Annotated in this window: 53 protein-coding genes; 15 read left to right on the top strand and 38 right to left on the bottom strand. The window is 66.4% G+C overall.

The annotated features are described in order from the left end of the window. Window positions 1-203: 203 nt before the first annotated feature. The 5 genes from PV761_RS15115 to PV761_RS15095 all read left to right on the top strand — a co-directional run bounded on the left by PV761_RS15115 (window position 204) and on the right by PV761_RS15095 (window position 9515). Complete coding sequence (locus tag PV761_RS15115; RefSeq protein ID WP_347897913.1) at window positions 204-1292, top strand: acyl-CoA desaturase; 1089 nt, start codon at window positions 204-206, stop codon at window positions 1290-1292. 147 nt (window positions 1293-1439) lie between these two features. Beyond that, complete coding sequence (locus PV761_RS15110; RefSeq protein WP_347897911.1) at window positions 1440-2546, top strand: IS110 family transposase; 1107 nt, start codon at window positions 1440-1442, stop codon at window positions 2544-2546. Between the two features lie 473 nt (window positions 2547-3019). Beyond that, window positions 3020-3985 (top strand): quinone oxidoreductase, encoded by a 966-nt coding sequence (locus PV761_RS15105; protein ID WP_028271912.1) that lies wholly within the window; start codon window positions 3020-3022, stop codon window positions 3983-3985. A gap of 205 nt (window positions 3986-4190) precedes the next feature. Beyond that, window positions 4191-8096, top strand: a complete 3906-nt coding sequence (locus PV761_RS15100; RefSeq protein ID WP_347897944.1) for a Pls/PosA family non-ribosomal peptide synthetase — start codon at window positions 4191-4193, stop codon at window positions 8094-8096. A 51-nt stretch (window positions 8097-8147) separates the two neighbouring features. Then, window positions 8148-9515 carry a M1 family metallopeptidase gene (locus PV761_RS15095; protein ID WP_347897909.1) on the top strand — a complete coding sequence of 456 codons (1368 nt, stop codon included), beginning with the start codon at window positions 8148-8150 and terminating at the stop codon, window positions 9513-9515. A 9-nt stretch (window positions 9516-9524) separates the two neighbouring features. Here the strand turns inward: PV761_RS15095 and PV761_RS15090 are convergent, their stop codons facing one another. From PV761_RS15090 to pheS, 3 genes are read right to left on the bottom strand one after another with little or no spacing between them, the layout of a single operon-like run. Next, the gene (locus tag PV761_RS15090) at window positions 9525-10205 is read right to left on the bottom strand and encodes a 4'-phosphopantetheinyl transferase superfamily protein (protein WP_347897907.1); all 681 of its coding nucleotides are present in this window, start codon (window positions 10203-10205) and stop codon (window positions 9525-9527) included. Window positions 10206-10260: 55 nt separating this feature from the next. After that, window positions 10261-12804: a phenylalanine--tRNA ligase subunit beta gene (pheT, locus tag PV761_RS15085; protein WP_347897905.1), complete on the bottom strand. Its 2544-nt coding sequence runs from the start codon at window positions 12802-12804 to the stop codon at window positions 10261-10263. A 2-nt stretch (window positions 12805-12806) separates the two neighbouring features. Further along, window positions 12807-13868 (bottom strand): phenylalanine--tRNA ligase subunit alpha, encoded by a 1062-nt coding sequence (gene pheS / locus PV761_RS15080; protein WP_347897903.1) that lies wholly within the window; start codon window positions 13866-13868, stop codon window positions 12807-12809. Window positions 13869-14170: 302 nt separating this feature from the next. Between pheS and PV761_RS15075 the strand changes: the two genes are divergently transcribed. Next, a complete protein-coding gene (locus tag PV761_RS15075) occupies window positions 14171-14632 on the top strand; it encodes a DUF4157 domain-containing protein (protein ID WP_347897901.1) in 462 nt (153 codons plus the stop codon). 1 nt (window position 14633) lies between these two features. Further along, window positions 14634-15278, top strand: a complete 645-nt coding sequence (locus tag PV761_RS15070) for an SIMPL domain-containing protein (RefSeq protein ID WP_347897899.1) — start codon at window positions 14634-14636, stop codon at window positions 15276-15278. Window positions 15279-15324: 46 nt separating this feature from the next. On the opposite strand, the gene pcp is transcribed toward PV761_RS15070, so the two are convergent. After that, the gene (gene pcp, locus PV761_RS15065) at window positions 15325-15975 is read right to left on the bottom strand and encodes a pyroglutamyl-peptidase I (protein ID WP_347897897.1); all 651 of its coding nucleotides are present in this window, start codon (window positions 15973-15975) and stop codon (window positions 15325-15327) included. Window positions 15976-16054: 79 nt separating this feature from the next. Between pcp and PV761_RS15060 the strand changes: the two genes are divergently transcribed. Beyond that, window positions 16055-17200 (top strand): Rv2578c family radical SAM protein, encoded by a 1146-nt coding sequence (locus PV761_RS15060; protein ID WP_347897895.1) that lies wholly within the window; start codon window positions 16055-16057, stop codon window positions 17198-17200. A gap of 125 nt (window positions 17201-17325) precedes the next feature. Here the strand turns inward: PV761_RS15060 and PV761_RS15055 are convergent, their stop codons facing one another. The 4 genes from PV761_RS15055 to PV761_RS15040 all read right to left on the bottom strand — a co-directional run bounded on the left by PV761_RS15055 (window position 17326) and on the right by PV761_RS15040 (window position 20521). Next, a complete protein-coding gene (locus PV761_RS15055) occupies window positions 17326-18129 on the bottom strand; it encodes a MetQ/NlpA family ABC transporter substrate-binding protein (protein ID WP_347897893.1) in 804 nt (267 codons plus the stop codon). A gap of 102 nt (window positions 18130-18231) precedes the next feature. Then, entirely contained in the window at window positions 18232-18933 is a 702-nt protein-coding gene (locus tag PV761_RS15050; RefSeq protein ID WP_028271921.1) for a methionine ABC transporter permease, read from the bottom strand. Continuing rightward, window positions 18930-19910, bottom strand: a complete 981-nt coding sequence (locus PV761_RS15045; protein ID WP_347897891.1) for an ATP-binding cassette domain-containing protein — start codon at window positions 19908-19910, stop codon at window positions 18930-18932. The genes PV761_RS15050 and PV761_RS15045 overlap by 4 nt, the downstream gene beginning before the upstream one ends. 158 nt (window positions 19911-20068) lie before the next feature. After that, window positions 20069-20521 carry a (deoxy)nucleoside triphosphate pyrophosphohydrolase gene (locus PV761_RS15040; protein WP_028271923.1) on the bottom strand — a complete coding sequence of 151 codons (453 nt, stop codon included), beginning with the start codon at window positions 20519-20521 and terminating at the stop codon, window positions 20069-20071. Between the two features lie 181 nt (window positions 20522-20702). Here PV761_RS15040 and PV761_RS15035 point away from each other — a divergent pair, with 181 nt between their 5' ends. Next, the gene (locus PV761_RS15035) at window positions 20703-21914 is read left to right on the top strand and encodes an MFS transporter (protein WP_347897889.1); all 1212 of its coding nucleotides are present in this window, start codon (window positions 20703-20705) and stop codon (window positions 21912-21914) included. Window positions 21915-21973: 59 nt separating this feature from the next. On the opposite strand, the gene PV761_RS15030 is transcribed toward PV761_RS15035, so the two are convergent. Beyond that, a complete protein-coding gene (locus PV761_RS15030) occupies window positions 21974-22891 on the bottom strand; it encodes a cation diffusion facilitator family transporter (protein ID WP_347897887.1) in 918 nt (305 codons plus the stop codon). A 230-nt stretch (window positions 22892-23121) separates the two neighbouring features. On the opposite strand from PV761_RS15030, the gene PV761_RS15025 reads away from it, so the two are divergent. Beyond that, window positions 23122-23388: a GlsB/YeaQ/YmgE family stress response membrane protein gene (locus tag PV761_RS15025; RefSeq protein WP_347897885.1), complete on the top strand. Its 267-nt coding sequence runs from the start codon at window positions 23122-23124 to the stop codon at window positions 23386-23388. A 139-nt stretch (window positions 23389-23527) separates the two neighbouring features. On the opposite strand, the gene PV761_RS15020 is transcribed toward PV761_RS15025, so the two are convergent. From PV761_RS15020 to infC, 4 genes are all read right to left on the bottom strand, one after another. Continuing rightward, complete coding sequence (locus tag PV761_RS15020; RefSeq protein ID WP_347897883.1) at window positions 23528-24424, bottom strand: RNA methyltransferase; 897 nt, start codon at window positions 24422-24424, stop codon at window positions 23528-23530. Between the two features lie 47 nt (window positions 24425-24471). Further along, window positions 24472-24930: a 50S ribosomal protein L20 gene (rplT, locus tag PV761_RS15015; protein WP_028271928.1), complete on the bottom strand. Its 459-nt coding sequence runs from the start codon at window positions 24928-24930 to the stop codon at window positions 24472-24474. A gap of 118 nt (window positions 24931-25048) precedes the next feature. Then, a complete protein-coding gene (gene rpmI, locus PV761_RS15010; protein WP_009358635.1) occupies window positions 25049-25243 on the bottom strand; it encodes a 50S ribosomal protein L35 in 195 nt (64 codons plus the stop codon). Window positions 25244-25359: 116 nt separating this feature from the next. Then, entirely contained in the window at window positions 25360-26523 is a 1164-nt protein-coding gene (infC, locus tag PV761_RS15005; protein WP_347897942.1) for a translation initiation factor IF-3, read from the bottom strand. 288 nt (window positions 26524-26811) lie between these two features. Here infC and PV761_RS15000 point away from each other — a divergent pair, with 288 nt between their 5' ends. Continuing rightward, complete coding sequence (locus PV761_RS15000) at window positions 26812-27210, top strand: DUF1844 domain-containing protein (RefSeq protein ID WP_028271930.1); 399 nt, start codon at window positions 26812-26814, stop codon at window positions 27208-27210. Window positions 27211-27369: 159 nt separating this feature from the next. Here PV761_RS15000 and PV761_RS14995 read toward each other — a convergent pair whose 3' ends face one another. The 8 genes from PV761_RS14995 to PV761_RS14960 form a co-directional block, all read right to left on the bottom strand. Next, the gene (locus PV761_RS14995) at window positions 27370-28671 is read right to left on the bottom strand and encodes an MFS transporter (protein WP_347897880.1); all 1302 of its coding nucleotides are present in this window, start codon (window positions 28669-28671) and stop codon (window positions 27370-27372) included. 58 nt (window positions 28672-28729) lie between these two features. Continuing rightward, window positions 28730-29629 carry an SseB family protein gene (locus PV761_RS14990; RefSeq protein ID WP_347897878.1) on the bottom strand — a complete coding sequence of 300 codons (900 nt, stop codon included), beginning with the start codon at window positions 29627-29629 and terminating at the stop codon, window positions 28730-28732. Between the two features lie 13 nt (window positions 29630-29642). Further along, window positions 29643-30389, bottom strand: coding sequence for a bifunctional 1-(5-phosphoribosyl)-5-((5-phosphoribosylamino)methylideneamino)imidazole-4-carboxamide isomerase/phosphoribosylanthranilate isomerase PriA (gene priA / locus PV761_RS14985; RefSeq protein WP_028271933.1), 747 nt, complete (start codon window positions 30387-30389; stop codon window positions 29643-29645). 57 nt (window positions 30390-30446) lie between these two features. Then, window positions 30447-30605, bottom strand: a complete 159-nt coding sequence (locus tag PV761_RS14980) for a hypothetical protein (RefSeq protein WP_197024972.1) — start codon at window positions 30603-30605, stop codon at window positions 30447-30449. Beyond that, a complete protein-coding gene (hisH, locus tag PV761_RS14975) occupies window positions 30606-31367 on the bottom strand; it encodes an imidazole glycerol phosphate synthase subunit HisH (RefSeq protein WP_028271934.1) in 762 nt (253 codons plus the stop codon). Then, the gene (gene hisB, locus PV761_RS14970; protein ID WP_028271935.1) at window positions 31364-31990 is read right to left on the bottom strand and encodes an imidazoleglycerol-phosphate dehydratase HisB; all 627 of its coding nucleotides are present in this window, start codon (window positions 31988-31990) and stop codon (window positions 31364-31366) included. Before hisB ends, hisH begins: the two co-directional genes overlap by 4 nt. Before the next feature lie 89 nt (window positions 31991-32079). Next, window positions 32080-33198 (bottom strand): histidinol-phosphate transaminase, encoded by a 1119-nt coding sequence (locus PV761_RS14965; protein WP_347897875.1) that lies wholly within the window; start codon window positions 33196-33198, stop codon window positions 32080-32082. A 97-nt stretch (window positions 33199-33295) separates the two neighbouring features. Continuing rightward, the gene (locus PV761_RS14960; protein ID WP_347897940.1) at window positions 33296-33670 is read right to left on the bottom strand and encodes a LysM peptidoglycan-binding domain-containing protein; all 375 of its coding nucleotides are present in this window, start codon (window positions 33668-33670) and stop codon (window positions 33296-33298) included. Window positions 33671-34077: 407 nt separating this feature from the next. On the opposite strand from PV761_RS14960, the gene lexA reads away from it, so the two are divergent. Further along, window positions 34078-34827, top strand: a complete 750-nt coding sequence (lexA, locus tag PV761_RS14955; protein WP_028271938.1) for a transcriptional repressor LexA — start codon at window positions 34078-34080, stop codon at window positions 34825-34827. Window positions 34828-34839: 12 nt separating this feature from the next. Here lexA and PV761_RS14950 read toward each other — a convergent pair whose 3' ends face one another. Both PV761_RS14950 and hflX read right to left on the bottom strand, forming a co-directional pair. After that, window positions 34840-36912: an ATP-dependent DNA helicase gene (locus tag PV761_RS14950; protein WP_028271939.1), complete on the bottom strand. Its 2073-nt coding sequence runs from the start codon at window positions 36910-36912 to the stop codon at window positions 34840-34842. After that, complete coding sequence (gene hflX / locus PV761_RS14945) at window positions 36905-38473, bottom strand: GTPase HflX (RefSeq protein ID WP_028271940.1); 1569 nt, start codon at window positions 38471-38473, stop codon at window positions 36905-36907. Before hflX ends, PV761_RS14950 begins: the two co-directional genes overlap by 8 nt. 447 nt (window positions 38474-38920) lie before the next feature. On the opposite strand from hflX, the gene PV761_RS14940 reads away from it, so the two are divergent. After that, on the top strand, window positions 38921-39535 hold the full coding sequence (locus PV761_RS14940) for a methyltransferase (protein ID WP_028271941.1): 615 nt from the start codon (window positions 38921-38923) through the stop codon (window positions 39533-39535). On the opposite strand, the gene dapF is transcribed toward PV761_RS14940, so the two are convergent. The 6 genes from dapF to PV761_RS14910 form a co-directional block, all read right to left on the bottom strand. Next, window positions 39516-40460 (bottom strand): diaminopimelate epimerase, encoded by a 945-nt coding sequence (dapF, locus tag PV761_RS14935; RefSeq protein ID WP_028271942.1) that lies wholly within the window; start codon window positions 40458-40460, stop codon window positions 39516-39518. The genes PV761_RS14940 and dapF overlap by 20 nt on opposite strands. Before the next feature lie 32 nt (window positions 40461-40492). Next, window positions 40493-41464 (bottom strand): tRNA (adenosine(37)-N6)-dimethylallyltransferase MiaA, encoded by a 972-nt coding sequence (gene miaA, locus PV761_RS14930; protein ID WP_347897871.1) that lies wholly within the window; start codon window positions 41462-41464, stop codon window positions 40493-40495. Between the two features lie 3 nt (window positions 41465-41467). After that, window positions 41468-43036 (bottom strand): tRNA (N6-isopentenyl adenosine(37)-C2)-methylthiotransferase MiaB, encoded by a 1569-nt coding sequence (miaB, locus tag PV761_RS14925; protein ID WP_347897869.1) that lies wholly within the window; start codon window positions 43034-43036, stop codon window positions 41468-41470. 17 nt (window positions 43037-43053) lie between these two features. Then, window positions 43054-43545: a regulatory protein RecX gene (locus PV761_RS14920; protein ID WP_347897938.1), complete on the bottom strand. Its 492-nt coding sequence runs from the start codon at window positions 43543-43545 to the stop codon at window positions 43054-43056. 97 nt (window positions 43546-43642) lie between these two features. Then, entirely contained in the window at window positions 43643-44698 is a 1056-nt protein-coding gene (gene recA / locus PV761_RS14915; protein WP_347897867.1) for a recombinase RecA, read from the bottom strand. A gap of 189 nt (window positions 44699-44887) precedes the next feature. Continuing rightward, window positions 44888-45112, bottom strand: a complete 225-nt coding sequence (locus tag PV761_RS14910) for a DUF3046 domain-containing protein (RefSeq protein ID WP_055798343.1) — start codon at window positions 45110-45112, stop codon at window positions 44888-44890. Window positions 45113-45153: 41 nt separating this feature from the next. On the opposite strand from PV761_RS14910, the gene PV761_RS14905 reads away from it, so the two are divergent. After that, the gene (locus PV761_RS14905; RefSeq protein WP_347897865.1) at window positions 45154-45663 is read left to right on the top strand and encodes a MarR family transcriptional regulator; all 510 of its coding nucleotides are present in this window, start codon (window positions 45154-45156) and stop codon (window positions 45661-45663) included. A gap of 86 nt (window positions 45664-45749) precedes the next feature. Here the strand turns inward: PV761_RS14905 and PV761_RS14900 are convergent, their stop codons facing one another. The 7 genes from PV761_RS14900 to PV761_RS14870 form a co-directional block, all read right to left on the bottom strand. Continuing rightward, window positions 45750-46202 carry a helix-turn-helix transcriptional regulator gene (locus PV761_RS14900; protein WP_028271948.1) on the bottom strand — a complete coding sequence of 151 codons (453 nt, stop codon included), beginning with the start codon at window positions 46200-46202 and terminating at the stop codon, window positions 45750-45752. A 140-nt stretch (window positions 46203-46342) separates the two neighbouring features. Beyond that, window positions 46343-46837, bottom strand: coding sequence for a CinA family protein (locus tag PV761_RS14895; RefSeq protein ID WP_347897863.1), 495 nt, complete (start codon window positions 46835-46837; stop codon window positions 46343-46345). Continuing rightward, window positions 46834-47475, bottom strand: coding sequence for a CDP-diacylglycerol--glycerol-3-phosphate 3-phosphatidyltransferase (gene pgsA, locus PV761_RS14890; RefSeq protein ID WP_055798356.1), 642 nt, complete (start codon window positions 47473-47475; stop codon window positions 46834-46836). The genes PV761_RS14895 and pgsA overlap by 4 nt, the downstream gene beginning before the upstream one ends. 9 nt (window positions 47476-47484) lie before the next feature. Then, on the bottom strand, window positions 47485-50433 hold the full coding sequence (locus tag PV761_RS14885) for a DNA translocase FtsK (protein WP_347897860.1): 2949 nt from the start codon (window positions 50431-50433) through the stop codon (window positions 47485-47487). Between the two features lie 201 nt (window positions 50434-50634). Beyond that, complete coding sequence (locus tag PV761_RS14880) at window positions 50635-52326, bottom strand: ribonuclease J (protein ID WP_028271952.1); 1692 nt, start codon at window positions 52324-52326, stop codon at window positions 50635-50637. A 43-nt stretch (window positions 52327-52369) separates the two neighbouring features. Then, the gene (dapA, locus tag PV761_RS14875) at window positions 52370-53278 is read right to left on the bottom strand and encodes a 4-hydroxy-tetrahydrodipicolinate synthase (protein ID WP_347897858.1); all 909 of its coding nucleotides are present in this window, start codon (window positions 53276-53278) and stop codon (window positions 52370-52372) included. A 78-nt stretch (window positions 53279-53356) separates the two neighbouring features. Beyond that, the gene (locus PV761_RS14870; protein ID WP_347897856.1) at window positions 53357-53737 is read right to left on the bottom strand and encodes a hypothetical protein; all 381 of its coding nucleotides are present in this window, start codon (window positions 53735-53737) and stop codon (window positions 53357-53359) included. Between the two features lie 67 nt (window positions 53738-53804). Between PV761_RS14870 and PV761_RS14865 the strand changes: the two genes are divergently transcribed. Beyond that, window positions 53805-55040 carry a heparan-alpha-glucosaminide N-acetyltransferase domain-containing protein gene (locus PV761_RS14865; protein WP_347897854.1) on the top strand — a complete coding sequence of 412 codons (1236 nt, stop codon included), beginning with the start codon at window positions 53805-53807 and terminating at the stop codon, window positions 55038-55040. Here PV761_RS14865 and PV761_RS14860 read toward each other — a convergent pair. Continuing rightward, on the bottom strand, window positions 55037-55519 hold the full coding sequence (locus PV761_RS14860) for a hypothetical protein (protein ID WP_347897852.1): 483 nt from the start codon (window positions 55517-55519) through the stop codon (window positions 55037-55039). The genes PV761_RS14865 and PV761_RS14860 overlap by 4 nt on opposite strands. Before the next feature lie 5 nt (window positions 55520-55524). Beyond that, window positions 55525-56283, bottom strand: a complete 759-nt coding sequence (gene dapB, locus PV761_RS14855) for a 4-hydroxy-tetrahydrodipicolinate reductase (RefSeq protein WP_347897850.1) — start codon at window positions 56281-56283, stop codon at window positions 55525-55527. Between the last annotated feature and the right edge of the window lie 131 nt (window positions 56284-56414).

The raw sequence follows: 56414 nt of genomic DNA, 5'->3' as shown, positions 1-56414 counted from the left end.
TACAGCAAGACTATGCATAGAACCCGATATTTATGCATGCGCTGGCACCTGCGCCCGTTCAAGCGCCGGTCCCCGCGCCCGCTCACGCTCGCGTCAAGCCCGCATTGCGAGCGTCAGCGTATGCTTGGAGAAGGGTGATCCTGACCGCGCGGTCCGAATGTCGGCTGCAGCGTTGCCCGTAACAGTTACGAGGCCCCGAGTCCATGACCCCCACCACTACTTCGGAGCGCCCGCAGACGCGTGTCCGGCAGCCCAACCAGGTTGTCCTGAGCTATTCCGAACTCCTCAAGACCGTCAAGGCCGCCGGCCTGCTCGAACGACGCGTCGGGTTTTACATCACGGTCTTCTCCGTCCTGGTGCTCCTGATGACGGCCGCCTGGTTCGGCTTCGCACTCATCGGTGACAGCTGGTTCCAGCTCCTCATCGCCGCCGCCATCGGTATCCTCTGCACGCAGCTGAGCTTCCTGGCGCACGAAGCCGGGCACCGCCAGATCTTCGCCTCCCGCCGCGCCAACGACTGGGCCGCCAGGCTGCTGGCCACGTCAGTCGCCGGCATGAGCTACTCCTGGTGGGAGCAGAAACACGGCGCCCACCACAACCACCCGAACGTCATTTCCAAGGATCCCGACATCGCGCCCGGACCCATCGCCTTCCACACCGAAGCGGTGGCCGACCGGAAGGGACGGTTCGCCTTCCTGACCCGCAAGCAGGGCTGGTTCTTCTTCCCGCTGCTGTTCCTGGTGGGCCTCGGCCTGCAGATCGATTCGGTCAAGTTCGTCTTCCGCCGCGCAAAGGTCACACACCGCTGGGTTGAACTCCCGATCCTCCTGGCCCGCCTAAGCCTGCTGCCGGTCCTCACGTTCACTTTCCTGCCGTGGGGTATGGCTTTGGCGTTCATCGGCGTCCAGCTCGCTGTCTTCGGTTTCTACATGGGCGCTTCCTTCGCCCCGAACCACAAGGGCATGCCGGTCCTGCCGGCGGACAGCCGCGTGGACTTCTTCAGCCGCCAGGTGCTGACTTCCCGGAACATCTCCGGCGGCCGTTTCATGGACATCCTGATGGGCGGACTCAACCGCCAGGCCGAACACCACCTCTTCCCGGACATGGCCCGCCCGCAGCTGGACAAGGCCGCCGTGATCGTCCGGGAGTTCTGTGCCAAGCACCAGGTCCCCTACACGGAGACCACCCTGCTGCAGTCCTACGGCATCATCGTCCGCTACCTCAACGACGTGGGCCTCAGCGCCGGGCGGCACTTCGAGTGCCCCGTGGCCACGGTGACCCGCCGCTACTAGACGATATGACTGTGCTGGACCGGATCTAACGTAGGACTGGAACCTCGGGTTCAAAGAGTTTCGTGGGTTGCCGGTCCCGACTTCCCCGCACGAAGGCGCGGGGTGTGGACTGGTAGAGCCACATTTGAACGTCTGGAGGTTCCAGCCATGAATAAGCGTACTTACGTCGGTTTGGATGTCCATGCGCGCAGCGTGAAAGGCTGCGCGATCGACCGTGAGACAGGCGAGATCCTGCGCCAGAGCCTGGCGGCCAACGATGCAGGGATAGCCGAGTGGGTGTCAGCGCTACCGGGCCCAGTCCTGGTTGTTTATGAGGCGGGTCCCACTGGATTCGGGTTAGCCAGGCTTCTGACTGCCTCCGGTATCGAATGCTTGGTCGCCGCACCGTCAAAGCTGCAAAGGCCCTCCGGAGACAGGATCAAGACTGATGTTCGGGATGCTGAGCATCTGGCCCGGTTGGCCCTGTTGGGGCAGATATCCCCGGTACGGGTTCCGGGCCGCGCGGATGAGGCAGCCCGGGATCTGGTGCGTGCCCGCGAGGATGTGCGGGCGGATCTGATGAGGGCCCGGCACCGCGTCTCAAAGCTACTGCTGCGCCACGGCCTGATCTACTCGGGCGGGCAGGGCTGGACCAACGCCCACCACACCTGGCTGCACCGGCAACACTTTGACAACCCTGCCCTGCAGGCCGCCTACGAGGCCAGCGTGGAAACGGCTGAACTGACGCTGGACCGCAGAGACCGGCTGGACGCGAAAATCACTGCCTTGGCGGCAACCGACCGGTATGCCCCGGTGGTCCACGCCCTAATGTGCTTGCGAGGAATCTCGGTGCTGACTGCCCTTGGCCTCGCAGTGGAAATCGGTGATTGGAACCGCTTCACCGGCAACACCATCGGCGCATACCTGGGCCTGGTCCCGTCCGAGCATTCCTCCGGAGCTTCCCGGTCCCAAGGCGGGATCACCAAGACCGGCAACACCCACGCCCGCCGACTACTGGTAGAGGCCGCGTGGCACCACCGCCGGCCCTATAACAACGTCAGCCGTGACATGCGCACCCGCTGGGGCATCGCGGACGAAGCGTCCCGTGTCCGCGGCCATCAAGGCAACTACAGGCTGCACCGCAAGTGGGAACAGTTCGAAGCCCGACACAAACGCCGGGTCATCGCCAACGTCGCCGTCGCCCGGGAACTGGCCGGCTGGTGCTGGTCCCTCGCCGCCCCGGTACAAAAGGAACAGCCATGGACGGATGAATAGACGTGTGCCGTTCCCGGCCCGGTCCGAATGGCTCGGCAGCGTGGAGGAGACCCGCGATACACCTATGGACAACCGGATTCCGCGGTGACGCCCGACATTGCTAGACCAGCGGCACCCCTCCAGCCGAACACCTCGTCCTGCGGTAACCAACCCGCGCATATCAGCATGACAGCGCCTCCCGTCGATCACGACGCGCCAGCCAAACGGGCGGACCACACAGGGAAACGGACACAATTGAGCGGTCCAGGACAACCCCCTCCTGGACCGCTCAACCTTGCCCTATTGACAAGGAACGCCTACATATCAACTAGGCGCCGCAGCCGGCGCCCAGCCGCTTACGGGGCGAGCCCCCTGATCCACGTTTGACCCGAAGTGACGGCCGGTTACCGGCCGTCACTTCGTCGTTGGCGGCGGTGTCCCTAGGATGGTTCCTGTATCCGGGCCTGGAAATCCCAGCCCAGGGAAGGAGACACATGATGCACGCAATTGTGGCCCGCCAGGCAGGCGGACCCGACGTCCTGGAACTGGCCGAGGTGGAGCGCCCGGTACCGGGTCCCCGCCAGCTGCTGGTCAAGGTGTCAGCCACCGGCGTGAACTTCATTGACACCTACAAGCGCAGCGGCACGTACAAAGTGGCCTATCCGTTTACCCCGGGTTCCGAGGCAGCCGGCACCGTGGAGGAAATCGGCGACGGCGTCACCGTGTTCTCCCCGGGCGACCGCGTGGCCACCGCCGAAGGCGCCAACTGCTACGCCGGCTACATCCTGGTGGACGAGGACAAAGCGCTGCCGGTCCCCCGCGGCGTGGACGATTTCACCGCTGCCGCCCTCCCGCTCCAGGGAATTACGGCGCACTACCTGATCAATTCCTCGTTCCGGGTGGAACCCGGCCACACCATCCTGCTCCACGCCGGGGCCGGCGGCGTGGGACTGCTGGCCATTCAACTGCTCAAGGCGAAGGGGGCCCGGGTCGTCACCACCGTCTCCACCGATGACAAGGCGAAGCTGGCCCGCGAAGCCGGCGCCGATCATGTCATCCCCTACGAGGGCTTCTCCGCCAAAGTCCGGGAGCTGACCGACGGCACCGGAGCGGATGCGGTGTACGACGGCGTCGGGAAGGACACGTTCGACGGTTCCCTCTCCGCGCTGCGCGTCCGCGGCACGCTGGTTCTTTTCGGTGCCGCTTCCGGCCCCGTTCCGCCGTTCGATCCGCAGCGGCTTAACGCCGGCGGCTCGCTGTACCTGACCCGACCCACCATCAACCACTTCCTCCGCAACGCCCAGGAACGCCGCTGGCGCTCGGACGAGGTCTTCGCAGCAGCTGCAGACGGGAGCCTCAAGGTCCGGATCGGCGGCCGCTACGACCTTGCCCACGCTGCCCGGGCACACGACGACCTGGAACAGCGCCGGACCACCGGCAAGATCATCCTCGTCCCCTGATCCGGCCAAATCCCCTGATCCGGTAAACAAGGCGTGAACCTCCGGCGAACTGCGACACCTTTTGTTCATCTTGTGCGGAAAGAATCACCCCGTGACTGAACTACCGCAAGCTCCCGGAACCGCGCCGGCGCCAGAGACCGGCCTCCTGGAAGGAAGCAGGGAAGGAAGCACGGAAGGACGCACTGCCCGTCCAGGCGTCCGGAACGTGTATCTGCCGCAGCTGCCGGGCGGCGCCGCGGCGCCGCCCGAGCGGACGCTGATCGACATCCTCGAGGAGACGGCCCGCACATATCCGGAAGCCTCGGCCCTGGACGACGGCCGCCGGCGCCTGAGTTACGCCCAGCTGATGTCGGAAGTCAGGGCCACGGCGCGTGAGCTTCATCTCGCGGGCCTCGGCGCCGGCGACAAGATCGGCGTGCGGATCCCCTCCGGCACCAACAGGCTTTACGTGTCGATCCTGGCCATCCTGCTGATCGGGGCGGCATACGTGCCCGTGGATGCCGATGATCCCGATGAGCGCGCCAAGCTGGTGTTCAGCGAGGCCCGTGTGGCCGCCATCGTCCGGGCGGACGGCGAGATCGTCACGGACAGCAAGCGTCCGCGGCCGTTCCCGCACCCGCGGATGCCCCAGGCCGACGACGACTCCTGGGTGATCTTCACGTCCGGCTCCACAGGTACACCCAAGGGCGTCGCCGTGCAGCACAGGTCCTCGGCCGCCTTCGTGGATGCCGAAGCCCGGATCTTCCTGCAGGACGAACCCATCGGTCCCCAGGACCGGGTCCTGGCCGGACTATCCGTGGCGTTCGACGCTTCCTGCGAAGAGATGTGGCTGGCCTGGCGCTACGGCGCCTGCCTCGTTCCCGCTCCCCGGTCCCTGGTCCGGACCGGAATGGACCTCGGTCCGTGGCTGATCAGCCACGGCATCACCGTGGTGTCCACGGTGCCCACCCTCGCTGCGCTGTGGCCGGCCGAAGCGCTGGAGAACGTGCGGCTGCTGATTTTCGGCGGCGAGGCCTGCCCGCCGGAGCTCGCGGAGCGGCTCGCCGTCGACGGCCGGGAAGTGTGGAACACCTACGGGCCGACCGAAGCCACAGTGGTGGCCTGCGCGGCGCCGCTTGGCACGCCCGGGCCGGTCCGCATCGGCCTGCCGCTCGATGGCTGGGACCTTGCCGTGGTTGATTCTTCCGGCGTTCCGGTGGCGGAGGGCGAGGTGGGTGAGCTCATCATCGGCGGGGTGGGGCTTGCCCGGTACCTTGACCCCGCCAAGGATGCGGAAAAGTACGCGCCGATGCCGTCCCTCGGCTGGGCCCGGGCGTACCGGTCCGGAGACCTGGTCCGCTACGAAGCGGCCGGCCTCGTGTTCATGGGGCGCGCGGATGAACAGGTGAAGCTCGGTGGCCGGCGGATTGAACTCGGTGAGATCGACGCCGCGCTGCAGGCGCTGCCTGATGTTGCCGGCGCAGCGGCCGCTGTCCGCACGACGGCGGCCGGGAACCAGATCCTGGTGGGTTACCTTGCGCCTGCGGGCACCGCGGAAATCGACCTGGCCGCCGCCCGTGAACGGCTGGGGGCCAGCCTTCCGGCCGCGCTCATCCCGCTCCTGACCGTGGTGGAGTCCCTGCCCACCAAAACCAGCGGTAAAGTTGACCGCCATGCCCTGCCCTGGCCGTTGGCAGGAGCAGGGGCGGCCGACGCGGACAACGCCCCGCTGAACCTGCCGGACGACGCCGGCTGGATCGTGGAGCAGTGGGGCAGCGTGCTGGGAACACCGGCGTCGAGCCTGGACGCGGACTTCTTTGCCCACGGCGGAGGATCCCTGGCCGCAGCACAGCTCGTGTCTGCCCTGCGTGTCCGCTACCCCACCATCACGGTGGCCGACATTTACGCCACACCCCGCGTGGGCGCGCTCATCGATGCCGCCCGGCAGTCATTGCCTGAGGGGGCAGCCGGGCCGGCGCCGGAACGGAACGTCCGCCCCACGGCCCTGAAATCGCAGGTCTTCCAGACACTGATGGGTGTCCCGTTGCACATCCTGGTGGGCATGCGCTGGCTGACTTACGTGATGGTGGCCAACAACCTCCTGGCGGCCTTCGCCGGCTTCGCGGCGGCTCCGGTTGTTTCCTGGTGGTGGGTGGCGGCGTCGTGGCTGGTGTTCGTGAGCCCGGCCGGGCGGATGGCGCTCTCTGTGCTTGCCGCCAGGACCCTGCTGAGGCGCGTGGTTCCCGGCACCTACCCCAGGTCCGGCAAGGTACACCTGCGGCTATGGCTGGCGGAGCAGATCCAGGACCTGTCCGGCGCCATCAGCCTGGCAAGTGCCCCCTGGGTGCCCTACTATGCGAAGGCCCTCGGTTCGAAAATCGGCAATGATGTCCAGCTCCACTCGCTGCCGCCGGTCACCGGAATGCTTTCGCTGGGGCGCGGCAGCAACATCGAACCTGAGGTGGACCTCTCCGGCTGGTGGATCGACGGTGATACCGTCCACATCGGCCGGGTGCATGTCGGAGCGGGCGCCACCGTGGGTGCCCGCAGCACCCTCATGCCCGGAGCCAGTATCGGCGCCGGGGCGCAGGTGGAGCCGGGATCGGCGGTCCTCGGAAAGGTCAAGGCCGGGCAACTGGTGTCCGGCTCCCCCGCCGAGCGGATCGGCAAGGCCAAACAGGCATGGCCGGACACGCCGCCGGCGCAAGCGCTGATCGGGCGGCTATGGTTCGCGGCGTTCGCTGCAGCATCAGCGGTGCTGGCCACCATCCCCCTGCTGTCCGCAGCCGCCGGGGCGTTCGTGGTGTTCCTGTTCATCCGCGGCAGCGAATCGCTGACGGCCGCCCTCCCCCAGGTCCTTACCTCACTGCCGCTGGCGGCCCTCACCTGGTTCGCCGCCAACCTCCTGCTGATCCTTGCCACCACCCGCCTGCTGGGCGTCGGACTCAAGGAAGGCTACTTCAGGGTGCGGAGCAGGATCGGCTGGCAGGTGTGGGCCACCGAACGCGTCCTGGACCTGGCCCGGGATGTCCTGTTTCCCATCTACGCCAGCCTTTTCACCCCGGTCTGGCTCCGCCTGCTGGGGGCCAAGGTGGGCAAGAACGTGGAGGCCTCCACCGTCCTCCTGCTCCCCAAAATGACAACCGTCGGCGAAGGCGCCTTCCTCGCGGACGACACCATGGTGGCCTCCTACGAACTGGGCGGCGGCTGGATGAGGATTGCCCCCGCCAAGATCGGAAAACGCTCCTTCCTGGGCAACTCCGGGATGACGGGTGCCGGACGAAGCGTGCCCAAGAACTCGCTGGTTGCTGTCCTGTCCGCCACTCCTGCCAAAGCCAAATCAGGCACCTCCTGGCTGGGCAGTCCCCCGGTCCGGCTGCGCCGCACGGCTATCGCCACCGACAACACCCTGACGTTCCAGCCTCCACTGCGGCTGAAGCTGGCACGCGCCCTGTGGGAACTCTGCCGGTTCATTCCCGTGGTGCTCACCGTCGGCCTGGCCGCCGGCGTCATGCTCGCGTTCGACTGGCTCGCTTCGGCGTGGGGCTACGGTATCGCGGCGCTGCTGGGCGGCATCGTGGTCCTCATCGCCGGTGCCACAGCCGCCGCCAGCGCGGTGGCCGCCAAGTGGCTGCTGGTGGGCAGGATCAAGCCCGGCGAGCATGCCCTGTGGAGTTCCTTCATCTGGCGGAACGAAGTAGTGGATACCTTCATCGAAATGGTGAGCGCACCGTGGTTCGCCCGCTCGGCCTCGGGTACCCCGGCCCTCGTGTGGTGGCTGCGCGGGCTCGGTGCGAATATCGGCCGCGGCACGTGGTGCGAGAGCTACTGGCTGCCGGAAGCGGACCTTGTCACGCTGGGCGAAAGTTCAACGGTCAACCGCGGCTGCGTCGTCCAGACCCACCTCTTCCACGACCGGATCATGAGCATTGACACTGTTACGCTCGAAGACGGAGCCACCATGGGCCCACATGGCGTCATCCTCCCGCGGGCACGCATCGCGAAGGGCGGCACGGTGGGCCCGGCATCCTTGGTCATGCGCGGGGAAACAGTTCCGGCAGCGACGTATTGGATGGGCAATCCGGTCAGCCCCTGGGCGGGCCCGGCAGTGCCGGCCCGGCGGCTCAAGTAGCTCCCGCACGGCCAGCCCGGCTCCGACCATCCGCAATACGAAGGCCAGTTTATGAGTTTTGCAGCACCAGCCGGTCCCGGCGGCCCACGCCGGCCCGACGAGCCCTCCGGCTCCCCGGATCCCTACGTCCCCGGGCACGGCACAAACGCCTACCGGGTCACGCGGTACGAACTGGACCTTGACTACAAGCTGGCCAGTAACCGGCTGAACGGCCAGGCCGTCCTGCACGCGGAGGCGGACCGGGCGGCATCCGCCGTCGTCCTGGACCTCGCGGGGCTGCGCGCCGTCAAAGTGTCGCTGAACGGCAAACGCGTGCGCAGGTTCAGCCAGCGGGCCGAGCAGCTGGTGATCGTTCCCGACGCGGCCCTGCTCCCGGGCGACCGCTTCACCCTGGACATCCGGTATGAGGGAAATCCGTCTCCACGGCGGGGCCTCTGGGGCGAAGTGGGCTGGGAGGAACTCACCGACGGCGTGCTGGTGGCGGGCCAGCCCAACGGCGCCGCCTCCTGGTTTCCCTGCAACGACCATCCGCAACACAAGGCCAGCTACCGGATCGCCGTCACCACGGATGCCAATTACCGGGCAGTCTGCAACGGCCTGCTGATCTCCCGAAAATCAGGCTCCAGCCGGGAAACCTGGACGTATGAGCAGGCCGAGCCGATGGCCACTTACCTCGCCACGGTGCAGATCGGCCGGTATGACGTCCTGACCCTGGATACGACGTCGGTTCCGGGCAGCGTCCCGCAGCATGTGGCTGTGCCTGCCTCGTTGGCCGACGCGGCACGCCGGGGGCTGGCACGCCAGCCGGAGATGATGCGCACCTTCGTCAACAGCTTCGGCCCCTATCCCTTCCAGGAGTACACGGTGGTGGTGGCAGAGGACGAGCTCGAAATTCCGCTCGAAGCCCAGACACTGTCCATCGTGGGCCCCAACCATCTCACCCCGGACTGGAACGCGCAGCGGCTGATCGCCCACGAACTGTCCCACCAGTGGTTCGGCAATTCCCTGACCGTCGCGTCCTGGCGGGACATCTGGCTGCACGAAGGGTTCGCCTGCTACGCGGAGTGGATCTGGTCCGAGGCGGCCGGAGTCATGAGCGTAGCGGACCGCGCCGCAGCCGCCTGGCGGAAGCTCGACGCCGGGAACCAGGACCTCATGGTCGGTGACCCCGGGCCCGAGCTGATGTTCGATGACCGGGTGTACAAACGCGGCGCCCTCGCGCTGCATGCCCTCCGGATCCGGTGCGGCGACCTCGCCTTCTTTGCGCTGCTGCACGACTGGGCCGCAAGCAACCGCCACGCATCCGTCTCCACCGCCGGGTTCATCCAGACTGCGGACCGTGTCACCGGAATTGATTCAGAAGCCCTGCTGCACCCCTGGCTGTTCGAAGAGCCGCTGCCTGCCCTGCCTGTGCGGTAGGCCAACACGTCATCCGAGGGCGACGGCGGCCGCCAGCTCGTCCGGCAGCCCCGACTCGGCGGGGGCCAGGTCCCGGACACCTGCCCGGTTAAGGACGTCAACGGTCTCCGGCCGCCGCCTGAGGCCCTCTCCGGTCATCTTCAGGAAGGCCTCCTTGCGCGCCCACAGCCGGGCACGCTCGCGCAGCAGCGCCCTCCCCCGCAACGGGGCAATCGCCTGGTGCTCGGCCGGGGTCAGGGCCACGGCGTCGAAGCCGTCGAAGTCCAGCCGCTGCGGATCCTCGGCGTCAACGCCCAGCCGCTGTTCCGGCCCCGGTTCCGCCACGGCTGCCAGCAGGGTCCAGCCGGCCGCCCGGGACAGGCTCAGCAGCAGGGGCGCCCGCAGCCCCGCCAGTTCATAGCCGGGCATCCCGTGGGTGACACCGGGACCGCTGCCGCACCGGGGGCAACGGTAACGGGCCGTCAGGTCCCGGGCGCGCACGCCCAGCAGTTCTGCGGCGAACAGCCGCTGGGCCAGCCTGGCCGCAAGGAAGTCCTGCCGTGGCGCGGGCATCATGGCGCGGGCTCGCTCCAGCTCCGGCGGGTCCAGGAACTGCAGGGCTTCACGCTCCAGGGCCGCAACCGCCGGCGCGGAATCCTGCCCGGGGACGCGGAAGGGCGGGCAGGCACGCACAACAAGGTGTGATGCCATGGCCCGCCCTTCCGGTCTTAGCCTTGAACGGCCGAACAGTTGAACGCTGAGCGCTCTAGCGCTGAACGGCCCCGAAGCGCTCGGCAGCAACCGCTACGGCGCTCTCACGGGCGGCTGATGCTTCGTCCGACGTGAGCGTCCGGTCCGCCGCACGGAAGCGGAGTCCGAAGGCCAGCGACTTCTTGCCGTCCTCGATGCCCTTTCCGGCGTACACGTCAAAGAGTGCCACGTCTTCCAGCAGCTCGCCGGCGCCCTCGCGGAGGGCGGCCAGGACGTCGTCCGCCGGGATCTCCTTGGGGACCACCAGGGCAACGTCCTGGGTGGCCACCGGGAAGCCGGAAATGTGCTTCGCGACGATGACGTCGGCTGCCGCTTCGAACAGTGCGTCTGCGTTGAACTCGAGCGCCACCGAACGTGCCGGCATGTCGTGCGCGGCCAGCAGCTTGGGGTGCAGTTCACCGGCGTAGCCCACAACGTCACCGGAGCGCAGCGACAGTTGTGCTGTGCGTCCCGGGTGGTAGGCCTGGTGGTGGCCCTGGCTGACCACGATTTCGACGCCGAGGACGTCTCCGGCGAGGCGGGCGATGTCCACTGCGTCGGCCCAGTCCCAGGCACGCGGCGTGTGGGCGGCGGCCGCCGGCGAGTCATGGCCGGTCAGGACCGCAGCGATATGCAGCGGCTGGTCCGGGACGCCGTCGTACAGTGCGTCCAGTACCTCATCGGAGGGCTTGACGCCGAGCGGCGGGATGGACGGCGTTCCCACCGTGTCACCCGGCAGGAACACGAGTCCGGCTTCGAAGACCGACAGGTCGCGGAAGCCGCGCGAGTGGTTGCGCTTGGCCACCTCGATCAGGCCGGGCAGGATGGACGTCCGCAGGTAGCCCTGTTCCTCGCTGATCGGGTTGGCCAGCTTGACGGCCTTGCGCTCTGCCCCGTGCTCGGCCACGCCAAAGGTGTCGTTGGCGGCCTTGGACACGAAGGGGTAGGCCAGGACCTCGGTGAGCCCGGCATCGGCCAGGGCCTGCACCAGACGGCGGCGCTGCTGCTGCACACGCGTCAGGCCGCGTCCCGGGGGCGCCACGGGCAGTGTGGCGGGAATGTTGTCGTAGCCGACCAGCCGGGCGATTTCCTCGGAGAGGTCCTCTTTGGTTTCCAGGTCGTTCCGCCAGCTCGGGGCAGTGACCGTCCAGCCGGCGTCGTGCTTCACCACGGCGGCGCCGAGGTCCTCGAGCGAGGTGACGATCTGCTCTTCGGTGAAGTCGATGCCGATCCGGGCCGCGGCGAAAGCCGCCGGCAGCTCGATCGTGACGGCGTCAGGCGCAGTGCCGACGTCGGTGCCGGCTTCATCGGCGGTGCCGCCGGCGAGCTCGACCAGGAGATCAACCACCCGCTGCGCGGCGATGCCGGCAACCTGCCAGTCAACACCGCGCTCGAAACGCTTGGACGCTTCGGAGGGCAGCTTGTGCCGGCGGCGGGAACGGCCAATGGACACCTCGTCAAAGTGAGCTGCCTCAACCAGGACGTTCGACGTCGAATCGCTCACCTCCGTGGCGGCGCCGCCCATCACGCCGGCGATGCCGATCGCTCCGGAGCTGTCGGTGATCAGGAGGTCCTCGACGTCGAGCGTGCGCTCCTTGTCGTCCAGGGTGGTGATCTTCTCCCCCGCAACCGCGCGCCGGACCACGATGTCGCCGGACAGCTTGTCCAGGTCGTAGCAGTGCGTGGGCTGGCCGAGTTCCAGCATGACGTAGTTGGAGATGTCCACGGGCAGCGAGATGGAGCGGATGCCGGCCAGCCTGAGGCGCGAGACCATCCACGGGGGCGTCGGCCTGGTGGCGTCGACGCCGCGGACGGTGCGGGCCACGAAGCGGTCGCAGCCCGGCTTTCCGTAGATCGGGGCGTCGTCGTTGAGCTTCACGCCGTAGCCGCCGGCCAGTCCAGCCGGCGCCTGCGCCTTCGACGCCGGGTCCGTGAAGGACGTACCGGTGGCGTGGGCGTACTCGCGGGCCACGCCACGGATGGAGAACGCGTAGCCGCGGTCCGGCGTCACGTTGATTTCGGCGGCCTGGTCGTAGAGTCCCAGGAGTTCCATGGCGTCGGTCCCGATTTCCGGGTCCAGGCCAATGCGGGACAGCACCAGGATGCCGTCGTGGTCCTCGCCGATGCCCAGCTCACGGACGGAGGCGATCATGCCGGCGGACAGGTGGCCGTACGTCTTCCGCGCTGAGATGTGGAAGTCTCCGGGCAGCACGGCGCCGGGAAGGGTGACCACCACTTTGTCGCCCTCCACGAAGTTGTGGGCGCCGCAGATGATGCCCTGGACACCGGAGGGGTCGATGCCCTTGCCGGTGAGGGTCTGCTCCTGGCCCTCGGGGACCACGCGGACCTGGCACCAGTTGATGGTTTTGCCATTGGTCTGCGGTTCCTTGACCAGGCTCAGGACCTGGCCCACCACAACGGGACCGCGGAGTGCGTCCGTGGGGCGGTGGACGGCCTCTTCTTCAAAACCGACCTTGACCAGTTCTGCCATAACGTCTTCGGCCGTTGCTCCGGCCGGTACCTGCGCGAACTCACGCAGCCAGGAAAGTGGGATACGCACTGTTAGATCTCCATCCCGAAGTGCTCGCTGAAACGTACATCGCCTTCGATCATGTCGCGCATGTCGCCCACCTCATTGCGGAACATGAGGGTGCGCTCGATGCCCATGCCGAAGGCAAAACCTGAATAGACGTCCGGATCGATGCCGGCTGCCCGGAGGACATTGGGGTTGACCATGCCGCAGCCGCCCCACTCGATCCAGCGCGGACCCCCCTTGGCGCCCGGGTGCCAGATGTCCAGCTCCGCGGACGGCTCGGTGAACGGGAAGTAGTTGGGGCGCAGGCGGATCTGGGCCTCGTCGCCGAACATCTGCCGCGCGAAGTGCTCCAGCGTGCCGCGGAGGTCCGCCATGCTCAGCTTCTTGTCGATGGCCAGGCCCTCGAACTGATGGAACACGGGCGTGTGGGTGGCGTCCAGTTCATCGGTGCGGAACACCTTGCCCGGGCACAGCACGTAGATGGGCACTTCGCGCTCCAGCATGGAGCGGACCTGCACGGGCGAGGTGTGCGTGCGCATCAGCAGGTGGGCCTCGGGGGGCTCCACAAAAAAGGTGTCCTGCATTTCGCGGGCCGGGTGGTCCGGCTTGAAGTTCAAGGCATCAAAGTTGAACCACTCGGATTCGACCTCGGGGCCTTCGGCAATTTCCCAGCCCATGCCCACGAAGATGTCCGCCACACGGTCCTGCAGCGTGGAGAGCGGGTGGCGCGCACCGGCACGGCGGCGGCGCGGGGCGGCCGTGACGTCGACGGTCTCTTCGACGAGGATCCGCGCGTCGTCTTCAGCTTCGAGCTCGGCGGTGCGGTCCGCGAGCGCCTTGTTGACGCGTCCGCGGGAGGCGCCCATGAGTTTTCCGGCGGCGGCCTTCTGGTCCTTTGCCAGGCCGCCGATTTCGCGGTTGGCAAGGCTCAGCGGCGCCTTCTCGCCCGTGTGCGCCAGCCTCACGGCCTTGAGCTCGTCAAGGGTGGAGGCAGCGGCAATGGCGGCAACGGCGTGGTCTACGGCGGCAGTAATGGCGGCTTCATCCAGAGGGTTCGGGATGGCAGCGCCCGGCAAAGTTTCAGTCATCTACTGTTCTTAGCTACGAGTCGGGTCTCGCCAGCGAGCTGTCCAGCTGCATTCGGGTCCACCGGCAGCGTGTCCGTCACTGGCTCGTCGTTCCGCACGGCCCTTTCGAGGAGCCGTATGAAGTGACAAAGGGCAGGGCTCGCCGGCATTCGTCCGGCGGGCACTCTCCCCCAGTCTAGTTGAACGCGCCACGCTGGACGCGCCAAGCACGGACGTGACGCCCCCGCAGGCAGGTGGGCGGGACCCCGCAGGGACGCACAGCGGGAGGGACGGGGATTACCGCCTGCCGCTACCATGGCCTCATGACCTCCGGACAGCGGCTTCGGCAGATCGCCAACCTGCTGAATGCAACGACGCTCCTGGGCCTGCTGCTGGCCAGGTGCGCCCGGACGGCTGTGCGCACCGGTCCGGGCGGCCTGCTGATCGCCGCTGGGTACCGGTGGCGGCTCCCCTTCGCCCAGGCGTTCACGGTGGGCAACGTGGTGCTGTTCCGGGCGGAGGCGACGGAGGCGCTGTCCAACAAGGTTCTGCTGGGCCACGAGGAACGGCACAGCAGCCAGTATGCCTGGTGCCTGGGCCTGCCGTTCCTTCCCCTGTATTTCATCGCGGCCGGGTGGTCGCAGCTGCGGACGGGCAACCCGGGGTCCGCCAACGTTTTTGAACGCCTGGCCGGGCTGGAGGCCGGCGGCTACTACCCCCGGTCAGGCACACGCAGAAGCAAACGCCGCAAGGGCAACGCTGCTCCCGATGGAAATGAGGCTTGAGATGACCCACTTCGCCAGAACCGTTACAGTAACCGGCTCCGGCACTGCCGAAGCTGCGCCGGACCTACTGAGCGTCTCCATCGGCGTGGAGTGCCGCCGGGAGGACGTGGGCGCTGCGTATGCGGCGGCAGGCAGGGCCGCTGCCGCGATTTCGGCGGTCCTGCGTGAGCACGGCGTACCGGACCCGGACATCAGCACCTCGGGCCTCAACGTCCGGGCGGACGTGGTGTGGAAAGAGGGCCAGGGCCAGACCGTGACGGGGTACGTTGCCTCAAGTGTCCTGGCCGTGCGGCTGCGGGATGTTCCCGGTTCCTCGGACGTCATCGCAGCGGCGGTGGCCGCAGGCGGCAACGATGTCAGGCTGAACGGACTGGAGCTGGGGTTCGCAGATCCGGCCGCAGTCACGGCGCAGGCACGCGAAGCCGCCTGGCAGGACGCCCTCGCCACGGCCACGCAGTTTGCCTCGCTGGCCGGCACGGAACTCGGACCGGTTGTTTCCGTCACCCAGCAGCCCGCGGCCTCGGCTCCGATTCCGGTGGCGAAGATGCAGCGGGCCATGGCCACAGACTCCGTAGGGATTGAGGCCGGGCAATCGAGCGTGTCGGCGACAGTGGGCGTCGTCTGGGAACTTCGCGACCACAGCTAGCGCAGCCGCCTGCGAGCGCCGCGGCAGGTGGGCGGACTGTGCCGGCTCAGTGGACGGTGCCGGCGGACAGCTTGACGTCCGCCGTGGTGGCCAGGGCGGTACGGACGACGACGGCGAGCGCCTCCGCCATCACGGCTGCGGGCATCGAGGGGGTACCGCCGCCCTTGGGCACCTGCCTGGTCTCATACGGGACGTGGATGAATCCGCCCCGCGTTGCGGACGCGCCCACTCCGGTGTTCAGCGAGTGCATCAGTGCATGGAAAATGTGGTTGCAGACGTAGGTGCCGGCGCTTTGGGAAACCTCGGCGGGGATCCCGGCTGCCCGAAGTGCCCCCAGCGCCGCCTTCACGGGCAGTGAGCTGAAATAGGCTGCCGGGCCACCGGGGACCACTTCCTCGTCCACGGGGCGGTTTCCGGCATTGTCCGGGATACGGGCGTCGTCGCAGTTGATGGCGACCCGCTCCAGGGAAATCCGCGGCCGTCCGCCGGCCTGGCCTACGCAGATCACCAGCCCAGGGCTATGGCGCCGCAGGGCATCCTCCAGCACCGTGACGGATTGCCCGAACACGCACGGCAGTTCAAGGGCAGCGACAGCATGGCCCTCGGCCCGCAGGATTTCCGAAGCGGCCGCAGCGGCGGTCCACGACGGGTTGGTGGTTTCGCCGCCGAACGGCTCGAACCCGGTCAGGAGAATCATGGGCCCAGCGTAGCAAGGCCACCCGCACGGTTAACCAGAGGCCTTGACTTCCATTCGAACATACCTTCGAATAGTAACCATGAGATGGGACGCACAAGCACTCCGGCCGGCGCCTGCGGGCAACAACGCAGGCAACAACGCAGGCAACAGCGCAGGCAACGCGTCAGCGGCCGCCCCAGCCGCTGACGCGTTGCTGCCGCTGGCCGGGCTTGTGCGTTCCGTCTCAACCCCCGAATTTGCCGGGGTCACTTTCCATGAGGTCACCGCCAAATCGGTGCTCAACAAAGTGGCAGCCGGTTCGCGCATGCCCTTTGAATGGACCGTGAATCCCTACCGCGGCTGCAGCCATGCCTGCGTCTATTGCTTTGCCCGCAAGAGCCACACCTATCTGGACTTTGACGCCGGCCTGGATTTCGACAGCCAGGTGGTGGTCAAGATCAACGCTGCCGATGTCCTGCGGAAGGAACTTGCCAAGCCGTCCTGGGGTCATCACCACGTGGCCCTGGGCACCAACACCGATCCGTACCAGCGCGCCGAGGGGCGCTATCAGCTGATGCCCGGCATCATCCGTGCGCTGGCCGATTCGGGGACGCCGCTCTCCATCCTCACCAAGGGGACCCTGCTGGCCAGGGACATCCCGCTGCTGAAGCACGCCGCTGCCCAGGTGCCGGTCGGAATCGGTATTTCGCTGGCCATGACCGACGAACAGTTGTCGGAGGCCGTGGAGCCCGGAACGCCGGGTCCCAGGGCGCGGCTCAAGCTGGTCTCACGGCTGCGCGAAGCCGGCCTGCCGTGCGGCGTCATGGCCATGCCCATCCTGCCGTGGCTCTCCGACAGCGACGACGCCCTGGACTCACTCTTCGGTTCGCTCGCCGCGGCAGGCGCTACGGGTGTGACGGCCGGCGCCCTGTACCTCAAGCCGGGCACCCGCGAGTGGTTTATGCAATGGATCGCCGCCCGCCATCCCGAACTGGCGGGCCGTTACCGCAGGCTGTACGGCACAGGATCCTACGCCTCCAAGGAGTACCGCGAATGGCTCGCGGGACGGATCCGCTACTTCAAGGCCCGGCACGGCTTTTCCGGTTCGCACGGCTTCAGCCACCGCGACCTGGCCCAGGACGCCAGGGACGAAGAAGCACAGTATCCCGCCGGCAGCATCCCCGAAGCCCGTACCGGGCCCGGCGCGAATTCCGGTGTGGAATCCGCGCAGCCCACGCTGTTCTGACCCGGCATTCCAGCCCTGCGGGTTAAACGCTTCCGGCTCCGGTTCTGCCATGGGCAGCGCCGGAGCCGGTGTGCGTGCCTGAGTGTCCGGGCCGGGGGCCGGAATGGCTGGCGGCCTGCTGCCGGTTAGCTGGCCGGGATGACCAGGCCCTTGAACTTCGTGTTGATGAAGTCCTTCATCTCCTGCGACGTCAGGATCTTGAAAAGCTTCTGCACGCGCGGGTCGTCCTTCATCTCTGCCTTGACCGCCAGGACGTTGTAGTACGCGCTGTCCTTGCCCTCCACGAGCAGCTGCTTGTCGGCGCTCAACCCGGCGGGCAGGGCGAAGGCCAGCGTCACAATGGCGGCGTCCTTGTCATTGAGCGCCTGCGGAAGGCTGGCGTTCTCGATTTCGGTGAACGCCAGGTTCTTCGGGTTCGCCTTGACGTCCTTGAGCGTGATCGGGTTTGCGGTGACTTCAATCAGCCCCTTCGACGCCAGCAGCTTCAGTGCCCGGGACTCGTTGGTGGGATCGTTGGGGATCGCCACCGAGGCGCCGTCGGGAAGGGCCTCCAGGCTGGCGATGTCGTTGGAGTAAAGGGCCATCGGGGGCAGGTAGACCTTGCCGACGCTCACGAGGTTCTTGCCGGAAGCCTTGTTGTAGGTTTCCAGGAAGGTCGAATTCTGAAACAGGTTGGCGTCAATATCGCCGTCGCTTACAGCGGGGTTCGGCGTGTTGTAGTCGCTGAACTCCTTGTACTCCACCGTGAGGCCCTCCTTGGGGGCGAGCTCACGCTGGACGTGCTTGAGCATGTCGCCGGCCGGCACGGCCAGGGCACCCACCTTGATGGTTTCGGCGGATCCGGCAGAGGTGCCGGCGCCGCAGGCAGACAGGGCGAGTATGGCGGCTACTCCGGTTGCGGCGGCTTTCAGGACGTGTGATCGGAACATTGGAACTCTTTCGCGGAATGGATCATGAGGGGGAAGTTAAGTTGGGCGGGAAATGAAACAGGAGGGAGCACCGGCGCGTTTTTACGGCCGGATGACGAGCCGCTAGCGGTGTGAGAGGCGGCGTGCGGCGAAGTTGCCGAGGGACTGGAAGACCTGCACCAGCAGGATCAGCAGGATCACCACACCGAACATGTACTCGGGGCTGTAGCGCTGGTAACCGTAGCGGAACGCAACGTCGCCGAGCCCGCCGCCGCCCACGGCACCCACCATGGCGGAGTATCCGATCAATCCAACAACGGTGGTGGACAGCCCAAGCGCCAGGGCGGGAACGGCCTCGGCCACCATCACCCTGGTCAGGATGGTCCACCGGGTGGCGCCCAGCGATTCGGCGGCTTCGATCAGCCCCCGGGGAACTTCGCGGATGCCGATCTCCACGAGGCGGGCGAAGAACGGGATGCCGGCGATGGTCAGGGGCACGATCGCGGCTGTTGCGCCAATGAAGGAGCCCACCACCAGGCGGGTGAAGGGAATCAGCAGAATCATCAGGATGATGAACGGGATGGACCGGCCAATGTTCACTGCCACGTCCAGCAGGCGGTTGATGACCGTGCCGAGGATCCTGCTGCCGAACGGCTTGGCGAGGAGTCCGCCGGGCTCGGTGGTCACGAGGAGGACACCGGCGGCCAGGCCGAACACCACCGTGAACAGCAGACTGAAGCCCACGGTGTAGAACGTCTCGCCCGTGCCCTTGAGAATCGTCTCGAACAGGTCGCGCCAGAAGTACGGGTCGTCGCGGTCGATCATTTAACGACCTCCACAAAGAGTCCCTGGGCCCGAAGATCGGCCACTGCGGCGGCAACCGCCGATGGTTCGCCCGGCAGTTCCAGCCGGGTGCGGCCGGTCTGCCGGCCATGGATGGTTTCCACGGCCGCGCCGAGGATCCCGACGTCGATGCCGTGCCGGCGGGCCAGCCGCGCAATGACCGGACTGTCGGAGGTGGCTCCGGTGAAGGTGATTTCGATGATGGTGTTGTCCGTTTCCGGTATGTCGCCGAGCGGGAAGAGCGCATGGCCCAGCAAGGACTTCTCGGTGGTCAGCAACTGCTCCACGGGCCCCTGTTCCAGGATCCTGCCCTCGCTCATGACGGCGGCGGCGTCGCAGATGCGTTTGACCACGTCCATTTCGTGCGTGATGAGCAGCACCGTGAGGCCCATGTCCTTGCTGAGCTGCCTGATGAGGTCCAGGATCTGGGTGGTGGTTTCGGGGTCCAGCGCGGATGTTGCCTCGTCGCTGAGCAGAACGGATGGCTTGGACGCCAGCGCGCGAGCAATCCCGACCCGCTGCTTTTGACCGCCGGACAGCTGCGCCGGATACGCGGCCGCTTTTCCGTGGAGGCCCACCCGCTCGAGGATCTCCAAAGCCTGTGACCGCCTCGCGGCGCGCCCCGCTCCGGTAATTTCGAGGGACAGCTCCACGTTGGCCTGCACTGTCCGGCTGCTGAGCAGGTTGAAGTGCTGGAAGATCATGCCGATGTTGTGCCGGGCGCTGCGCAGCCCGGCACCGGTCAGGGACGTGACGTCGCGGCCATCCACCACGACAGATCCCGAATCGGGGCGCTCCAGCGAATTGATGGTGCGGATCAGCGTGCTCTTGCCGGCACCGCTTTGGCCGACGACGCCGAAGATCTCACCGCGTCCGACTGCCAGCGAAACGTCGTCGAGCGCACGGACCGCCGTCTCACCGGAGCCGTAGCTCTTCGACACCCGTTCTACGGAAATCATGGGGCTCCCTGTGATGGCTCAAATCCTCGCGGAACGATTGTCCGCAAAAGCGGGTGCGGACAACGTCCGCACCCAACTTAAGAATTCTGCCAAGAAGCCATTGAAGGCGCCCAATCCGAATTTATTCCGCAGAAACGGGTTACAGCACTCGGATAATTTCACGAATCCAGCGGAACCCGCTCTGAACCGGCAACGGCAGCGAGCAGGGCCCGGACAATCGGGAAATCCGCCGGGATCCAAGGAAGGGTGAGAGCTTCGCCACTTTCCGTCAAGCTGATCCAGCGCAGTTCGTCGTGGTCTTCCAGCGGGCGGGGTTCGCCGTCCGCGATCTCGGCAAACCAGACGCGCATGGTGGCCTTGGCATTGAGCGGCCAGCCGGAAGCGGACTCCGCCAGCAGCTCAGCGCCCAGCCGGACGCCAATGCCCAGTTCTTCCCTGAGCTCGCGGTGCAGGGCGTCCTGGGCAGCTTCGAGCGGCTCCACCTTGCCGCCCGGGAACTCCCACATCCCGGCGAACTGCGGTGGCGCCGTCCGGCGGGCCACCAGGAGCCGGGCCGGGGCACTCAGGGAATCCACAACAGCTCCGCCAACTACATTGATGAGTCCAGTCACCGCAACAGTCTATGGGGGACAATGGTGGTGGCCGGTTCCGCCGGCGTCGTCCCGGAACGGCAGTCACCCCAAGAACCGGTGAGCCGGAATACGGCCACCTCCTCCAATGTTGCAGTAATCAGATTTTATGCTTCGCGCTGACTAAATCCCCGATGAACCAGAACTTTCGAAAAGCAGGCCAATGACCTTCACGCCCACCCTCAGCCCCGTCAAGCCGAAGGCTGGACCCCGCAACGTCGCCTTGGCCATCGTGTCCCTCGCGATGGGCGGATTCGGCATCGGCGTCACCGAATTCACCATGATGGGGCTGCTCAAGGAGGTGGAACAGGGCCTGAACATCGGTACTCCGGAAGCGGGCCACCTCATCTCGGCCTACGCGCTCGGTGTCGTGATCGGGGCGCCGCTCCTGGCAGCCGTCGGCGCCAAGCTTCCCCGCAAGCACCTCGCGCTGGGCCTCATGCTGTTCTTCAGCCTCGCTAATCTCACTTCGTTCATCGCTCCGGATTACGGCACCATGCTGGTGTCCCGGTTCGCGGCCGGATTGCCCCACGGAGCGTTCTTCGGCGTGGCGGCCGTCATTGCCGCTTCGCTGGTTGCACCGACAAAGCGGGGCTGGGCGATTTCCATGGTGATGGCCGGCCTGACCATCTCAAACGTCATCGGCGTTCCATTCGCCACCTGGCTGGGCCAGGCGTTCGGGTGGCGCCTGCTGTTCGTGCTTGTCGGTGTGATCGGGCTGGCGACGCTTGCCATGCTCTGGAAGTTCGTCCCGTTCCAGGAAGCGCACCCGGATGCCAGCATCCGGCGGGAACTTGGCGCCTTGAAGCGACTCCAGGTGTGGCTCGCCATCCTCATCGGCATCGTGGGTTTCGGCGGGTTCTTCGCCACCTACACCTACATCGCGCACACCATGACGTCCGTGGCGGGGATCCCGGCGTCGTTCCTCCCCCTGGTGGTGGCCCTCTACGGACTCGGCATGGTGGCCGGCAACATCGTGGGCGGCCGCATCGCGGACAAGTCGGTCATGGGCACCATCTATTGGGTGCTGCCAGGAATCGCCGCCGCCCTGGTGGTGTACGCCGTGGCCGTCCATTGGCCGTGGTCCGCTTTCGTAATGGTGTTTGTGGTGGGCGGTGCCGGCTCACTGCTGGTGCCCGCCCTGCAGACCCGGCTGCTGGATGCCTCCCCCGATGCCCCATCGCTGGCCTCCTCGCTGAACCACGCAGCCTTGAACGTCGCCAACGCGCTCGGCGCCTTCCTCGGCGGCCTGGTCATCGCCTGGGGCTGGGGCTACGTTGCACCGGCACTCGTCGGCGCCGTACTGGCCGTTCTTGGGCTTGGCGTTGCCGTCATCAGCGGCCTGCTGGAACGCAAAAGGCCACTGGTGTCCTAACCTGCCCGGGCAGGTTTCGGTCCAGCGGCCCCGTGCGGGTGCAAACCCCGGAGTACGGATCAGACGCTCGCGCGCTCCAGGTCCGGTTCAAGGTAGATTACCCGCGCAATGGGCACGGCCTCGCGGATGCGCTTTTCGGCGTCGTCGATTACTGTGGCGATCTCCGCTCCGGTGTCCGCGGCGCCGACGCTGATCTTGGCAGCGACCAACAGCTCTTCCGGACCCAGGTGCAGGGTCTTCAGGTGGATGATCCTGGTTCCGTCGGCCTCAAGCGCGGTGCTGATCCTGGCGACGTCCGCCTTGGTGGCGGATTCTCCGAGCAGCAGCGACTTGGTTTCGAGGGCAAGGACGATGGCGATGGCAACCAGCAGGAAACCGATCATCGCCGTTCCCAGTGCGTCCCAGATGCCGTCGCCGGTGATCAGCGTCAGGCCCACGCCGAACAAAGCGAACACCAGGCCCAGCAGAGCCCCCAGGTCCTCCAACAGGATGACGGGGAGCTCCGGCTGCTTGGCGTTGCGGACGAAGTGCACCCAGCTCTGCTTGCCGCGGATGTGGTTTGACTCAGTAATTGCCGTCCGGAACGAGAAGGACTCAGCGACGATCGCCCCGATAAGCACGGCCAGCGGTACCCACCAGAAGTCACCCTCGATGGCGTGCGGTTCCTGAATCTTCCCCCACGCCTCGTACAGCGCAAACAGGCCGCCCACGCTGAACAGCACGATCGAGACGATGAACGCGTAGATGTAACGTTCGCGTCCGTAGCCAAAGGGGTGCTCGGGGCTTGCGGCACGCTGGGCCCGCTTGCCACCCACCAGCAGGAGGACCTGGTTGCCGGAGTCGGCAACGGAGTGGATGGCCTCGGCCAGCATTGACGACGACAGCGTCAGGATGAAAGCGACGAACTTCAGTACAGCGATGGTCAGGTTTGCAGCCAGAGCCGCGACGATCGCCTTGGTACCGCCATTTGCAGCCAAGGGAGCTTCACCTCTTCAGGGATTGCCGGAAAATTGCAGGTGCGATCACCGCGCAGTGCTGATGCCCGCAAGGAATACGGTACCTGCCCGTCGCTTCCGGACACACCACGGGTCACAGCGGATGACACCAAAAACACTGACATTAAGCCTGCTGACAAGCAAACACACCTGTGTTAGCTTGAACATAATCGGGACCCGTAGTGAGTTCCGACGATTATGTAGGAGGAGACATGGGCTTTCTTGGCTGGATCATTCTCGGACTCATTGTAGGGGCAATCGTCAAGGCAATCATGCCTGGTAAGGTCGGCGGCGGCTGGGTCACCAGCCTCGTGCTTGGCGTTGTCGGCGCCATCGTCGGCGGCTGGATCGGCGACCTGTTGTTCGGCGGCGGCAAATTGGAATTCTGGAACCTCGGTTCCTGGCTTCTCGCCATCGTCGGCGGCCTTGTAGTAGCGGGCATCTACGGCTTTATCACCGGCCGCAGCAAGACCACATAAATTCACCCACCACCGCTGAGGGCACCAGGTGCCTGACAGTGAAGAGTACGACGGCGGGGCCCACCGGAAGGCGGGCCCCGCCGTTGCGTTAAGGCCGTTTTTCGTTGAAGCCGGGTTCTGCCCAGGCGCGTGCAGGCGTTCAGGCCCGCTTCTGCGAACGCGCACTCGCGTAGAGGCACACCGTGGCCGCCGTGCCGACGTTCAGGCTTTCCGCGGCCCCGTAGACCGGTACCGCCACCCGGTGGTCCGCCAGTGCGAGTTCAGCCTCGGACAGCCCCTGGGCCTCGTTGCCGAACAACCAGGCCGTGGGCTGCTCCAGCTCGTACACGGAGGCTGTGCCGGAGGCACCCAGCCTCCGTGCCGCGTTTTCATCCTGGAGCTGGTCAAGGTCAAGCTGGCCGTATCCGTCGGCGGCCAGGATGCCGATGCCGCGTTCGCGGCAGGCGGCGGCCAGGTCGGCAAGGTCCGTTCCCAGCACCACGGGGAGATGGAACAGGGAGCCCGCGGTGGAGCGGACGGCCTTGGGGTTGTATATGTCCACGCTGGAGGCTGTCAGGACGACGGCGTCGGCTCCGGCGGCGTCAGCCGCCCGCAGCACGGTGCCCGCATTTCCGGGGTCCCGCACCTGGCACAGCACGGCGATAAGCCGTGGGCCGGCGTCGAGCACTGCGTTGAGGTCCACATCCACAAAGGCGCAGACGGCGATGATGCCCTGGGGATTGACGGTGTCCGCCATCGCGGCAAGCACCTCGTCGGTAGCGAGCCGGGCATTGACACCCTCGGCGAGTTCATCAAACTCGGGATAGCGGTCCAGGCAGCTCTCGCTGGCGAACACTTCGTGGACCACGCCCGGCTCCCCCGCGGCAGTCCTCTTCCGGTGGAGCACCAGGGCCTCCCGGACCGCCTGCGGGCCCTCGGCCAGGAACTGCCCGCGCTTTAAACGGGCCGGGCGCCCTGCAAGCTTTGCCACATCCCTCACCCGATCAGCTCGGGGGTTGGAGAGTGGAAAGTCTTGCGGGCGCCCGGTTTCGTTCATATAAGAACTTTAGTGGCTATTGCCACCGGTCCCTGAACGGCGGAATGCTACTTGGCAGCCTTTTCGGCGGCCGGCTTCTTTGCAGCCTTCGCCTTGGGAGCCTTGGCCTTCGGGGCGGCATCGTCCGAGACGGCCGGCGCGGAAGTGTCAGCAGGCAGCGAGTCCTTGGCGATCTGTACCAGCGCAGCAAAGGCGTTGGCGTCAGAAACGGCAAGCTCGGCCAGCATACGGCGGTCAACCTCGACCTCAGCGGCCTTCAGGCCCTGGATCAGACGGTTGTAGGTCAGGCCGTTGGCGCGGGAAGCAGCGTTGATGCGCTGGATCCACAGGCGGCGGAAGTCGCCCTTCTTCTTCTTGCGGTCGCCGTAGCTGTACACAAACGAGTGCAGCAGCTGCTCTTTGGCCTTGCGGTACAGGCGTGAACGCTGTCCACGGTAGCCCTTGGCGCGCTCAAGGATAACCCGGCGCTTCTTGTGGGCGTTGACCGCCCTCTTCACACGTGCCACGTGCGTACTCCTTCGAAAATCTGATCCCAAGCATCTACTGCCGGTACAACCGGCTGGCCTGAGAAGCCTTTTTGGTAGTTGACCGCTGCCAGGTGGCAACAGTCAGAGAACTTGGAACTTAGATGCCGAGCATCTTCCGGATGACCTTGGCGTCGCCCTTGAAGACGATCTTGTCGCCGGCGAGGCGACGGGTCAGCCTGGAGGACTTGTGCTCGAGGTAGTGGCGGCGGTTGGCCTGCTGGCGACGCAGCTTGCCGCTGCCGGTCAGCTTGAAGCGCTTCTTAGCACCACTGTGGGTCTTCATCTTCGGCATGGGAACCGATCTCCTTACGTATCCGCAGACAAGTCTGCAGTCTTTCGTGCAGCCACCCCTGCGGGCGGCGTGCTGGTTGCTTGCTGTGCTCAGGCGATGCTTCGCACAGCTTTGAACTAGTTAGTCTTCTTGCTGCCCGGTTTGGGAGCAGCAGGCCGTGCTGCAGGCTTCGGTGCCGCAGGCCGGGCTACCGGCTTGGGCGGCGGTGCGGGAACCCCGGCCGGCTTCGGCGCCACGGGGGCAGCCTCTGCGGGCTTCGGTGCAACCGGCGCCTTGGCCACAGCGGGCTTGCTTACCGCAGGACGCGGTGCTGCCGCCGCCCTGGGGGCTTCGCGCTTCGGAGCTTCCTGCTTGGGTGCTGCCTGCTTCGGAGCTTCCTGCTTAGGCGCTTCCTTGACGGGCGCTGCCTGCTTCGGAGCTTCCTCAGCGGGAGCTTCCTGCTTCGGAGCTTCCTTGACCGGGGCTTCTGCTTCCGGGGCCGCAACCGTTTCCGCAGGTGCCTCGGCGCTGGTTGAAGCCGCAGCCTCAGTGTTCGCCTCGGGTGCTGCTTCTTCAGTCGTAACGGCAAAACCCTCAGGAAGCAGGTCCGCAAGGGACTGCGTCATGGCGGGCTGGTCGCGGCTGACGTCCACCCGGCCGCTGGCCTTGGCTTCGTTCTGGGCCTTGGCCTCGGCGCGCTGCGTCGCACGGCGGGCTTCGGCCTTGGCCTCAGCCTTGTTCTTGAGCGGACCAACAACCATGACCATGTTGCGGCCATCGATGCGGGGGCTGGACTCGACAACGCCGACTTCGGCGACATCGTCAGCGAAGCGCTGGAGCAGGCGGATGCCCATTTCCGGACGCTGCTGTTCGCGGCCGCGGAACTGGATCATGGCCTTGACCTTGTCCCCGGCGCCGAGGAAGCGGAGGGCGTGGCCGCGCTTGGTCTCGTAGTCGTGGGTGTCGATCTTCAGCCGGAAACGGATTTCCTTCAGAACCGTGTTGGTCTGGTTCTTCCGGGCCTCGCGTGCCTTGACGGCGGCTTCGTACTTGTACTTGCCGAAGTCCATCAGCTTGCACACCGGAGGCTTGGCCTGCGGTGCAACTTCAACGAGATCAAGGTCGGACTCGGCAGCCAAACGCAGGGCGTCCTCAATACGGACGATTCCTACCTGTTCACCTGCAGGGCCGACCAGCCGCACCTCGGGGACGCGGATACGCTCATTGATTCTTGGCTCGCTAATGTTAGAACTCCTGTGGTTGAGATGAGTACTCCACCGGCAAATAGAGAAGGCCCCCAATTGCCGGAGCAATCGAAGGCCTCGAAGATCGGATGTACACCGCCTCCGGGGAGGCTGTACGCGTTCCACGCAACTGACGCTGCTGTGGACCGCCCGACCAGGTACCCGGCAACCTTGCTTCCGCGGGAAATTACTTCCGGGAAATCGGCTGACGCGGGTGGGAGAGAACTCCGCTTGCAAACTGAAAGTCAATCCTACCGAAGGAACCCCAAAAACTGCACATCGGCGGTTACGAGTTTCACATAGCAAAATAACGACATTCAGTCGGTCTGTGACAAGCTTACCAGTATGAGCACTTCAGACAGTAATTCACACGTTTTCGAGCCCGCCGCCGGTCAGCGGGACGGCCAGGAGCAGGTCTCGCAGCAGATCCGGGACATCTCCGAGGTTCCCGCCATCGAGGTCATCACCACCGCCGCTGTGCACCTGATGAGCGCGTCGGCCGTCAAGCTCGGCCTTGCCGCCGAGGACAATGCCGAGGAGCTCAAGGACTTGGATGAGGCCCGCAAGCTGATCACCGCCCTGGCCGGACTCGTGACTGCTGCCGCTCCGGAAATTGGTTCCCAGCACGCCGGTCCGTTGCGCGACGGACTGCGCTCCCTGCAGCTGGCCTTCCGCGAAGAGTCCATCATTCCTGACGCGCCGGGCAAGGGTCCGGGGGAAAAGTACACCGGCCCGGTCAACTAGGAGCCAATCCAGGCTTTCAACCGGCATATCGACGGCGGCGTGCGGACCAACGGGGTCTGCCCGCCGCCGTCGTCGTTTGAGGCCCGAAGATTGCGCCGTTCCCGCATCAGGCCGGTGGCCGCGATCCTGTAGTTGGATCAGGCGGGATCCCGCCCCGCTCTAGGCGATCAGGGTGCGCCGGCGGCGGTGGCGCAGCAGCGCCAGGCCGAACAGGCAGAGGACAACACCCGCAGCTCCTACCGAGACAAATCCGGCGGACGGTCCGATTCCGTCAATGAAGACACCGGCCAGCGGTGCGCCGAGGGCCACTCCGGCGGTCAGTGCAGACCCGTACCAGCCCATGGCCTCTCCGCGGCGGCCCTCCTCCACGAGCTCGGCCACTTTTTCCGAGGCAGAGGAAAGGACCGGCGCGCACAGCAACCCGGGCAGCAGCGACAGCAGGCACAGGGTCAGCGTGTCCCGGGCGAAGCCCATCGGGATGGTGAGGGCGGCCATGCCGAGCAACAGGATGATCGGGGAAACCGGCCGGTGCATGGCGCCGTAGAGGAGCCCGCCGACAACGGATGCCGCGCACCAGAAGACGAAGACCAGGCCGATCTCGGCCTGGTGCCCGCCGGTCTCCAGAGCGGCAACAATGCCCACGTCGGTGCCGCTCAGGACCATTCCTGCCCCGGCGGCCACGGCGAAGACCGCCGCCACCGCGGCGGTGAACCAGGCAAAGTTGTGTGCCACCCTGTGCCGCAGGCCCGAGCGGCGGAGTTCACCGGCCGCCACGGGAGCAAGTTCGGCAGCAGCCCCCTGCAGGTGCGCCGGAGCCGCGGCGACGACGGCCACTTCCGCGCCTTCCTGCTGGTCCGTTTCGTACTCGGCATCCGCCACCGCGCTGCGCGTGGGAGGGTTGAACCACATCAGGAACAGGCCGGCCACGGATGTGCACACACCCAACACCGTCAGTCCTGCCACCGAATATCCGGCAGTGGCCACGATGGCGCCGGCCGCGGGGCCGAGCATAAAAACCAGCTCCGTGGCGATCGCATCCAGCGCGAAGGCGGTCCGCCGTTGCTCGCCGCTTGCCAGCACGCCCAGGGACTGGCGCACCACGCTGAAGATGGGCAGCGTGAGGAGTCCCCCGACGAAGACCAGCGCCAGCAGCCACTCGTACGAGACGTGCGGAACCACGGACCAGATGACGGTCTCGGAGACGACGGAAGGAATCAGTGCTTTGCGCAGGCCGACGGTGTCCACCCGGCGGCCGCGCCAGGGGGCCCCGACGGCGATGCCGATGGTCATGACCGCTGCTGCGGCACCGGCAGCGGCATACCCCTCGCCCAGGGTGAGGACGATGTGCAGGGTCAGCAGTACCCCGGCCGCTGAATGCGGTATGCGGGCTATCATTCCGACGGTCAGCAGCCACCTGATGGGCCTGACTGCAAGAAGCTCCTTGTAGAGAGCGAAATTCACGGGTTACGTCCTTCATCCTGCGGACGGCAGGACCGGGATGTGACCCTCCTGCCGTCAGCTACCCTGCTGCGCGCTGCAACTTTACCTCTATCGAATCAACCCGCTCGGCGAAGACCGCATTCCGGGACCACTCGGTGTTGAGTCCGGCCACTACTGCCTGGACGCCCGCCGCATCCAGTCCGTCTGCCAGGTAAAGCACGACACGCAGCTCCGGTCCGGGACCGCCGCCGGGGACAACCGCACCGCCGGCTGTTGACGACGCGACACCGCCGCCCGGCTCGAGTTCCACGCGCCTTACCGGCGGATAGCCGGCCGTTGCATCCGCCATGGCGCGCGCAAGTTCCGGATCTGCGTAGGACGGAAGCCACTCCTGCTGCTGGGCGAGTGCCCAGACGGCCGGCCGGCGGACAACGAACGTGTATTCGGAACCGGGGTCCAGCACGAGGAGTTCGGCGCCTTCGGCCACGGCGGACAGTGCTGCCCTGGCGGCATACACCGCCACCGGTCGGGCTTGCGGGTGCCACGCTTCCAACGCCGCTGCCGACGTGAAGACGGGAAGGGCGGTCCGCCCGTCCGGTGCTTTCAGCGTTACGAGCGCCATGTCCGCCTGCTTGTCCCCGTGAAGCGTATGGTCGTGCGTCCCGTGGTCGCTCTCTTCGGCCAGCTGGGCAACGATCGGAACAAACACCCGGGCAGTGGCCAGGGACGCAACCACCGCAGCCTCACTGCCGGCAGCGGAGCGCAGGGCGTCAACAGCGGCGAGGTAACCGGCATCGGCCGTGCCGTCGTCGTCCTCGAAGTTGTGGATCTTCGCATCCTCGCCGGCCAGGCTTCGGCCGGCCCAGGGCTGGCCGGCGGAATCCGTGGCCCCGCCTGAGCCGGCAAGCGCAGCGGCGATGTGGCCGGGCAACTGCCGGGGGGCCGGGGGGCGCTGTTCCGCTGGAGGTCGCTGATCCATGGTGGTTGCCGGCCTAGCGGCGGCCTGCTACGTCAAGCGCTTCCGGCAGCGTGAAGGCACCGGCGTACAGGGCCTTGCCCACGATGGCACCTTCAACGCCCAGCGGGACGAGGGAGCGCAGCACTTTGAGGTCTTCCAGGCTCGAGATGCCGCCGGAGGCCACCACCGGCTTGCCGGTCTTCTCCACCATCTGGCGGAGCAGCTCAACGTTGGGGCCCTGCAGGGTGCCGTCCTTGGTGACGTCCGTGACCACGTAGCGGGCGCAGCCGGCTTCCTCGAGGCGTGCCAGCACGTCCCACAGGTCGCCGCCTTCCTTGGTCCAGCCGCGGCCCGCCAGTGTTGTTCCGCGCACGTCGAGGCCGACGGCGATCTTGTCACCGAAGCGGTCGATGGCCCGTGCAGTCCACTCCGGGTTTTCCAGGGCCGCCGTGCCCAGGTTCACCCGGGCGACGCCGAGGTCCAGGGCTTTTTCGAGTGATTCGTCGTCGCGCAGGCCGCCGGACAGTTCAACGTTGATGTCCAGCCGCCCCACCACTTCGCGGAGCAGTTCGGCATTGGATCCGCGGCCAAAGGCTGCATCCAGGTCCACCAGGTGCACCCACTCGGCGCCCTGTTCCTGCCAGTTGAGCGCAGCTTCCAGCGGCGTGCCGTAGCTCGTCTCGCTGCCGGCCTCGCCCTGGACCAGGCGGACCGCCTGGCCGTTCACGACGTCGACGGCGGGCAGCAGTTCCAGGACGGGCAGCGGCGTTTCGGTGGTCATCTTCAGGTCCTCAGGTTGTAGTGAAGCTGTGGTGAACAGGTAGGGGTGCGGGCCCGGCTAGTTGGCCGGCAGGGTAAGAAGGTATGCGGCCAGCAGCGACATTCCGGCCAGAACGTAGAAAACGACCTGGGTCCAGAGCGGCTTGTGCTGCTGCCTGAAGGACAGCGCCCCGCCAACCAGCAGGCCGGCGAGGCCCATCAGGACTATTGACCACATCTAGGCGGCCGGTCCGCTGCTCGCGGCGGCGGCTTCCGTGGCGGCCGCCTTGCCGTGGCGCAGGCTGTTGACCCAGTTTCGAAGCAACCGTGCTCCGGCGTCGCCGGACTTTTCGGGGTGGAACTGGGTGGCGCACAGCGGCCCGTTCTCCACGGCTGCGATGAACGGTGCGCCGTGCTCGGACCAGGTGACAAGCGGTGCCGCCATGCGCGGCTGGATGACGTCGAAGTCCCAGTGCTGCACACCGTAGGAGTGGACGAAGTAGAAGCGCTCGTTTTCCACGCCCTCGAAGAGCCGGGATCCTTCCGGAACCTTCACGGTATTCCAGCCCATGTGGGGCACAACCTCGGCGGGAAGCAGTTCCACTTTTCCGGGCCACTCCCCCATGCCCTCGGCTTCGGTGCCGTGCTCGACGCCGGCCTCGAACAGCACCTGGAGTCCCACGCAGATGCCGAGGACGGGACGGCCGCCGGCGACACGCCGGCCGATCATCCGGATGGCGTCCACTGCCTTGAGCTCGCGCATGACCGTTTCGAAGGCTCCGACGCCGGGGACCAGCAGTCCGTCGGCATTCAGGACGTCCTCGGGCTTGGCGCTGAGGATGACCTCGGCGCCCGCACGCTCCAGCGCACGGACGGCCGAGCGGACGTTGCCGGAGCCGTAGTCCAGGACTGTGACGGTGGGTTTGCCCTCGGGTGACGCCGGCTTGGCGTTTCCGGCCGGATCCAGGATTGCCCCGTCCTGGAGGATCGGCCCGGTCACAGCGCACCCTTGGTGGAGGGGATGCCCTCCACGCGGGGGTCCGGCTCCACGGCGGCGCGCAGGGCACGCGCGAAGGCCTTGAACTGGGCTTCCACGATGTGGTGGGGGTCCCGGCCTGCGATGACGTTCATGTGCAGGCAGATACCGGCGTGCAGGGTGATCGCCTCGAAGACGTGACGGGTCAGCGAACCGGTGAAGTGGCCGCCGATCAGGTGGTATTCCTGCCCGGCGGGCTCACCGCCGTGCACCAGGTAGGGCCGCCCCGAGACATCGACGACGGCATGGGCCAGGGCTTCGTCCAGGGGTACGGTGGCTTCGCCGAAACGGCGGATCCCGGCCTTGTTGCCCAGCGCGGTGCGAAGCACTTCGCCAAACGTGATGGCGACGTCCTCCACCGTGTGGTGGACGTCGATGTGGATGTCACCGGTCGCCTTGACGGTCATGTCGATGAGCGAGTGCTTGCACAGTGCGGTCAGCATGTGGTCGTAGAACGGAACCGAGGTGCTGATGTCCGAGATGCCCGTGCCATCAAGGTTGATCTCGACGAGCACGGATGATTCGCTCGTGGAACGCTCCATGCGGGCGGTCCGGGCCTCGGCAGCAATGGATCCGGTGGTGCTCATGTGTTGTGTCCTTTGGATGTAAGGAGAAATACCGTCTGTGTGCAAGTCTGCGGAACCGGCTCCCTGGGAAACCGGGGTCTGACTCAAGTTTAGGCCGGGACGCTGGGCTGCCCGGCCAGGATCAGTTCCAGGGCTTCGAGGAAGGCTGTGGTTTCCGTCTCAGTGCCTGCCGTGACGCGCAGGTGGCCGGGGATTCCGACATCCCGGATCAGGACGCCGGCGTCCAGCAGTCCCTGCCAGACGCGGTGGGGATCCTCGAGCCCGCCGAAGAAGACGTAGTTCGAGTCGGAAGCGGCAGGCTTGAGTCCCATCCGGGTCAGCTCCGTGACGATCCGGTCGCGCTGCCGCTTGATGTCCTCGACGTCGGCCATGAGGGCTTCGCGGTGTGTCAGGGCTGCCAGGCCGGTCGCCTGCGTGATGGCGGACAGGTGGTACGGCAGCCGAACGAGCCGCAGTGCGTCCGTAACCTCGGGGGCGGCCGCCATGTAGCCGAGCCTTGCACCGGCCAAGGCAAAGGCCTTGCTCATGGTGCGTGACACGATCAGGCGCTCACGGCCCGGCAGGAGGGTGAGGGCGCTGGGCGTACCGTCGTGCGCAAACTCGTGGTAGGCCTCATCGACGATTACGACCGTCTGGCTGGCCTCGCCCGCGGCATAAACGGCTTCCACCACGTCCAGCCCCAGGCCTGTGCCGGTGGGGTTGTTCGGTGAACATAGGAAAACGATGTTGGGCTGGAGCTCCCGGACCTGACGGGCAGCCGACTCAGCGCTGAGGCCGTAATCGTCCGCACGCTGGCCGACGATGTAGCCCGTGTCGGTGCCGCTGGCCAGCAGGGGGTACATGGAATACGTGGGCGGGAATCCGAGGGCGGTACGTCCCGGCCCGCCAAAGGCCTGCAGGATCTGCTGCAGCACTTCATTGGACCCGTTGGCGGCCCAGATGTTCTCAGCGCCCAGTCCGTGGCCCAGGTACTCCGCCAGGCGCTCACGCAGTTCGGTGAACTCCCGGTCCGGGTAGCGGTTCAGTCCCGCCGCGGCAGCGGTCACGGCCTCGGAGATGGCGGCGAGCACATCGGCCGGAACGCCATGGGTGTTTTCGTTGACGTTGAGCAGGATGGGAACATCCAGCTGCGGCGCACCGTACGGGCTCAGGCCCCGAAGGTTGGTCCGGAGGGGAAGTCGGTTCAGTCGCTCTAGCTGGTCAGTCACTTCAACAGTTTAAGTGAGGGTGGCCGGGCCGCCGAAACTGTGACGCCATCTCCCGGTCTCAAGCAGGTCGTGACGGGCTGGATTGAGTCCCGGCGCCCTAGTTTGAAGGGACAAAGAACTGCTGCCCCGGCATGACCCTGCCGCCGTCGAGGTTGTTCAGCTGGACGACGTCGGCCACGACGTCCCGCGGGTCACGTTCGGGCGCCACGGACCCGGCGATCTCCCAGAGGGACTGCCCCGGCTGAACCGTCACCGACACAGTGGGAGTCAGGGAAAGCTCGGATGCGGAATCCGCGGCCTTCGCCGGCGAGTTCAGGAAGCCGGCCAGCGAGATCAGGAGCACGGACAGCAGGATCAGTGGAATCCCGACCAGGACAATGCGCCCGCGGCGGGTCAGCCGGAGGGGCGGCTGCGAGGACCTGGTCTTCGCAGCCTTAACGACCGGGCGTTCCTCCCAGTTGAAGCCCAGCATGGGAGATTCCGGGCCGTGGTGTCCCAAACCCTGCTTGGCCGAACCATCATGACGCGAACCGTGAATAGCGCTTGTAACTGACATGAACTTAGCCCTCCTGGACCTGACTGTGCTGCCCGCTGTGTTCCTGAAGCCGGCGACCGCCCATTCCGGTTCGAACATAGAACCGAAGGAGCTTTGCGACTAGAACACATATTCGAACTTTACTGGTTCTGTTCTAGCACTTATTAACGAACATTGTCGAGACTCACTAGAACAAATGTTTGAAAAACCTGTGGGGCTGGCCTACGTTTGAGCTACAGAACAACCACTTCTGCAGTTGATCAGCAGGGTCTGACATTTCAGGCCGGAAGTTCCCGGCACCTGCAGCGATGGAGGCCGGGGAGAACGGAAAGGCGTTGGCGAACATGGCAGCACAAGCCACCGGCGGCAGGGCTACGCAGCGGAGCCAGCAGTCATCAGCGAAGCCGAAGGGCCTCACAGTACGTCAGAAGAAAATTCTGGAAACGATCCAGCGCTCCGTCAACGACAACGGCTACCCGCCGTCAATGCGTGAAATCGGCGACACCGTGGGGCTGGCCAGCCTCTCCAGCGTCACCCACCAGCTCTCGCAGCTTGAGAAGCTGGGCTACCTCCGCCGCGACCCCAAGCGGCCGCGTGCCATGGAAGTCCTGATGCCGTTGACCCTGGACGAGGGTACGGCCAAAATCACCGGCGTGGAGAAGCCTGCCCGGCTGCGTACCGTCGGCGGCCTGTCTGTTTCCGAACTGGCCACGGCAACGGATACGGCCATGGTCCCCCTGGTCGGGCGGATCGCTGCCGGCGGCCCGATCCTGGCTGACCAGGTCGTCGAGGACCTGATGCCGCTGCCACGGCAACTGGTGGGCCACGGGGAGCTTTTTATGCTGAAGGTGTCCGGCGATTCCATGATCGACGCGGCGATCTGCGACGGCGACTGGGTTGTGGTGCGCCGGCAGAGCGACGCCGCCAACGGCGACATTGTTGCCGCCCTCCTCGATGATGAGGCCACGGTCAAGACGTTCCGCCAGCGGGACGGCCACACCTGGCTGCTGCCCCAGAACACGCAGTACGAACCCATCCTGGGCGATCACGCCACCATCATGGGCAAGGTCGTTTCGGTCCTTCGCTCGCTGTAGCAGCGCACTCCGTCAGGCGGAAGCGGCCTCTGCCGGAGCCTGTGCAAGCCGGCTCAGCGCCGCAACCGCGATGGCCGGATCAGTGGTGGGCCAGAACGGTGGCAGGGCAGCCCGCAGGAAGCCCCCGTAACGCTCCGTGGACAGCCTGGAGTCCAGGACGGCCACAACACCTTTGTCGCCCGTGGAGCGGATCAGCCGGCCGGCTCCCTGGGCCAGCCGGATCGCGGCGTGGGTGGCCGATACCGACATGAAGCCGTTGCCGCCCGCCTGGGCCACGGCCCGGGAGCGTGCCGTCATGAGCGGGTCATCCGGCCGCGGGAACGGAATCCGGTCGATGACCACCAGCCGGCATGACCCGCCGGGGACGTCAACACCCTGCCACAGGGACATGGTGCCGAAAAGGCAGGTGTCCGGTTCGTCGGCGAACTGCCGCACGAGTGCGGTCATGGTCGATTCGCCCTGGCACAGGATGCTGACATCCAGCCGCGGGCGCATGGCTTCTGCCGCTTCTTCGGCGGCCCGCCGCGACGAAAAGAGGCACAGTGCCCCGCCGCCCGAGGCCCGGATCAGTTTCTCCAGCTCATCCAGCGCTTCAGGGGATGTCCCCCGGCCGGGCTTCGGCAGATGGCTGGCCACGTAGAGGATTCCCTGCTTGGGATAGTCAAAGGGGGACCCGACGTCCACTCCGGTCCAGCTGGGTGCGCCCTGTCCCACGAGCCCGAGCCCGCCGGCGGCGGGTTCGAAGGCCGATCCTATGGCCAGGGTGGCCGAGGTCAGGATCACCGTATGGCCCGCAAAGAGCCCGTCACGGAGCTTTCCAGCCACACTCAGCGGTGCAATGTTGATCAGGGCCGGCGCCGCATCGTCCGGCTGGGAGTAGCCCTGCTGCGGGTCAAAGGTGCTGTTTCGCGAAAACCAGACCACTTCGCGGTTTTCCCTCGCGGCAATCAGGCGTTCGCAGAGCTCAAGGATGACCATCAGGCGCGACCGGGCGAGCTGGCGTCCGCCGTCGGCCGTGTTGGCGCTGTCCCCCTTGGAGTCGGACAGGGCGGCGCGGCAGGCTTCCCGCAACTGGTCCACGCAGTCGAGTTGTTCATCATTGAGGCCGTTGGGCAGCAGGCCGCTGGGGACTCCGGCGATGGCCAGTTCAAGGTTGGCGGCAGCGTTGTTGAGCGCATCCACCGTGATCCCGGTGTTCTTGCGGGCGCCGGAGGCGGCGGCGTGGACCATGGCCACGGACAACTGGCCGGAGACTGCCCCCGTCACCCGGTCCTGGAGCTCGTGCGCCTCGTCCACCACCACGACGTCGTACTCCGGCAGCACGGCCAGGCCCTCGAAGGCGCTGACGGCCAGCATGGCATGGTTGGTGACCACAACGTCGGCCTCGGCTGCGTCATGCCGGGCAAGTTCGCTGAAGCACTCGGCAGCCATGGGACATTTCTGCGCTCCCAGGCATTCCATCGACGTAACGGACACCTGCCGCCAGGCACGGTCCGTCACACCGGGCATCAGTTCGTCCCGGTCCCCCGTGGCGGTCTTCTCCGCCCATTCGCGGAGCCTGACTACTTCCTTGCCCAGCTGCGAGGCCGGACCGCCCAGGGAGGCGGCGAAGTGCGGGACGCTGGTGTCCTCCCCCAGTGAGAAGAGCTGACCCTCCGACGGCTCTTCGGAGGGGAACCCGCCGTCGAGCTTGTGCCGGCAGACGTAATTGGCCCTGCCCTTGACGAGGGCTACCTTGACGGGGCGCTCCAGGGCTGGGGTGATGGTTTCCAGCAGCCGCGGAAGGTCCCTGCCCACGATCTGGGTCTGCAGGGCCAGGGTGGCGGTGGACACCAGGGTGGGTTTGTCGCTGACCTGTGAATGGGCGATCAGCGGAATCAGGTACGCGAGTGACTTTCCGGTGCCGGTTCCGGCCTGGACCAGCAGGTGGTCGCCGCTGTCGATAGCGCGTGCCACCTGCCGGGCCATCTCGTGCTGGCCGTCGCGGCTCTGTCCGCCCATGCCGGACACCGCCCGGTCGAGCAGTTCGATGACGAACTGCTCGCCGGCGGAGCCGCTGGTTTCTCCGGCCCCGGGATCAGACATTGCTGATGAAGGATTCCAGTTCAGCGGCGAGCCCTTCGCGCACCATGACCAGGGCGCGGGTGCCCTGCTCTTCATGGTCCAGTCGAAGGATTTCGGCGTCCGTTTCGTGGAGCTTGCTGATCAGGTCACCGCGGTTGTACGGGATCAGCAGTTCCATCTTGACGCTGGGCCGCGGAATGGATTCGCTGATCGCCTTCAGGAGCTCAGCGATGCCCTGCCCGGTGCGCGCGGACACCACCACGTGGCGGGGTTCGCGCTGCTTCAGGCGTTCCACCACGAACGGGTCCGCGGCGTCGGCCTTGTTCAGCACGATGATCTCGGGCACTTTGCGGGCGTCCACTTCGCTGAACACTGCCCGGACCGCCGCGATCTGGCCCTCCGGATCGGGATGCGAGACGTCCACCACGTGCAGGATGAGGTCCGAATCCGCCACTTCCTCCAGGGTGGAACGGAAGGCCTCCACCAGCTGGGTGGGAAGGGACCGCACGAAGCCCACGGTATCGGCCAGGGTGTAGCCCAGGCCGTCCGCTGTTTCCGCCTTGCGGACGGTGGGATCCAGCGTGGCGAACAGGGCGTTCTCCACCAGGACGCCGGCGTCGGTCAGCCGGTTCAGGAGCGAGGACTTTCCGGCGTTTGTGTACCCTGCGATGGCTACGGACGGCACGGAATTACGACGGCGGTTGGCCCGCTTGGTCTCCCGCGCCGGCTTCATCGCGGCGATTTCACGCCGCAGCTTGGCCATCCTGGTGCGGATCCGGCGCCGGTCCAGTTCGATTTTGGTTTCACCGGGACCGCGGGAACCCATGCCGGCGCCTGCGCCGCCCACCTGGCCGCCGGCCTGGCGGGACATGGATTCGCCCCAGCCGCGCAGGCGCGGGAGCAGGTATTCAAGCTGCGCCAGCTCCACCTGGGCCTTGCCTTCACGGCTCTTGGCGTGCTGGGCGAAAATGTCCAGGATCAGGGCCGTGCGGTCGATGACCTTGACCTTCACAATGTCCTCGAGTCCACGCCGCTGTGACGGTGCCAGCTCGGCATCCACCACCACGGTGTCCGCACCGGTGGACATCACAATGTCCTTGAGCTCCTGGGCCTTGCCGGAGCCGAGGAACGTGCCGGGATCGGGCTTGGCACGGCGCTGGACAATGCCGTCCAGAACCTCCGAGCCGGCAGTTTCCGCCAGGGCGGCAAGCTCGCGGAGGGAATTTTCGGCGTCGGCGAGGGTGCCTTCTGTCCACAGGCCGGCCAGCACCACGCGTTCGAGGCGCAGCTGCCGGTATTCAACTTCGGTGACGTCTTCGAGTTCGGTGGAAAGGCCGGCCGTGCGGCGCAGGGCCCGGCGTTCCTCAAGATCCTGCTGGTCCCCGTCGAAGATGCTGTGTTCGCTGTCCTGGCGGGAAATCGCCTGGGCCGATCCCAAAACTCCGCGCGAACTTTCCGGGGCGGAGTGGGCGGCACGGGCCGGGACATCCTTGGACAGAATCCGGTCGATGACGGCCTGGATTTCCTCAGGACTCATGTCCTGGGAGGCTGCATCTGATCCGGTGTTGGGCTGGTTGGTCATGTTCTCCTTTGAAGATTCGACACCTTCAGAATAATGCTGATTGTTTGTCTGCGGGGCGGTATTCGCGCTGGGCTGACGACTATTGGTCATTCGGGCTCCTGGAGTGCCGGCGGCTGCGGCGCAGCGGGCGGCGGTACGGACGGTATGCGGGGCGACGACGTGCGGGGCAGGCGGCGTTGCGGTGGGTGCGCGTTTTCGGATGGGCGCATGGTCAGACGATCAGCATTGCTGGACTCCAAGTAGTACGGGCGGGACGTTCTGCCGGACAATCACGGCGTGACGGCGCACTGAGCGGAAGGTGAATACCTGCGTCGCTGCGGGACGGGCGGTGCCCGTGCCGGCTACTCAAAGATCAAGAACATGGATTAAACATTAGCAGACGGGTTTCCGTGCCCCGTTCCAGTCCTCGTTTCCCATCGGCGCGCCGGGCAACTAATCTGGCGAGTTATGGAGTCTGCACACTATTTCAGCGCCCAGCCTGCCGGGCCGTTCACCCGCAAACCGCTAACCGTGGAACTTGCCGGTGAAACCCGCAGGCTGCAGACGTCCAGCGGCATCTTCAGCCCCGACGGCATCGACAAGGGAACTGCCGTACTACTGGCCGACGTGCCGTCCCCGTCACCCCAGGGCAACCTGCTGGACATCGGCTGCGGCTGGGGTCCCATCGCGCTGACTATGGCCCTGCGGGCACCCCACGCGCACGTCTACGCCGTGGACGTCAACGAGCGCTGCGTCGCCCTGACCAACGAGAACGCCGGCCTGCTGGGACTGGACAACGTCACGGCCAGCCTGCCCGACGCCGTTGATCCCGGCCTCCTGTTCGACACGATCTGGTCCAATCCGCCGATCCGGATCGGCAAGGACGAGCTTCACTCCCTGCTGCTGCTGTGGCTGCCCCGGCTGGCTGCAGGCGGATCCGCCTGGCTGGTGGTCCAGAAGAACCTTGGTTCCGACTCGCTTCAGCGCTGGCTGGCCGCTGAACTGGACAGCAGCTTCACCGTCACCCGCGAGAGCACCTCGAAGTCCTTCAGGATCATCCGGGTCAGGAAAGCGTCCCGCTAGCCACGATCACTGCGGGACCACTGAGTTCCACATGTTCGTGGCCTTCCGGGCCTGCAAAGAATTTAACGCCGACGACGCCGCCGGGCACGTTCACGTTCCAGGCATCCGGCGCGCCCTGCCCGGCCCAGTGCCGGATGGCGACGGCTGCTGCGCAGGCGCCGGTGCCGCAGGACTGGGTCTCCCCCACGCCGCGTTCGTGGACGCGCATGGTGACTGTGCCGACGCCGTCGTGGACCAGCGGCTCGGACGGGACGACAAACTCGACGTTGGTGCCGTTCGCCGGCTTCGGATCGACATGCGGTGCCTTGAAGAGCTGTGTGGCCTCGAGTTCGCTGAGTTCGGCCAGGGCCACCACGGTGTGCGGGTTCCCCATGCTGACGGACAACGCAGGGCGCGGCACTTCCAGGCCGTCCGCGGTCACCAGCGAGTCCATGGCACGTGCGGTGGCCTCGCCAGGGAAGATGAATTCCCACGGCCCCATGTCCACCGCGTAGCCGTTTTCGGTCCGCACCACCGTCTTGACGCCACCGCGCGTGCCGATGGTCAGGGCATCGCCGGTGCCGAGCCGGACAAGTCCCTCGGCGATGAGGAAGTGGACAAACACGCGGACGCCGTTGCCGCACATTTCCGACAGGGATCCGTCACCGTTGCGGTAGTCCATGAACCACTCGGCATCCGGGTGGACTGCCTGCAGCTCCCGTCCCTCCGGGAGGAAACGCGAAGGCACGGCCCGGATCAGGCCGTCACCGCCAATGCCGCGGTGGCGGTCACAGAGTTCCGCGACCTGCTCGGGCGCAATCGGCCAGGTACCTTCGGGGTCGGCAACGAGCACGAAATCGTTGCCGGTGCCATGGCCCTTGGAGAAGGCCAGGCCGCTCAGCCCCTGGAGTGTGCGGTCAGGGGCGGGTGCAAGGGTTTCGTCCATGGATCAAGGTTACCGGTTGACGGGGGGCGTCCTTAGCCGCAGAGGGCCGCCGCTTTGGCCACGAGGTCCGGGTCCTGCCAGTCCAGCCAGTTGATGCGCGGATCCGCCCTGAACCATGTGAATTGCCGCCGGGCGAATTTCCGCGTGGCAGTGATGGTGTCTTCCGTGGCCTGGCCGGCATCCCAGTGGCCGTCGAGGACTTTCAGGAACTGGGCATAGCCCAGTGCGCGGGACGCCGTCTTGCCGTTTCGGAGCCCCGCAGAGTCCAGCCGCTCAACCTCGGCCTGTAGTCCGCCGGCAACCATGGCGTGGACGCGCAGGGCCAGCCTCTCCTTCAGGAGCTCACGGTCCACTTCGAGCCCGATCTGCACCGCCGGCTGGAAGTACTCCCGGACGGGCATAAAGGAGCTGAAAGGACGCCCTGTCAGTTCGAAGACCTCCAGGGCCCGGACCACCCTGCGGGCGTCACCCAGGCGGCCGGCGGAAACCGGGTCCACCGCTTCCAGCCGGGTGCGCAGCGGGGCCAGGCCGGTGTCCGCCAGCTCTGCTTCCAGGCGGCCGCGGATGGCCGGATCCGTGCCGGGAAATTCGAGCACGTCGAGTGCGGCCCGGACGTAGAGGCCCGATCCGCCTACCAGGATGGCCCGCTTTCCGCGCCCCTGGATCTCTGCAATGGCGGCCCTCGCCTCCCGCTGGAAATCCGAAACGCTGGCTTCTTCGGTGACGTCGAGGGTGTCCAGGAGGTGGTGCGGAACTCCCCTGCGCTCCGCGGCCGTGATCTTGGCAGTGCCGATGTCCATGCCGCGGTAGAACTGCATGGCGTCGGCGTTGATCACTTCGCCGTCGAGGGCCAGTGCCAGGGCAACGGCGAGGTCGGATTTGCCGGATCCGGTGGGGCCAACCACCGCGATGACGGGAGGACGGGGGTAGCCGGTATTGCGGTCAGCCGCCGAGGGCAGGTCAGCGTTCTCTGCCCCGTGGGCGTCCGCGGAAGGGTTGATCATTGCCTAGCCGCGGCGGACGGGGACCGCCGGCATACCGAGGGACACGCCGCTCTTGGCGCCGTTCCCGCCGGAACCGCTGCCAGGAACCGGCACACCGCAGGAGTCCGCCTGCGACCTGTCCCAGGCGTCACCGGCACGCGAGCGGCGCAAGGTGTAGTCCGCCGCCGAGGCCGGATCCGCGACCAGGTGGAAAGCCGCGGCTTCGGTGATGGTGACTGTCACGAGGTCGCCGGGGCGCGGTTTCTCAGCACCTTCCGGGACCGAGAAGTGCACGAGGCGCTGGTCCTGCGACCGGCCCGACAAACGGTGGGTTTCCTCCGCCTTGCGGCCCGACTGCGCCGTGACCATGACTTCGACCCGGCGGCCCAACTGGCGGGCGTTCTCCTCGGCCGCAATCCGGTCCTGCAACGCCGTCAGGCGCTCAAAGCGCTCCTGCACGACTGCCTTGGGAAGCTGGTCCGGCAAGTCCGCTGCGGGGGTACCGGGGCGCTTGGAGTACTGGAAGGTGAACGCCGTGGCAAAACGTGATTTCTCGACGACATCAAGCGTGGCCTGGAAGTCTTCTTCGGTTTCACCGGGGAATCCGACGATGATGTCGGTGGAAATGGCGGCATGCGGAATCCGTTCCCGGACCTTGTCCAGGATGCCGAGGAACTTGGTGGAGCGGTATGAGCGCTTCATGTCCTTGAGGACTTTGTCCGAGCCGGACTGCAGCGGCATGTGCAGCTGCGGCATCACGTTGGCGGTTTCAGCCATGGCGTCAATGACGTCGTCAGTGAAGGCGGCCGGGTGCGGGCTGGTGAACCGGACCCGTTCGAGGCCTTCGATTTCACCGCAGGCACGCAGCAGTTTGGAGAAGGCCTGCCGGTCGCCGAATTCCACCCCGTAGGAGTTCACGTTCTGGCCCAGGAGCGTGACTTCAATCGCTCCGTCATCGACGAGTGCCTGGATTTCGGCGAGGATGTCGCCGGGGCGGCGGTCCTTTTCCTTCCCGCGCAGGGCAGGAACGATGCAGAACGTGCAGGTGTTGTTGCAGCCCACGGAAATGGACACCCAGCCCGAATACACCGAGTCCCGCTTCGTGGGGAGCGTGGATGGAAAAACGTCCAGCGATTCGAGGATCTCGAGCTGCGCTTCGTTGTTGTGCCGGGCGCGGTCCAAGAGTGCGGGCAGCGCGCCGACGTTGTGGGTGCCGAAGACCGCGTCCACCCAGGGGGCCTTTTTCAGGATCGTTTCGCGGTCCTTCTGGGCCAGGCAGCCGCCCACGGCGATCTGCATGCCGGGGTTGGCCGCTTTGACCGGCGCGAGCATCCCGAGGTTGCCATAGAGCTTGTTGTCGGCGTTTTCACGGACGGCGCAGGTGTTGAACACCACCACGTCCGCGTGCTCGCCCGATGCGGGCACGTAGCCGGCGTCTTCCAGCATGCCGGCCATCCGCTCGGAGTCGTGCACGTTCATCTGGCAGCCGAAGGTGCGCACCTGATAGGTGCGCGGCGGGGCAGCCGCGGGTGCTGCCTCGATGCTGGCGGAAGTACTGGTGCCGGACGCTGGGGAAGGAATGGTCAAACTCACCTGTTAAGGGTACCGGTTCACAGGAAGTCTGCCGCCGCCGGTTCACCGGCGGCAGCGTCGAGGACCTCCCCCACGATCCGGAAGGCCTGGGAGGGCTGGTATCCCTTCCGCGCCAGCATGGACGCCAGCCGGCGGGTGACCTTGTCCCGCTCGGCGCGGTCGCTGAGGTCCACAGAGCCTTTGAGCTTGCGTTCGACGAGTTGGCGTGCGGCGGACTCCTCCGCTTCGTCGCTGAGTTGCTCCAGGGCCCGTGCTGCAATGTCAGCCTCGATGCCCTTGTCCGCGAGTTCGCGGCGCAAGGCTCCCTTGGCAAGCTTCCGGGTCTGGGACCTGCTCCGGACCCACATGTCCGCGAACTCCGCATCATCGACGAGCCGGACTTCTTCAAACCGGTCAAGGACGGCCTCGGCCACATCCTCAGGGACGTTGCGTTCGGCGAGCTTGCGGGCAAGCTGCAGCCTGCTCTTGGGCGAGCTGGTGAGCTGCCGCAACACAATGGCCCGCGCCACCGAGGCCGGGTCCGGCTCAGCGTCCAGTTCGCCCTCCGGCTCCCGGGAGAACCCGGCCCGGTCCCCGCTGGGCCGGGTCCGGCCGGGCCGGTCTCCCCTAGAAACCGTCAACGGCCTTGAGCTTGGGCGACTCCTCGGCTTCAGCCGCAGCCGGCTTGACGCCGACGCCCAGCTTCTCCTTGATGAGGCGCTCCAGTTCGGCGGCCAGCTCCGGGTTGTCCCGCAGGAAGCGGCGGGAGTTCTCCATCCCCTGGCCCAGCTGGTCACCGTCGTAGGTGAACCACGAACCGGACTTCTTGATCAGTCCGTGCTCGACGCCCATGTCGATGATGCCGCCCTCACGGGAGATGCCCTGGCCGTAGATGATGTCGAATTCGGCGATCTTGAAGGGCGGGGCCATCTTGTTCTTGACGATTTTCGCCTTGGTCCGGTTGCCCACCGAGTCGGCGCCTTCCTTCAGCGTCTGGATGCGGCGGACATCGATACGGATGGAGGCGTAGAACTTTAGTGCCTTACCGCCGGTAGTCGTCTCGGGCGATCCGAAGAAGACGCCGATCTTTTCGCGCAGCTGGTTGATGAAGATGGCGGTGGTCTTGGTCTGGCTCAATCGGCCGGTGATCTTACGCAGCGCCTGGCTCATCAGGCGGGCCTGGAGGCCCACGTGGCTGTCGCCCATGTCGCCTTCGATTTCCGCGCGGGGCACGAGGGCTGCCACGGAGTCAATGACGATGACATCGAGGGAGCCCGAGCCGATCAGCATGTCCATGATTTCCAGGGCCTGCTCACCGGTGTCCGGCTGGGAAACCAGCAGGGCGTCGGTATCCACACCCAGCTTGGCGGCGTATTCCGGATCCAGGGCGTGCTCGGCGTCGATGAACGCGGCGATGCCGCCTTGCCGCTGGGCGTTCGCGACCGCATGCAGGGCCACGGTGGTCTTACCCGACGATTCCGGGCCGTAGATTTCCACAACGCGGCCGCGTGGCAGGCCGCCAATTCCGAGGGCAACGTCCAAGGCAATGGAGCCCGTGGGGATTACCTCGATGGGAGCACGTACTTCATCGCCCAGCCGCATGACGGAGCCTTTGCCGAACTGCTTGTCGATCTGTGCAAGCGCTGCGTCGAGCGCCTTCTGACGATCCGGGGCTGCCGCCATGGTTCACACCTCTAGTTTTCTCGCTGTGGAGTGGCCTGAGCGGCCCTTTATCTGTCATCACCGACGCTAACGGCACCCACCGACATTCTTGCCGGATGACATTGCGTATGTGGAAAACGGTCTGCAAAAAGCATAGCCCGACCCGAACAGATATTCGAACAATCCTGCGGCGTGTCAGGCGGCGGACGCTCAGTTCCGGGACGGCTTGATGTCCCTGCCGAGCCGCCGGTCGGCCGGGACGTCCTGCACGTCGCAGATCGCGAGCCATACCTGCCGTGGCGGGACTCCCGCCGCCAGCGCCTGGTCCGCTGTCCGGCTGCCGACGCCTGCCAGCACCAGGGAGCTGCTGAGGACCCGGGAGTACCCCGCGCCGAACTCATCGTCCATTAGCCGCCAAAAGTCGCTGATTCGCACCGATAAAGTCTCTCACGCCTGCGGCTAATAGAATGGTTGCCATGAGCAACCCAGCTGTGGAACCCGTTGATTCCGGGGCCACCGAAAACAGCGTCGACGCGGCCCTGCGGACCGTGGAGCACCAGATCAGCCTGTTCTGGCGCCGCGGACGCTCCATCTCCCAGCAGCTTTCCCGGCAGGTCCACCCGGATATGGAACCGGCAGCTTATGGCCTGCTCACCGTCATCCGCAGGGAAGGCCCCATACGGCTCACGGAACTCGCTTCATGCATCGGGGTGGGCAAGCCCTCAGTCAGTCGGCAGATCGCATTCCTGGAGAGCATCGGGCTGGTGTCCAAGGAAGCGGACCCGCTCGACGGCCGGGCCCAGACCATCCGGCTGACGCCCAAGGGCGAGGAGAAGATGCACCAGGTCCAGGATGCCCGGCGCGAAGTCTTCCGTGAGCGGCTGGGGGAATGGCCGGTGGAGGAGCTGCAGACCCTTGCCGCCTACATGGCAAAGCTCAACGCCACGTATGAGCGGGACGGCTTCCCGAAGGACGAGGCGAAGTAACAACGGCGAAGCAACAACAAAGGGCCTCCGGCTTAGCCGGAGGCCCTTTGTGTCACGCGTAAAGACTAGGTTCTGACGTGTGCCGGTCAGCGGGCGCCCGAGAGCAGTCCCTTGGCCAGTTCGTCAGAGAGGTCGGTAGTGAGTTCGCGGTCAAGGTCGCGGCCGTAGCGCTGCGAGAATTCCTGCGGGACGGTATCCGGAACAGCAACGCCTTCAGCGACGGCAACGCGGTCGCTCACTTCGCGGAGCATGCTGGACAACGGGACGTCCAGGGCCGAGCAGATCGAAGACAGCAGCTCCGAAGAGGCTTCCTTCTGGCCGCGCTCCACTTCACTGAGGTAACCCAGGGATACCCGGGCACTGTGTGACACTTCGCGGAGGGTTCGGCCCTGACGCTGGCGAACGTCGCGCAGAACATCACCGATTTCGTGACGAAGTACTACCATCTTGCGCTCCTTCTGTTCGCTCTTTGCCTGATCGGCGAGGCCCACATCCTTCCAGCGGACAACGCCGTTTACGGATACGGGCTGCTTTACCATCTGTATCGCCTTGCTCCCTCGTACGTCAGGTCCGCCCTCATCAGGCGAACCATAATTATTTACTCATCCTAGGCGCCTCCCATATTCGGAAGCGACACAATGTAACAACTATTAGGAATCAAATTTTGTTCCCGGCAACTTTACGCCGGGTAAGCCTCGGAAGATAGGGCTTCCAGCAGCCGCTCCAACGCAGCCGCGCAGGCCTGGCCGCGGATGTCCGCGCGGTTGCCTTCAAAAACGTAGCCGAACGACCTCGCGCCGTCCGCGGTGGCGACACCGACGAACACTGTCCCCACGGCCTTGCCGCCGTGGGGTTCCGGCCCGGCGACGCCCGTCGTGGACACACCGATGTCCGCTCCGCAGACCCGTCGCGCCCCGGCTGCCATCGCCTTAGCGACATCGCCGTCCACTGATCCGACGGTGTCGAGCAGTTCGGCGGGTACGCCAAGCACGTCCGCCTTGACTGAGTTCTGGTAGGACACCACGCCGCCCTGGAGCATGCCCGAGGCGCCGGGGGTATCGGCCAGGACCGCCGCCACCATGCCGGCAGTCAGCGATTCGGCGGTAGCCACGGTCAGTCCGCGGCCAATGGCACCGTTGACTGCTTGTTCGGCGATGCGGTGCAGGTTACTCATGGCAGCTCTCCTTTTACGCGTTGGCTGGCTGCGCGCCGGCCGTTCGCTCGCAGCTTGAGCGCTTCGACAACATACTGGCCGCCTGTCCAGACGGTGATGGCCACGGCCGCCAGCATCACCAGGAAAGCCACCACTCCCAGCCACGGGGCCAGTGAGGCGAGCGGGACCACGTACAGCAGGATCGCGACGGTCTGCACCACAGTCTTCAGCTTGCCTCCCCGCGACGCCGGGATGACACCGTACCGGATGACGAAGAACCGCAGTGCCGTGATTCCCCATTCGCGGGCGAGGATCAGGATGGTGATCCACCACGGGAGTTCGTTCAGCAGCGAGAGCATCACCAGGGCGGAGCCGGTGAGCAGCTTGTCCGCGATCGGATCGGCGATCTTGCCGAAATCGGTGATCAGTCCCCTGCTGCGGGCGATGTCGCCGTCGAGCTTGTCCGTGTAGATGGCAACCGCAAACGTCAGGGCCGCGGCCCAGCGCCAGAGGCCGTTCTGGCTGTCGAGTCCGGGGGCGTCCGCGATGAGGAACCACACGAAGAACGGCACCAGGACAATCCGCAGCATCGTCAGGATGTTCGGAAGGTTCCAGATCCCGGAGGCGGAGCCTGAGCTGTTGGCTTCAGTGCTAGTCACCCTCCTAGGCTACCGTCCGGTGAGGGACCAGGCGTCCTCGGACCCGTCTTCGTCGTCGCCGGAGTTGCCGTCGGCGCCGTCGGCGCCGTCGTAGTACTCAACGTTCTGGGTGCGGTTGTCCAGGTCAGCCGCCACAAGGTCCTCGGCATAGCCGCCCTGGGCGATGTTCGCGTTGGCATTGTCGCTCAGCGCCGCCGTCTGGGAATCGGGCGACGCCGGTGCCTCCTGGCCCTTCATGGCGGCAAGGACGGCGGCAAGGTCGTCAGGTTTTACCAGCACGTCGCGCGCCTTTGAGCCCTCGGAGGGGCCCACCACTCCCCTGGACTCGAGAAGGTCCATCAGGCGGCCGGCCTTGGCGAAACCGACGCGCAGCTTGCGCTGCAGCATGGAGGTGGAGCCGAACTGCGTGGTGACCACCAGCTCGGTGGCCTGCAGCAGCACCTCCAGATCGTCTCCAATGTCGTCGTCGATCTGCTTTTTCTCCGCCTCGGGGGCGACGTCATCACGGTAGACGGCCTTGAGCTGGCCCTTGACGTGCTCGACCACCTTGTGGATTTCGGACTCCGTGACCCACGCGCCCTGCACACGCATTGCCTTGGAGGCGCCCATCGGCAGGAAGAGCGCGTCACCTTGGCCGATCAGCTTTTCGGCGCCGGGCTGGTCCAGCACCACGCGGGAGTCGGTGACGGAGGAGGTCGCGAACGCCATCCGGGACGGCACGTTGGCCTTGATCAGGCCGGTAACAACGTCAACGGAGGGCCGCTGGGTGGCCAGGACCAGGTGGATGCCTGCGGCACGGGCCAGCTGGGTGATGCGGACGATGGAATCTTCGACGTCGCGCGGGGCCACCATCATGAGGTCGGCGAGCTCGTCCACGATCACCAGCAGGTAAGGGTACGGCTTGATGACGCGCTTGGAGTCGACGGGCGGGTGGACTTTCCCGGCGCGGACTGCCTTGTTGAAGTCGTCGATGTGTTTGAAGCCGTAGTTCGCGAGGTCGTCGTAGCGGGCGTCCATCTCGCGGACCACCCATTGCAGCGCCTCGGCGGCTTTCTTGGGGTTGGTGATGATGGGTGTGATCAGGTGCGGCACGCCTTCGTACGCCGTGAGTTCCACGCGCTTCGGGTCCACCATGACCATACGGACCTCGTCCGGGGTGGCCCGCATGAGGATGGAGGTGATCATGGAGTTCACGAAGGAGGACTTGCCGGCACCGGTGGCACCGGCCACGAGCAGGTGGGGCATCTTGGCGAGGTTCGCCACGACGTAGCCGCCCTCGACGTCCTTGCCCACACCCATCACCATCGGGTGGTCCGTCCGGCGGGCGTTCTGGCTGCGGAGCACATCGCCAAGGGAGACGGTCTCGCGGTCCGTGTTGGGGATCTCGATGCCGATGGCCGACTTGCCGGGAATGGGGCTGAGGATGCGGACGTCGCTGGACGCGACGGCGTAGGAGATGTTTTTGGACAGCGCGGTGACGCGCTCCACCTTGGTGCCTGCGGACAGTTCGATTTCGTACCGTGTGACAGTCGGCCCGCGGCTGAAGCCGGTGACCTGCGCGTCAACGTTGAACTGGTTCAGGGTGTCGGTAAGGGACGCCACGATGGCGTCGTTCGCTTCCGTGCGCTCCTTGGGGATGGAGCCCGGGGTCAGCACATCCGACGACGGCAGGGTGTAGGTCACATCGCCGGCCAGGGAGAGCTGCTCCGTGCGCTGCGGGATCGGCGTGGGCAGCGGCGCGGGGGCGACCGGACGCGAGGGGACCTGCGCGGCCGCGGCAACGGCTGCGGCGCCGGCTGCACCGGCCGGTGCGGCGGGATTGAGGGACCCGGCGGCGACCATGCCCGGGGTGACAAGCGGGATGGCCTCGGTGGCATGCTCCCCGTTGGCATCCCTGGTGCCCAGACCCTGGGCCGCTTTGATCTTTTCGACGGCGATTTCAGCCTGCGTGGGCCGGCGCACGCCGGGTGCCGGGCGGGGAGCCTTGCCGCCTGCCTTGGTGCCGTCGGCGGTTCCGGCCGGGTCGTCGTCGTCAATGACGGCATGTTCGAAGGCCTCGTCGCCTACATACCCTTCGAGGCGGGGGTCAGTCTCGGGGTCCCTGCCGAACAGCCGGCTGCGCCGCTTCTTCTTCGGCGCTGCCTGGCCCGCGTTTTCGTAGAGGTAACTGCGGTCGTGGCCATCGCCGGGTTCCTGCAGGTCGATGCCCATCAGGTGCTCGTAGGCGTCCCTGATCCGGCGGGGAATCGCGCCGAACGGGGTGGCGGTCACAATCAGGACGGACGTGAAGGCGAGCAGGCTGTAGACGGCCACCGGGACGGCCGTGTGCAGGGCTGCCAGCGGCGAGGCGGCCAGGAAGCCGAGCATGCCGCCGGCCTGGCGCAGGCCGTCGAAGCCGTCCGTCACCGTGGGCTGTCCGCCAATGACGTGGGCCAGGCCGCTGCCGGCAAAGGTCATGATGAGGAATCCGATGCCGATCCTGTTGTTGCCGCGCCCGTCCGAAGGCTGGCGGAACAACCGGAAGGCGCACACGAACAGCATGAGCGGCAGCAGCAGGGACATCCAGCCGAAGGTGCCGTTGACGATCGCGAACACGGTGTCCGGGAACCATCCCTTGAGGCCCCACCATGCGAAAGTCGCCACGAATACGCCCAGGGCAAGGTTGAAGAGGGCTGCCCCGTCCCGGCGGTCCTCGGGGGCGAGGTCGCTGACGTCATGGCCGATCCGCCGGACGCCGCCGCCGATGACGTGCCCGATGCCGAGCCACGCACCTGCGGCCACCCGCACGAGCCACGGCTGACGGGGCTCGACGGCTGCCATCTGGCGGGTCCGTGCCGTGCCCGACGATCCTCCGGTCCGGCTGGTTTTGGACGCAGCGGAGCCGGAGCCCCTGCCCGCTGAGCTGCCTGACTTGCCGCTTGAGTTGCCTCTAGGCGCGGAGGAGGTACGTGTCGCCATACCCGCCACGGTACCCGAAGCCGGGCCAAAAACCGCGGATTTCCGGGGCGTTCCGGGATGCATGTTGCGGAGGAGAAGGGGGCAGCACGGTGTCGTCGGGCCGGACCCACCCGGCTTAAACGACGGGGCCCTCCCCCGCAGGCGCGGCTCCCGAAGGCTCACTTTCCTGCGGGGAGGGCCCCGTCGAACAATCCCGGGCGCTTACGCCTCAAGCACCACCGGAATGATCATGGGCTTGCGGCGAAGCTTGCGGTTGACCCAGGTGCCGACAACGCGGCGGACAACCTGCTGGAGCTGGTGCGTGGTGTGGTCCGTGTGGTTGAGCACGGCTTCTTCCAGCGCAGCATTGATCTTGGGAATGATTTCGTCAAAGACGGAATCGTCCTCAGCCACGCCGCGGGCGTGGATTTCCGGTCCGGAGACCACCTTGCCGGTGGCGCGGTGGATCACGGTGATGATGGAGATGAAGCCTTCATCGCCGAGGGTCTGGCGGTCCTTCAGGTCAGCTTCGGTGACTTCGCCAACGCTGGAGCCGTCAACGTAGACGAAGCCCACTTCAACCTGGCCGACGACGTCGGCCTGGTGGTCACGGAGGTCGATGACGGTGCCGTTGTCCGCCAGCAGGATGCTTTCGTCCGGCACGCCGGACTCGAGGGCGATCTTGCCGTTGGCAATCAGGTGCCGCGTCTCGCCGTGCACCGGCATGGCGTTCAGCGGCTCGAGGATGTTGTAGCAGTACAGCAGTTCCCCGGCCGCGGCGTGGCCGGAGACGTGGACCTTGGCGTTGCCCTTGTGGATGACATCGGCGCCCAGCTTGAGCAGGCCGTTGATGATCCGGAAGACGGCATTCTCGTTGCCCGGGATCAGGCTGGAGGCGAGGATGACGGTATCGCCCTGGCCGACGACGACGCGGTGGTCACCGTTGGCCATGCGGGACAGTGCCGCCATCGGCTCACCCTGGGACCCGGTGGACATCAGCACCACGCGGTTGTCCGGCAGGTTGTCGATGTTCTTGATGTCGACGAGGATGCCCGGCGGCACGTCGAGGTAGCCAAGCTTCTCGGCGATGGCCATGTTGCGGACCATCGAGCGGCCCACGAAGGCAACCTTGCGGTTGTGGTTGGCTGCGGCGTCGAGGACCTGCTGGACCCGGTGCACGTGCGAGGAGAAGGAAGCGACGATCAGGCGCTTGGAGGCCTGGCCGAAGAGACGGTCCAGGGTGGGGCCGATTTCCTTCTCGGCGGTGGTGAACCCCGGCACGTCGGCGTTCGTGGAGTCCGACATGAAGAGGTCCACGCCCTCTTCGCCCAGCTTGGCGAAGTGGCGAAGGTCGGTGATGCGGCCATCCAACGGCAGCTGGTCCATCTTGAAGTCGCCAGTGTGCAGCACGGTGCCGCCGGAGGTACGGAGGAACACGGCGAGGGCGTCGGGGATCGAGTGGTTGACGGCCACGAATTCGCATTCGAACGGGCCGAACTTCTGCACCTGTCCCTCGGTGACGATCTGGGTGACCGGCTTGATCCGGTGTTCCTGCAGCTTCGCCTCGATGAGTGCCAGCGTCAGCCGGGAGCCAATCAGGGGAATGTCGGCGCGCAGGCGCAGCAGGTAGGGAACGGCGCCGATGTGGTCCTCGTGGCCGTGGGTCAGGACGACGGCAACGATGTCATTGAGGCGGTTCTCGATGTAGGAGAAATCGGGCAGGATCAGGTCGACGCCGGGCTGGGTTTCCTCCGGGAAGAGGACGCCGCAGTCGACGATGAGCAGCTTGCCGTCGATTTCGAAGACGGTCATGTTGCGGCCGATCTCCCCCAGGCCGCCGAGCGGAACGATCCGCAGGGTGTCCTTGGGCAGTTTCGGCGGCGTAACAAGGCCGGGAAGGGCGGTTTGGGTCATAGTGCTCTACTTTCCGGGCGAAAGCAGGGATGGTCTTTGCCGATCAGGAAAAGACCATTCCTGCTTCCGCCAAATCCTCGCGGATGATTGCGATCTCGGCTTCGTCCGGCTCCACGAGGGGCAAACGGACAACCGAGTTGGGCAGGACTCCCTGCCATTTAAGAATCTGCTTGGCCGCTACGGCCCCCTGCACGCGGGTCATCGTGGCCCGGATAACAGGTTCAAGTTCAAAATTGATCTTCCGCGCGGTGCCGAGGTCGTTCGCGTTGACGGCGTCGATCAGGTCGCGGAACCGGCGGGTGGCAACGTGCGTGGTGACGCCCACGAGCCCGACGGCGCCCAGCGCCATCCACTGCAGGGTCAGTCCGTCGTCTCCGGAGTAGAAGAGGAGGTCGGTGTTCGCCATGACGCGGGTGGCGGCGGCGAAATCGGCCTTGGCATCTTTGACGGCAACGATGTTCGGGTGCTCGGAGAGGCGGATCATCGTCTCCGGAGCAATCTGGATGGAGGAACGGCCGGGGATGTCGTAGAGCATCACGGGAACGTCGGTGGCGGAGGCGATCGTCTCAAAGTGGGCGCGCACTCCGGCCTGGCTGGGCTTGTTGTAGTACGGGGTGACGATCAACAGTCCGTCGACGCCGACCTCGGCTGCCTGCTTGGACAGGTGGACGGAGTGTGCGGTGTCGTTGGTTCCGGTGCCGGCGATGATCGCGGCGCGGCCGCCGACAGCGTCCTTGACCGCACGGAACATGCCTACGTTCTCCTCGTCGGTGAGGGTGGAGGTTTCGCCCGTGGTTCCCGTGACGACCAGTCCGTCGCAGCCGTCATCGACAAGCTTCACGGCCAGTTCCGCCGCCTGCTGGTAGTCCACTTTGCCGTCCTCGGTAAACGGCGTGACCATTGCGGTCAGGAGGGTGCCAAATGCAGGGTTATTCGCGGAAGTCTCAGCCATAGGAAAAACGTTACCCTGTCCCCGCCTTGTTAGGACAATGGCGGCGGCGTGACGATCGTCAAATTCGGCCCGGGCGGGTCACTCTTGGGGGCTGCGGACGGGCCCCTGCCGGGGTGCGCCGCAGTAGCGGCCCACGGCGTCTTCCCGGAGCGACTCTGCCCACGTAGCCAGCCGCTGGGCGGCCCGGACGTAGTGGAAGAGTTCCGTGGGCGTGAGGGCATCAACGTCACATTCGGAGAGCCTGCGCGCCAGTTCGGCGCCGGGCGGCTGGGCCGACAGTGCGACACCTTCACTGCCCCACTGGACATCCTCGGCGGGTTCTCCTGCCACAAGCTGGCGGAAGAGATAGTCCACCACACCCGGGCTCATCGCCTTGAGCGGGCCCGCAGCAGCTTCCTGAGGTGCACTGCCTCGAGGTGCCCTGCCTTCATGCGCTTGGCGTTCCGGTGCATTGTTCATGGATCGATGGTATTCGAACATATATTCGAACGCAAGGGCTTCCAGCCGGATATGAGACGATCGGCTCATGACCTCCCGTGGCACTGCTTCACCCTCGCGGACTGCCAAAGGCACCACCAAGACGACCCGACTCACCGGAATCGATGCTGCCCGGGGGCTGGCGCTGCTCGGCATGATGGCCACGCACCTGCTTCCCACGTTCGAAGCCAATGCGCAGCTGACGCCCACGTGGATCGGCCTGGCGTTCTCGGGGCGGGCAGCCGCTTTGTTTGCCGTCCTGGCCGGTATCGGCCTCGCCCTGTCCACCGGAAAGCAGCGTCCGCCCCAGGGCCCGGAGCTGAGCGGCGCACGCCGAGGCATAGCGTTGCGCGCCCTGGTGATCGCCGTCGTCGGGCTCTTCCTCGGCGGGCTGGCAGTGAACGTCGCGGTGATCCTGGTCCACTACGCCGTGCTGTTCCTGTGCGTCCTCCCGTTCATCGGGCTCAGCATCAGGCCGCTCTGCGCACTGGCTGCCGGCTGGGTGCTGGGCTCGCCCGTGCTGGCCTACCTGCTGCGGCCGTGGCTGCTGGCCCCTACCCCGCCGCTCCAGCTGGGCCACAACCCCAACTGGGACGATCTCACCACTCCCGGGCGCCTGCTGGGGGACATCTTCCTGACCGGCTACTACCCGGTCCTGCAATGGCTGAGCTACCTGCTGATCGGGCTGGTGATCGGCCGGCTGGCACTGACCAGGATGGCCGTCCAGGTGCTGCTGCTGGCCGGCGGCACCGTGGTGGCCGTGCTGGCCAAGTGGCTGGGAGTGCTGACGATGGATGCGTGGGGCGGCAAGGAGGCACTGCAGGCCCAGCTCGCGGACCCCCGCTACCCGTTGGACAGCCTTTTGCAGGTGAACCTTGCCGGGGTGGAGCAATCAGGCTCCTGGTGGTGGCTGGCCAGCAGCGCACCGCATTCGGGCACAACGCTGGACCTGCTCCACACGTCAGCCGTCGCCGCCGCTGTAGTGGGCGCCTGCCTGCTGCTGGGCAGGCTGGGCGACTGGCTCGCGCTGGACCTCCTGCTCCCCCTGCGGGGTGCAGGTGCCATGACCCTCACCCTGTACACGGCGCATGTGGGCCTGGTGGCCGCCATGTACCTGCAGCCACTGCCGGCGGGATGGACACCGGAAGGTGTCTATGCAGCGCAGGCCCTGACCGCCGTCCTCATCGGAGGCTCGCTGGCGGCACTGAACTGGAGGGGCCCGCTGGAATGGGTGGCGCACGCCGCCAGCGAGGTGGGCCGCTACCAGCGGGCGGGAATCCGCTAGGCGGGCTTGTTGCCTCCGCGGAACAGCTTCAGGGCATCACGCATGGACGCCCGGGCGCGTTTGCGGTCTCCGGCGGCGTCATAGGCGCAGCTCAGCCGGAACCAGGAGCGCCAGTCGTCTGGCGCTTCTTCGGCTTCGGTGCGGTACTTCTCAAACTCGGCGTCTGCCGATTCCCGCACGATCCTGCCGGCGGGTGTGCGCTGCAGGTTGTCGACCGGCAGGCCGCCTTCGGCTTCAAGGACCTTGGCCATCTGTTCCGTCCGGGCGCCGAAAAGCAGTTCACGGACCAGCGCCCAGGCGCCAATGGCCGGCAGGACCAGGTAGGCGGCGCCAATGGCTTTCGCCACGGGGTTGGGGTCGGTGAGGAGCAGCACGGACCGCTGGAAGGACACCACCAAATAGAAGACCAGCAGGAGCGTCACCGCGCCGACCCAGATCTTGGTGCGGTTCTTCTTCAGTCCGGTGAGGACATTGCCCATTGCCGTCAGACCCCGAGGTCCAGGTAGCCGTCCAGGCCCACGGTCAGTCCGGGGTGGCCGGCCACGTTCCGCACGCCCAGCAGCACGCCGGGCATGAACGAAGCCCGGTCGAAGGAGTCGTGGCGCAGGGTCAGCTGCTCCCCCGGCCCGCCGAGGAGGACTTCCTGGTGGGCCACCAGGCCGCGGAGGCGCACGCTGTGGACGCGGATGCCGTCCACATCGCAGCCGCGGGCACCGGCCAGCTCGGTGGTGGTGGCGTCCGGGCTGGCGCCGATGCCGGCGGCGGCGCGTTCGGCCGCGATCAGCTGTGCGGTGCGGACCGCGGTGCCGGAGGGCGCGTCAACCTTGTCCGGGTGGTGGAGCTCGATGACTTCCACGGATTCGAAGTACTTGGCGGCTTTGGCGGCAAACGCCGACGCCAGCACGGAACCGAGCGCAAAGTTCGGGGCAATGAGGACGCCCACGCCGGCGCTCCGGCCCAGCAGGTCCTCCAGTTCGCCGAGCCTGCCGGCGTCCCAGCCGGTGGTGCCGACGACGGCGTGCATGCCGTGTTCGACGGCGAAGCGGACGTTCGCTTCGGTGCTTTCCGGAACCGTCAGGTCCACCACAACACGGGCGCCGGCGTCCACCAGCTGCTCCAGGGAATCACCGCGACCGAGGGCCGCTACGAGCTTCATGTCGGGGGCCGCTTCCACGGCTTTCACGGCCTCGGCGCCCATGCGCCCGTTCGCGCCCAGGACGGCGACTGCAAGTTGTTCGGTCATGGACCTAACCCTACCGTCGGGCCCGCCGCCCGGATGAACCGGGACGGGAGGTTACTAGGAGGCTGCTGAACAACGCGGTTGCGGGGCGGGTGGAACGCCACCAATGGCCGTCTAGCGACGTGTTCTGGTCA

It is taken from the genome of Arthrobacter sp. CC3, assembly GCF_039907775.1.
Taxonomy (GTDB): Bacteria; Actinomycetota; Actinomycetes; order Actinomycetales; family Micrococcaceae; genus Arthrobacter.
Note: the sequence above shows the minus strand (reverse complement) of the source record. Positions and strands in the feature narration are given on the sequence as shown.

Bases quoted from the DNA above. Each gene is read 5' to 3' on its own strand.
- PV761_RS14860 (WP_347897852.1), bottom strand. From the start codon at position 55,519: ATGGGCAATGTCCTCACCGGACTGAAGAAGAACCGCACCAAGATCTGG.
- PV761_RS15105 (WP_028271912.1), top strand. From the start codon at position 3,020: ATGATGCACGCAATTGTGGCCCGCCAGGCAGGCGGACCCGACGTCCTG.
- PV761_RS14880 (WP_028271952.1), bottom strand. From the start codon at position 52,326: ATGACCCAAACCGCCCTTCCCGGCCTTGTTACGCCGCCGAAACTGCCC.
- PV761_RS14990 (WP_347897878.1), bottom strand. From the start codon at position 29,629: ATGGATCAGCGACCTCCAGCGGAACAGCGCCCCCCGGCCCCCCGGCAG.
- PV761_RS15035 (WP_347897889.1), top strand. From the start codon at position 20,703: ATGACCTTCACGCCCACCCTCAGCCCCGTCAAGCCGAAGGCTGGACCC.
- PV761_RS15000 (WP_028271930.1), top strand. From the start codon at position 26,812: ATGAGCACTTCAGACAGTAATTCACACGTTTTCGAGCCCGCCGCCGGT.
- PV761_RS15045 (WP_347897891.1), bottom strand. From the start codon at position 19,910: ATGATTTCCGTAGAACGGGTGTCGAAGAGCTACGGCTCCGGTGAGACG.
- dapF (WP_028271942.1), bottom strand. From the start codon at position 40,460: ATGGACGAAACCCTTGCACCCGCCCCTGACCGCACACTCCAGGGGCTG.
- pcp (WP_347897897.1), bottom strand. From the start codon at position 15,975: ATGATTCTCCTGACCGGGTTCGAGCCGTTCGGCGGCGAAACCACCAAC.
- PV761_RS15055 (WP_347897893.1), bottom strand. From the start codon at position 18,129: ATGTTCCGATCACACGTCCTGAAAGCCGCCGCAACCGGAGTAGCCGCC.
- PV761_RS14940 (WP_028271941.1), top strand. From the start codon at position 38,921: ATGGAGTCTGCACACTATTTCAGCGCCCAGCCTGCCGGGCCGTTCACC.
- PV761_RS14950 (WP_028271939.1), bottom strand. From the start codon at position 36,912: ATGTCTGATCCCGGGGCCGGAGAAACCAGCGGCTCCGCCGGCGAGCAG.
- hisB (WP_028271935.1), bottom strand. From the start codon at position 31,990: ATGAGCACCACCGGATCCATTGCTGCCGAGGCCCGGACCGCCCGCATG.
- PV761_RS14980 (WP_197024972.1), bottom strand. From the start codon at position 30,605: ATGTGGTCAATAGTCCTGATGGGCCTCGCCGGCCTGCTGGTTGGCGGG.
- pheS (WP_347897903.1), bottom strand. From the start codon at position 13,868: ATGACTGAAACTTTGCCGGGCGCTGCCATCCCGAACCCTCTGGATGAA.
- miaA (WP_347897871.1), bottom strand. From the start codon at position 41,464: ATGATCAACCCTTCCGCGGACGCCCACGGGGCAGAGAACGCTGACCTG.
- PV761_RS15095 (WP_347897909.1), top strand. From the start codon at position 8,148: ATGAGTTTTGCAGCACCAGCCGGTCCCGGCGGCCCACGCCGGCCCGAC.
- PV761_RS15060 (WP_347897895.1), top strand. From the start codon at position 16,055: ATGAGATGGGACGCACAAGCACTCCGGCCGGCGCCTGCGGGCAACAAC.
- PV761_RS15070 (WP_347897899.1), top strand. From the start codon at position 14,634: ATGACCCACTTCGCCAGAACCGTTACAGTAACCGGCTCCGGCACTGCC.
- PV761_RS15115 (WP_347897913.1), top strand. From the start codon at position 204: ATGACCCCCACCACTACTTCGGAGCGCCCGCAGACGCGTGTCCGGCAG.
- PV761_RS14960 (WP_347897940.1), bottom strand. From the start codon at position 33,670: ATGCTGGGCTTCAACTGGGAGGAACGCCCGGTCGTTAAGGCTGCGAAG.
- dapA (WP_347897858.1), bottom strand. From the start codon at position 53,278: ATGGCTGAGACTTCCGCGAATAACCCTGCATTTGGCACCCTCCTGACC.
- dapB (WP_347897850.1), bottom strand. From the start codon at position 56,283: ATGACCGAACAACTTGCAGTCGCCGTCCTGGGCGCGAACGGGCGCATG.
- PV761_RS14900 (WP_028271948.1), bottom strand. From the start codon at position 46,202: ATGGTAAAGCAGCCCGTATCCGTAAACGGCGTTGTCCGCTGGAAGGAT.
- rpmI (WP_009358635.1), bottom strand. From the start codon at position 25,243: ATGCCGAAGATGAAGACCCACAGTGGTGCTAAGAAGCGCTTCAAGCTG.
- priA (WP_028271933.1), bottom strand. From the start codon at position 30,389: ATGACCACCGAAACGCCGCTGCCCGTCCTGGAACTGCTGCCCGCCGTC.
- PV761_RS15025 (WP_347897885.1), top strand. From the start codon at position 23,122: ATGGGCTTTCTTGGCTGGATCATTCTCGGACTCATTGTAGGGGCAATC.
- recA (WP_347897867.1), bottom strand. From the start codon at position 44,698: ATGGCGGCAGCCCCGGATCGTCAGAAGGCGCTCGACGCAGCGCTTGCA.
- hflX (WP_028271940.1), bottom strand. From the start codon at position 38,473: ATGACCAACCAGCCCAACACCGGATCAGATGCAGCCTCCCAGGACATG.
- PV761_RS15050 (WP_028271921.1), bottom strand. From the start codon at position 18,933: ATGATCGACCGCGACGACCCGTACTTCTGGCGCGACCTGTTCGAGACG.
- PV761_RS14865 (WP_347897854.1), top strand. From the start codon at position 53,805: ATGACCTCCCGTGGCACTGCTTCACCCTCGCGGACTGCCAAAGGCACC.
- PV761_RS15110 (WP_347897911.1), top strand. From the start codon at position 1,440: ATGAATAAGCGTACTTACGTCGGTTTGGATGTCCATGCGCGCAGCGTG.
- PV761_RS14895 (WP_347897863.1), bottom strand. From the start codon at position 46,837: ATGAGTAACCTGCACCGCATCGCCGAACAAGCAGTCAACGGTGCCATT.
- PV761_RS15020 (WP_347897883.1), bottom strand. From the start codon at position 24,424: ATGAACGAAACCGGGCGCCCGCAAGACTTTCCACTCTCCAACCCCCGA.
- PV761_RS14870 (WP_347897856.1), bottom strand. From the start codon at position 53,737: ATGAACAATGCACCGGAACGCCAAGCGCATGAAGGCAGGGCACCTCGA.
- PV761_RS15090 (WP_347897907.1), bottom strand. From the start codon at position 10,205: ATGGCATCACACCTTGTTGTGCGTGCCTGCCCGCCCTTCCGCGTCCCC.
- PV761_RS14905 (WP_347897865.1), top strand. From the start codon at position 45,154: ATGAGCAACCCAGCTGTGGAACCCGTTGATTCCGGGGCCACCGAAAAC.
- PV761_RS14885 (WP_347897860.1), bottom strand. From the start codon at position 50,433: ATGGCGACACGTACCTCCTCCGCGCCTAGAGGCAACTCAAGCGGCAAG.
- lexA (WP_028271938.1), top strand. From the start codon at position 34,078: ATGGCAGCACAAGCCACCGGCGGCAGGGCTACGCAGCGGAGCCAGCAG.
- PV761_RS15075 (WP_347897901.1), top strand. From the start codon at position 14,171: ATGACCTCCGGACAGCGGCTTCGGCAGATCGCCAACCTGCTGAATGCA.